Origin of the sequence: Paracoccus sp. 228 (assembly GCF_000967825.1) — a bacterium.
Lineage (GTDB): Bacteria > Pseudomonadota > Alphaproteobacteria > Rhodobacterales > Rhodobacteraceae > Paracoccus > Paracoccus marcusii.
The window spans coordinates 763,063-818,409 of record NZ_JYGY01000002.1; the positions used below are offsets into that span (position 1 = coordinate 763,063).

Sequence of the window (55,347 nt, forward strand, 5' to 3'; positions counted from 1 at the left end):
ATGCAGCCCGATGCGGTCTTTGCCTTCATGCCGGGCGGCATGGGCGTGAACCTGGTGCGCCAGTATCGCCAGGCCGGGCTGGAGGGCATCCCCTTCCTGTCGGCCTTCACCGTGGATGAGGCGACGCTGCCCGCGCAGGCCGAGGCGGCCCTGGGCTTCTTCGCCGGGTCGAACTGGGCGCCCGATCTGGACACGCCGGAAAACGCCGCCTTCGTCGCGGCCTACGAGGCGAAATACGGCCATGTGCCCGGCGTCTATGCCATGCAGGGCTATGACGCGGCCCGCCTGATCGACGGCGCGCTGCGCGAGGCGGGCGGAACCGACCGCGACGCGCTGATCGCGGCGCTGGAGGGGGCGCCCTTCACCTCGGTCCGCGGCGATTTCAGCTTTGGTCCCAACCACTTCCCGATCCAGGACTTCTACCTGACCACGGTCGTGCAGCGCGAGGACGGCAAGTTCGCCACCTCGGTCGTCGAGAAGATCTTCGACGACTATCAGGACAATTACGCCGCCAACTGTCAGATGAACTGAGCCGATGACCAGCCTGTTCCTGCTGCAGCTGCTGAACGGGGTGCAGCTGGGGGTCCTCTTGTTCCTGATCGCCGCGGGGTTGACCCTGGTGTTCGGGATCATGGATTTCGTGAACCTGGCCCATGGCGTGATCTACATGGTCGGCGCCTATCTGGTGGTGATGTTCGCGTCCATGACCGGCAGTTACGGGCTGGGCCTTCTGCTGACCCTTCCCGCGACGCTGGTCATCGGGCTGGTGCTGGAGGCGCTGATCTTTCGCAGGCTCTATGACCGCCCGCATCTGGATCAGGTGCTGGCGACCTTCGGGCTGGTCATGGTGGTGACGGAACTGGTCAAGATCATCTGGGGCCAGTCGCCGCTGTCGATCCTGCCGCCCGATGCGCTGTCGGGGTCGGTTCCGCTGGTGGGTGCCCTGCGCTATCCGGTGTTCCGGCTGGTGGTGATCGCGGCGGGGCTGGCGGTCGCGGTGGGGCTGTGGCTGGTCATCACGCGCACCCGCATCGGCATGCGCCTGCGGGCGGGCGCCACCAACCGCGCGATGGTGGGCGCGCTTGGCGTCGATATCGGGCGGCTGTTCACGGTGATCTTCGCCTTCGGGGCGATGCTGGCGGGGTTCGCGGGGGCGATGGTGGCACCCATCCTGTCGGTCGATCCGGGGATGGGGGAAAGCGTGCTGATCCTGGCCTTCGTGGTGATCGTCATCGGCGGCATCGGCTCGGTCAAGGGGGCGTTCGCGGGGGCGCTGCTGGTGGGGATCGTCGACACGTTGGGCCGCAGCTTCGGCCCGATCATCCTGCGCGCGGTTATGGAGCCATCCGCCGCCGCCCAGACCGGGCGCGTGCTGGCGCCGATGCTGGTCTATGTGCTGATGGCCGCGATCCTGGCCGCCCGGCCGCAGGGCCTGTTTGGAGCGCGCCCATGACCCGCTGGCTGATGCGCCGCCGGGTGGCGGCCTGGGCGATCTTCGGCGGTTTCGCCCTCTTGCCGCTGGTCGCGGCGCTGACGGGGGACCCCTATCTGGTGGTGGTGGCAACGCGCATTCTGGCCTTTGCCATGGCCGCCTTGGCGCTGGACCTGATCCTGGGCTATGGCGGCATGGTCAGCTTTGGCCATGCGGCCTATCTAGGCATCGGCGCCTATGCGGTGGCGATCCTGTCGCGCGCGGGCATCACCGACCTGGGCGCGCATCTGGGCATGGCGGTGGTCGCGGGGGCGGCCTTCGCGCTGGTCACCGGGGCGATCAGCCTGCGCACGCGGGGCATCTATTTCATCATGATCACATTGGCCTTCGCGCAGATGGCCTATTTCTTCTTCGTGTCGCTGTCGGCCTATGGCGGCGATGACGGGGTAACGCTGACCGCGCGGTCGACCGTGCTGGGGCAGGACTGGCTGTCCGATGACCGGGTGCTGTATTACGCGGCGCTGGCGATGCTGCTGAGCCTCTATCTGCTGTCTGTCGCGATCACCGGGTCGCGGTTCGGGCGCGTGCTGACCGGGGCGCGGGAAAACCCGCTGCGGATGCAGGCGGTGGGCTTCACCCCCTTCCGGTTTCAGCTGACGGCCTTCGTCATCTCGGGCGCGATGACTGCCATCGCCGGGGTGATCCTGGCCAATCAGGCCAGCTTCGTCTCGCCCTCCTACATGAACTGGCACCGCTCGGGGGAACTGGTGGTGATGGTCGTGCTGGGCGGCATCGGCAACCTGCTGGGCGCCATCGCCGGGGCCACGCTGGCGCTGCTGCTGGAGGAATGGCTGGCGCTCTTCACCGAACATTGGCGGCTGATCTTCGGTGCGCTGCTGATCCTGGTCGTGCTGTTCTCGCGCGACGGGCTGACGGGGCTGTTCAGGGGGCGCGGGAAATGAGCCTTCTCTCCGTGCGCGGGTTGCGCAAATCCTATGGCGCGCTGAAGGTCACCGACGATCTGGACCTGGAGGTCACCGAAGGCGAGCTTCACGCCATCATCGGCCCGAACGGGGCGGGGAAATCCACGCTGATCGCGCAGCTCTCGGGGCAGGCGGGGTCGGATGCGGGCTCGGTCCGCTTTGCGGGGGCCGAGATGATGGGTCGTCCCATGCCCGCCCGGGTCCGGGCGGGCATGTCGCGCAGCTTCCAGATCACCTCGATCCTGCCGGGCTTCACCGTGCTGGAGAACGTGGCCACCGCCGTGCAGGCCCATGCGGGCAGCAGCTTCCGCTTCTTCGCCCCGGTCGCAAGGGACGCCGACCTGAACGCACAGGCGCGGGACGCGCTGTCCCGCGTGGGCCTGTCCGACCGGGCGGACACCCGCGCCGGCAGCCTGTCGCATGGAGAGAAACGTGCGCTGGAACTGGCCATCGCGCTGGCCACGCGGCCGCGCCTGCTGCTGCTGGACGAGCCCCTGGCCGGGACCAGCGGGGCCGAGGCCGAGCGTCTGGTCCAGGTCATGGCGGGCCTGAAGAGGCAGGTGACGCTGGTGCTGATCGAACATGACATGGATGCGGTCTTTGCGCTGGCCGACCGAGTCAGCGTGCTGGTCTATGGCCGGATCATCGCGACCGGCACGCCCGATCAGGTCCGCGCCGATCCGGCGGTGCGCGCCGCCTATCTGGGGGATGCGTGATGCTGGTCGTCGAGGGGCTGCAGGCCGGTTACGGAGAGGCGCAGGTCCTCCACGACATCCACCTGTCGGTCGGGCAGGGGCAGGTCGTGACCCTGCTGGGCCGCAACGGCATGGGCAAGACCACGACGATCAGCACGATCTTTGGCCTGCTGGCGGCGCGGGGCGGGCGGGTCAGCATCGACGGGCGCGACGTGACCCGCGCCGCGCCGCACCGCATCGCGCGCGCGGGCCTGGGCCTGGTCCCCGAGGGGCGGCAGGTCTTTCCGACGCTGGACGTGCGCGAGAACCTGATCGCCACCGCGCGCCCCGGACACTGGACCCTGTCGCGCGTCCTTGAGCTGTTCCCGCGCCTGTCCGAACGCATGGGCCACAAGGGCAGCGAACTGTCTGGCGGCGAGCAGCAGATGCTGGCCATCGGCCGGGCGCTGATGACCAACCCCCGCCTGATCGTGCTGGACGAGGCGACCGAGGGCCTGGCCCCCCTGATCCGGGACGAGATCTGGTCCTGCCTGACGCGCCTGAAGGACCAGGGCGAGGCGATCCTGATCGTGGACAAGAACCTGTCGGCCCTAACCCGCTTTGCCGACCACCATGTGGTGATCGAGAAGGGCCGCACCGTCTGGTCCGGCGACAATGCGCAGCTTTTGAACGATTCCGCTGTGGCAGAACGGCATCTGGGCGTCTGACGGACGCACATCCCCCTTTACCGGCGCGGCCTGCGCGACATAATAAGATGCATTGGTCTGCGGCGACTGCCGCCCGTTTTTTTCAGGAATTCATCATGCGTCCGTCCGCGCGAATCGTGACCCTCGGTCTTGCTTTCGCGCCGCTGATGCTGGCCGCCTGCCGCGTCGATGCCGGCGGAGGCGGTGAGGCACCGACCGTCCAATGCGCCCCGGCCCAAGGTGTGGACATGGTCCAGGCCGATGCCCTGTGCGACGCGCTGCGCGCCCAGGACCCGAAAGGCGGGATGCGCCTGCGCGTCCTGGCCACGGGGCCCACGGCGTTGTCCGCACAGCTGGACCGCGTGACCGACCAGGGCGACCGGCCCGGCCAGCGGATGGATTTCAGCGTCACGGACCGGGACCTGCAGCCCGACGATTTCACCAGCTTTGCCCGCGACCTGCTGCGATACGGGTTGCCCGATTAGGAAAGAGCCGCACGCATGTGCCAGATCTGCGCCAACCTTCGTCCCTATGACAAATCCTGCGCCGGGTCGGAGTTCGCGGGTTCCACCGTCGATCTGCTCAGCGCGACGCTGCGCGAACAGGGCGACGCGCCGGGGGGGCGGGGAACCCCCTATCGCATGGCGCCGGGGGACGTGTTCAACGGCACGGTCGGATTTTCGGGCGACAATGACTGGGTGGCCGTCCGTCTGGAGGCTGGCACGACCTATCGAATCGCCCTGAACGGCATCAGCCTGTCGGACCCCCTGCTGGAACTGCGCGGCCCCGATGGCCGCGTGGTCGCCGTGAACGACGACGGGGGGCCGGGGCTGGACAGCCTGATCACCATCGCGCCCACGCAGACCGGGACCTATTACGTGAACGCGGGCGCCTATTCCGCGGGCACCGGCAGCTATCAGCTGGTCGTGACCGAGGCGCCCGTGCCCCGGCCCGCCCCGATGGCCGAGCTGGCCACCTATCTGACCGACGGCTTCTGGGCCGATACCGGACAGTCCGCGCGGTCCTTCGACATGTCGCGCGACAACATCATCACCTATGACTTCAGCGGCCTGACGCCGCAGGGCCGGGCGCTGGCGCGCGACGCGATGCAGGCCTGGTCGGCGGTCGCCAACCTGCGCTTCGTTGAACAGCGCGGCGATGCCGACATCACCTTCGATGACAACCAGGACGGGGCCTTTGCCCAGTCGACGATCATGGGCGGGCGCATCCTGCGGTCGTCGATCAACGTCTCCACGGACTGGATCTCGCAGGATGGCGCGCGCATCGGCACCTATTCCTATCAGACCTACGTGCACGAGATCGGTCACGCGCTGGGCCTGGGGCACCAGGGCCCCTATAACGGCAGCGGCAATTTCGCCGATGACGCGTGGTTCGTGAACGACAGCTGGCAGGCCTCTGTGATGTCCTATTTCGGCCAGGACGAGAACCCCAACATCGCCGCCAGCGGCGCCTATCTGGCGTCGTTGATGCCCGCCGATATCATCGCCATCCAGCGCCTGTACGGCGCCGCGGGTGCGGGGTCGCTGACCGCGGGCAACACGGTCTATGGCGTGGGCCATACGCTGGGCAGCAGCTGGCTGGGGCGCGTGTTCTCGGCGCAGGACGGGGGCTCTCACCAGACCGTCCAGAACGCGCGCGGCGTGGCGATGACCATCTATGACGCAGGCGGCCATGACGTTCTGAACTTCTCCAACGACGGTCAAGCGCAGCGGGTCGATCTGCGTCCCGGGGCCATGTCGGACATCTATGGCCTGCGCGGCAATCTGCAGATCGCCCAGAACACCGTGATCGAGGGCTATGTCGCAGGATCGGGCAATGACGCGGTCCATGGCAACGCTGCCGGCAACGTCCTGCGCGGCATGGGCGGCCACGATCGGCTGTCGGGCGGATGGGGCAACGACATCCTGCATGGCGGCGCGGGGAACGACACCCTGCTGGGGGATGTCGGTGCGGACCGGCTGTTCGGCGATGCCGGGAACGACGTGCTGACCGACCTGCAGGGCGACAATGCGATGGCCGGCGGGACAGGGGACGATCGCCTGACCGCGGGGGCCGGACGCGACAGCCTTTATGGCGACGATGGCGCGGACATCATCCTGGCGGGGGCGGGCGATGATCTGATCCGCGGCGGGGCGGGGTTCGACACGATCCGCGCCGGTGCCGGCCATGATCGGGCCGAGGGAGGCCTGGGCAACGACATCGTCGATGGCGGCTGGGGCAACGACCGCCTGTTCGGCCAGCAGGGCAACGACACGATGGTCGGCGGGCTGGGGGCCGATTCGATGGCGGGCGGACTGGGCGCGGACACGTTCCGGTTCTTCTCTGCCGCCGACAGCAGCCTTGCCGCGCCGGACCTGATCGTCGATTTCGACCCCGATCGGGATGTGATCGACCTGCGGGCGCTGGATGTCGACTATGTCGGACGCGGGCCGCTGGCGGGGGATGCCGCAGTGCGGTGGGACCACGCGAACGGGATGACCCGCGTGCTGGTCGACGTGGATGGCGACCGCCTGCCTGACATGCTGATCCGCCTGAGCGGCAGGCTGCAGCTGGACGCCGACAGCTTCCTGCTGTGAGGCGACCCGCGCGGGGCTTGCAAATTCCCCGCGACCGGGTCCATCTGCCTGCCAATACCGATGACAAGGACCGGCCATGGCATACGCACAGACCCTAACCCCCCGCCCCGGATTGGGCCTTCCCGGAACCGGGGCACTGGTTGTCCTGGGGCTTGGCACCATCGCGCTGGCGCTGACCCAGGGGGCGGCGCAGGGCGCGTTGTTCCTGGTGGGCGGCGCCTTGGGCATGTCGCTGTACCATGCGGCGTTCGGGTTCACCTCCGCGTGGCGGGTGTTCATCCTCGACCGCCGGGGCAGGGGCCTTCGGGTGCAGATGCTGCTGCTGGCCATGGCGGTGGTGCTGTTCTTTCCGGCCCTGGCATCGGGAACGCTGTTCGGGAACGAGGTGCGGGGCCTGGTCTCTCCGGCCGGGCTGGGCGTGATCGCGGGGGCGTTCATCTTCGGCATCGGCATGCAGCTGGGCGGCGGCTGCGCCTCCGGCACGCTGTTCACCGCCGGGGGCGGCAATGCGCGGATGCTGATCACGCTGGTCTTCTTCATCGTGGGGTCGGTGCTGGGCACCGTCCATTTCGACTGGTGGGCCAGCCTGCCTGCGTTGGAGCCTGTCGCCCTGTGGCAGCCGCTTGGTCCCTGGGGCGGGATCGCGCTGTCTCTGGCCATCTTCGGGGCGATCGCGCTGATCACGATGAGGGTCGAACGCAACCGCCACGGCACGCTGGAGCAGCCCCCCGAAAGTGAGCGTCACGGCATGGCGCGCTGGCTGCGCGGGCCCTGGCCGCTGGTCGGTGGCGCGGTGGCGCTGGTGGTCCTGAACTTCCTGACGCTGGCGATCTCGGGGCGGCCCTGGGGCATCACCTCGGCCTTTGCGCTGTGGGGGGCCAAGATCGCGCAGGCCATCGGCATCGACCCCACCGCCTGGGGCTACTGGCAGCGCCCCGCCAATGCCGAGGCGCTGCAGTCAAGCGTGTTCTCGGACGTCACCTCGGTCATGGATTTCGGCATCATCGCGGGGGCCATGCTGGCCGCGTCGCTGGCCGGTCGGTTCGCGCCGTCGCTGCGGATCCCGCTGCGGTCGGTGATCGCCGCGGTCGTGGGCGGGCTGATGCTGGGTTACGGCGCGCGCATCGCCTATGGCTGCAACATCGGGGCGTATTTCTCGGGGATCGCGTCGGGCAGCCTGCACGGCTATCTGTGGGCGGTGGCGGCATTCGCGGGCAACATGCTGGGCGTGGCCCTGCGCCCGTGGTTATTCATGGAACGCCGCACCAGCCGCGCCGACGGCTGAGATGGACTGGCTGGCCCCCGTCGACGCCTATTGCGAACGCACGGGGCCGGAATACTGGTCCGAACCCGTCAATGCGCTGACCAACCTGGCCTTTCTGCTGGCGGCTCTGGTCATGGCGCGGCGCCTGCGGGGACCGGGCATGGCGACGGGGCGCGTGCTGGCCGGGGTGTTGTTCGTCATCGGGCTGGGGTCCTGGCTGTTTCACACCCATGCCAACGGACTGACCGGGCTGATGGACGTCCTGCCGATCCTGACGTTCATCCTGATCTACGTGTTTGTCGCCACACGCGACTATCTGGGCGCCCGGCCTTGGGTCGCGGCGCTGGTGGCGGCGGGGTTCGTCCCCTATGCGGCGGTCACGGTGCCGCTGTTCGCGCAGGTGCCGGGGCTGGGATCGTCGGCCAGCTATGCGCCGGTGCCGGTGCTGATCCTGGCCTATGCGGTCCTGCTGCGGAACCGCCTGCCGCGCGTGGCGCGGGGCCTGGCGATCGGGGCGGGGCTGCTGACGCTATCGCTGATCTTTCGCACGCTGGACCAGACCAGCTGCGCCGTGCTGCCCATCGGCACGCATTTCATGTGGCACATCCTGAACGCGACCATGCTGGCATGGATGATCGAGGTCTGGCGGCGGCATCGGATCGGTTAGGGGATCTTGGTGCACCCGAAGGGATTCGAACCCCTGGCCTCTGCCTTCGGAGGGCAGCGCTCTATCCAGCTGAGCTACGGGTGCACGCGCCGCCTGATTACCCGGCGGGGTCAGGCGACGCAATGGTGAAAATCGATCAGGCGGCGTCCAGGGCCGTGATGATCGGGACAAAGTCGGCGGCCTTCAGGCTGGCGCCCCCCACCAGCGCGCCGTTCACATGCGCGATGGCAAAGATCTCGGCCGCATTCGCGGGCTTGACGCTGCCACCGTAGAGCAGCGCCACATCGGCTCCGTCGGACAGGCGCGCGGACAGGTGGTCGCGCATCAGCGCGTGCACCTGGGCGATCTGATCCAGCGTCGGCGTGCGTCCGGTGCCGATCGCCCAGACCGGCTCATAGGCCAGAACGGTGTTGCGGGCATTGGCGCCGTCCGGGACGGACCCGGCCAGTTGCGTGGCGATCACGTCCAGGGTGCGGCCGGCGTCGCGTTCGGCCTCGGTCTCGCCGACGCAGATGATGGCGGTCAGGCCTGCGGCATGGGCGGCCTGCGCCTTGGCGCGCACCATGGCGTCGGTCTCGCCGTGATCGGCGCGGCGTTCGGAATGGCCAAGGATGACGTGCGTCGCGCCCGCGTCGCGCAGCTGCAGGGCGGCGATGTCACCGGTATGGGCGCCCTTGTCGGCATGGTGGCAATCCTGCCCGCCGACCAGCAGGTCGCTGGCGCCGATGCGCGCCATCATCGGGTGGATCAGCAGGGCTGGCGGGCAGATCAGGACGTCGCAGGTTGCGCCTTCGGCGGCGGCGGCCATGTCGTCCAGCTGATCCAGCGCGGCCAGATCGCCGTTCATCTTCCAGTTTCCAGCGGCAAGTTTGCGCGGTGCCATGGGGGTCCTCCGTGGGTTCGGGACAGGCTTAGCCAGCGTCCCGCCCCCGCGCAAGGCTCAGCTCTGCGCGCGGCTGCCCTCGATCGGGGCAAAGTTCACCGACTCTCCGCAGCCGCAGCTGTCGGTGACGTTGGGGTTGCGGAACCGGAAGCCCTGTTCCAGCAGGCCGGTCTCATAGTCGATCTGGGTGCCGAACAGGAACATCTGCGCCATGGGCGCGATGATGACGCGCGCGCCGTCCAGTTCGACCACCTCTTCGTTCGGGGTGGGGGTCTGGGCCAGCTCCATGGTGTATTCCATGCCCGCGCAACCGCCCTTCTTCAGCCCGATGCGCAGACCATAGGCGTTCTTGCCCGCCATCAACCGCGCGATCTGGGCGGCGGCGGCGGGGGTGATGGTCACGGGAGGGGTGCCGGGCATGGCGAACATGGCGATATCCTTTCGGGCTTGGCGTCAAGATAGTCATCCGGGGGGCATCGGTTCAAGACCGCCCCCCGGCCGGCGATCACATGAAGCCCAGTTCCAGGCGCGCCTCGTCGGACATCATGTCCATGCCCCATTGCGGCTGGAAGGTCATCTCGACATCGACCTGCTTGACGCCTGGCACGGCTTCGACCGCGTCGGCGACCCATCCCGGCATCTCTCCGGCGACGGGGCAGCCGGGCGCGGTCAAGGTCATGATCACCCGCACCTCGGAGGCGTCGTTGATGTCGATCGTGTAGATCAGGCCCAGGTCGTGGATGTTGACCGGGATTTCGGGGTCATAGACGGTCTTGCACGCCTCGACGATGGGCTCGTAGAGGGGATGGTCGGTCGAAGACGGCGCGATCAGCGGCGCGCCTTCCATCAGGGGTTCGGTCATCGGAGCATCCTTCAATTCCGACCGATTATATAGGGCAGGCCCGCCCCGCGGTCCAGGGGGCGGCCCGCATTGCGCCGGGCGGGGGGCGGCGCTACAAGCGGCCGGTTCCAAAAGGCTCGGGCTGACCCATGACCACGCGTTTCGACTTCACCCTCCAGGCGACCGACGGCGCCGCGCGCACCGGCATCATCGACACGCCGCGCGGCCAGATCCGCACCCCGGCCTTCATGCCGGTGGGGACGGCTGCGACGGTCAAGGCGATGCTGCCCGACAGCGTGGCGGCCACTGGCGCGGACATCCTGCTGGGCAACACCTATCACCTGATGCTGCGCCCCGGTGCGGAACGCGTGGCGCGCATGGGCGGGCTGCACAGGTTCATGAACTGGCAGAAGCCCATCCTGACCGACAGCGGCGGGTTCCAGGTGATGTCGCTGGCGGGCCTGCGCAAGCTGACCGAGGAGGGGGTGACCTTCTCCAGCCATGTGGACGGGTCCAAGCATTTCCTGTCGCCCGAAACCAGCATGCAGATCCAGAAGCTGCTGGGCAGCGACATCGTGATGTGTTTTGACGAATGCCCCGCGCTGCCTGCGACAGAGGAGGCGGTGGCGGCCTCCATGCGCCTGTCGATGCGGTGGGCACAGCGGTCGCGCGACGCGTTCGGCGACCGTCCGGGGCACGCGCTGTTCGGCATCATGCAGGGCGGCGTCACCCGCGAGCTGCGCGAGGAGAGTGCCGAGGCCCTGCAGGCGATCGGCTTTGACGGCTATGCGGTCGGCGGCCTGGCCGTGGGCGAGGGGCAGGAGGCGATGTTCGGCGTGCTGGACTATGCCCCCGGTTTCCTACCGGTGGACAGACCGCGCTATCTGATGGGCGTGGGCAAGCCGGACGACATCGTGGGCGCGGTGCAGCGCGGCATCGACATGATGGATTGCGTCCTGCCCTCGCGGTCGGGGCGGACGGGTCAGGCCTGGACCCCGCGCGGTCAGGTCAACATCAAGAACGCCCGCCATCAGGACGACCCGCGTCCCTTGGACGAGGATTGCACCTGCCCCTGCTGCCGGGGCTATTCGCGGGCCTATCTGCACCATGTCTTCCGTGCCAAGGAGATGATCAGCGGCATGCTGCTGACCTGGCACAACCTGCATTACTATCAGCAACTGATGGCGGGGCTGCGCGACGCGATCGCGGCGGGGCGGCTGGACGCCTTCGTGGCAGAATTCCACGCGCGCCGCGCGGAAGGCGATATCGAACCCGTGTGACGCCGCGACCTTGGAAGGTTTTTCCCCGTCCGGGCCTTGGCGCGGGCAGGCGGGGGCGTTATCTTGATGGTGTTCTCAGGGCGGGGTGCAATTCCCCACCGGCGGTGACAGCCCGCGAGCGCCCCTTGCCACGGCAGGGGGGTCAGCAGATCCGGTGAAATTCCGGGGCCGACGGTATAGTCCGGATGGAAGAGAACCGCCTCGTGTGCCACCCCGGCGCGCGTGGTGGTATGCCTTGGGGGCCTGACGCAACTTACGTAAGGTTCCTGAAAGATGACCAAATCCCCCCGTATCGCCTTCATCAAGGCGCGCTGGCACGCCGATGTCGTGGACCGCGCGCATGAGGGTTTCCTGACCCAGGCCGCCAGCCTGATCCCCGGCGCGCAGATCGAGGCCTGGGACGTGCCCGGCGCGTTCGAGATGCCGCAGCTGGCCAAGAAGCTGGCTTTGACCGGCAAGTATGACGCCGTGGTGGCCGCGGCCCTGGTGGTCGATGGCGGCATCTATCGCCATGATTTCGTGGCAGGCGCGGTGGTCAGCGGCCTGATGCAGGCGGGCATGGACACGGGCGTGCCGGTGTTCTCGGTCTCGCTGACGCCGCACAATTACCAGGAGACCGAGCTCTTGACCGGTTTCTATCGCGAGCATTTCGTGAAGAAGGGCGCCGAGGCCGCCCATGCGGTCGCGCAGATGCTGGCCGTCGAGGGGCGTCTGGCCCGTCTGGATCAGGCCGACGCGGCCTGATCCATCCGCAGGCGGTGCCGCGTCAGCAGCATCGCCTGTGTCTCCCTGAGTTCGCGGTCGCGCCGCGCGGCGTCCCAGTCCAGCGCCGCCGCGCAGAGATCGGCGATGCGCGCCAGATCGCGGGCCGACAGATGGCCGGTGACGGCCAGCGCAGTGCGGCGCATGACCAGATCCGCCAGGGTGCCGACCTGTTCGTTGCGGATGATCCAGTCCAGCTCCTGTTCGCTGTGATCGCTGTCGGCCAGCATGGTGGGCGCCGCGCCTTCGGCCGCCAGGATCGCCGCCGCCGTCGTGCCGTAGCGCGCCAGAAGATGGCGCGCGCGGGCGGGCGCGGCCAGGGTGCGCCGGGCCGCATCGTCGCTCCACGCGCCCGCATCACCCGGGTAATCGCGGCCACCGCCGATGGGCAGCCTGTCGGTGGCGATGCGGCGGGACGCGTTCAGGCGCGCCAGAAGATCGTCGGCGACCTCCTCGGCGAAGCCGCGGAAGGTGGTCCATTTGCCGCCCACCAGCGCGATGATCGGCCATGGCCGCGTGGCGTCGGGGGCGATCTCCGGCGCGGAATGGTCGCGGCTGATCAGGCCGGGATTGGCCGCGTCCGAGGCGGGCAGGGGGCGGATGCCGGAATAGGCATAGACGATCTGGCTGTCGCCGAAGCTGAGCCCCGGCAGCAGGCCGCGCAACGCGTCGAGGAAATAGGCGATCTCGGCGTCGTCGCAGGCCACGTCGTCGGGATCGTCCGCGCGGATGTCGGTGGAGCCGACCAGCGCGCGGTCCAGATAGGGAAAGACCAGGCAGATGCGCCCGTCATCGGCCTCGAAATAGATCATGCGGCCCTTCAGGGCGGCCAGCAGTTCGGGGTGGTCCAGCAGAATGTGAGAGCCCTTGGTGCCGCCGATCATCCGCGTGGGCGCGCCAAGCGCCGCGTTCACGCGGTCGATCCAGGGACCGGCGGCGTTCACCACGATGCGCGGACGCAGGGACAGCGCGCCCTGCGGGCCGGTCAGGTGGATGACGTCGCCGTCGGTGCCGGTCAGCGCGGTGTGGTTCAGCGCGCGGGCGGCGGGATTGGCGCGCAGCCCGTCCGCGATCAGCTCCCAGACCAGCCGTTCGGGCAGGGTGACGGCGGCGTCGTAATACTGCCCGGCGGCTTTGATGCGCGGGGTCAGGGGCGGGATCTCGCGCATGGCACGCGCGCGCGACCACAGCTGATGGCGCGGCATGACCCGGTGGCGGCGGCCATAGAAGTCGTACATGGCCAGCCCCGCCTTCATCAGCACGGCGCCGCGGCTGCGGGGTGCGGTGGTCGACCCTATCAGCGTGCGTAGCGCCGGCCCGATGCCGCGCAGCCAGGAGAAGATCGGGATGACCGTCGGCAGCGGCTTGACCAGATGCGGCGCGTTTTTCAGCAGCAGGTTCCGCTCCAGCGTGGACTGGGCGACCAGGCGCAGCTCTCCGGTCTCGAGGTACTTGATGCCGCCATGGATCAGGCGCGAGGGCGCGGCCGAGGTGCCGCCGCCGTAATCGGCCTTGTCCACGATCACCGCGTTGACGCCCTGTTCGCACAGGTCGCGGAACAGGCCCGCGCCGTTGATGCCCGCGCCCAGGATCAGCACGTCGATGTCTTGGGTCATGGGATGTCCTGCAGGGCCTCGATCCGCGGCCACAGCGGAGCCATGGCGGCGGCGATGTCGGTGAAGACCGCGTAGCGGCGCGCCATGTCGGCGGCGCGGGCGGGGTCGGGGTGATGGGTGGTGCTGATCGCGCCCATGTCGCGCGGATCATGGCGCGGCGAGGCGAAGATCCCGACCCCCGCGCCCGCGCAGAGCGCCGCGCCCCAGGCTGCGGCCTCCTCGGTCGCGCTGATGGTCACGGGCATGTCCAGCACATCCGCGAAGAGCTGCGCAAAGACCGGCGCGCGGGAGATGCCGCCGGTCAGCCGCGCCGCCCTGGGGGCGAACCCGTCGCGCAGGGCGTCGACATGGTGGCGGTGGTTGAAGGCGATGCCCTCGATCACGGCGCGCAGCATGTCGCCGCGATCCTGCCAGCCGCGCAGGCCGAAGAAGCCCGCGCTGGCCTGCGCCCCATGGGGCGATCCGAACAGGTAGGGGTGGAACAGCGCGCTGGAGGGGCGGGCCAGGGCGGACTCGATTTCCGGGATGACGCGCAGATGGGCGGGCTGGTCGCCCCCCTCGCGGCACAGGCTGTCCAGGAACCAGTCGTAATTCGCGGCGGACGCCGGAGAGATCGACATGGCGTTCCATTCGCCGCGCGCGATGCCGTTGCGGCAGAACCAACGCGGATCGGACAGGGGGCGGTCGGTGACGGTCTCGTTGATGGAATAGGTGCCGGCGACGATGGCCACGCAGCCCTGACCGTAGCCCCCCGACCCCAGGGCCGATGCGGTCACGTCATGTAGCCCCGCCACGACCGGCGTGCCCATGGCCAGCCCGGTCAGGGCGGCCGCATCCGGGGTGACATGGCCCACGACCTGGTCGGGCAGGGCGATGTCAGGCAAGGGCAGGCCCGGCAGGCCGAAGATGCCGGGGATATCGGGGGCGAAGCCTTGGGTCGCCACATCGGTAAAGGCGGTGCTGGCCTCGGTCAGGTCGGTGCCGATGCGGCCGGTCAGCCGATAGGTCAGCCAGTCCTTGCAGGCCAGCACATGGCCGATCGCGGCAAAGCGCGCGGGGTCATGGTCGCGCAGCCACGCGAGGATCGCGGAGGGGGCGGAGGCATGGGGCATCTGCCCCGTCCGCGCCAGCGCGTGCGCGGCGGTGCCGTCGGCGGCCCAGGCATCGGCAATGCCGCCCGCGCGGCTGTCCAGCGACAGGATGCCCGGCCCCAAGGGCGCGCCCGCCCGGTCCAGCAGATAGAGCCCGTCGCCATGCGCGGTCGCGGCGACGGCCACGATGTCGCGGGCCGGGCGGCCGCAGGCGGCGATGGCCTCGGCCACGGCGGCGGCTGTCTGGCGCCACAGGTCCTCCATGTCGCGTTCGACATGGCGGGGCTGGGGCATGACCTGCGCCACGCGGCGGCGCGCGGTGGCCAGAACCCGGCCTGTGGCGTCGAAGATCACCGCCTTGGTGACGGTCAGCCCGTTGTCGATGCCCAGGATCAGCATGGCGTCAGTCCCCCGTCACGGCGATCTGCACCTCGACGCCGCGGCGGCGCAGGGCGGTGATCTGGTCGGGGGGCGTGCGGTCGTCGGTGATGATCAGGTCGAAATCCTCGATGCCGCCCATGGAATGCAGGGCGCGGCGGGTGAACTTGGTGTGATCGGCCAGCAGGATGCGGCGGCTGGCGGCGTCCAGCATGGCGCGCTTCGTCTCGGCCATCTCGGGGGACTGGTGAAAGACCTGGTCGTCGGTGACGGCGGCCATCGACAGGATCGCCACGTCCGCGCGCAGGCGGCGGATCTGGGCGGTGGTCTGCGGTCCCATGAAGGCGTTGCACCAATGGTGGAACTGGCCGCCCAGGCCCAGCAGCGTCATGTCGCCGATCTCCTTGATGGCGCTCATCAGCGTCAGCGAATTGGTGATGACCGTCAGCGGCACCCGTGCGGCCAGATGCGGCACCATGCGCAGCACGGTGGTGCTGTCGTCCAGAAACACCGCCTGGCCCGGTTCGACCTGCTGGGCCGCCAGCTGCGCGATGGCGGATTTCTGCGGACCCTGGCGGGTGTCGCGATACAGGTCGCTGGCCTCGATCAGGCTGGTGGGGGCGGCGGACACGATGCCGCGCGACTTGCGCAGCAGGCCCTTGGCGGCCAGTTCGTCCAGGTCGCGATGCGCGGTCATCAGGCTGATGCCGAAGCGGTCGGTCAGATCCTCGATCCGCAGGCTGCCCTCGGCCATGACGGCCTGCGCGATCAGCTGGCGACGCGCCTGCAGGCGGGCCTGTCGGCTGTCCGAGGGGATCATGTCCATGGGGATGCGGCCCTTGCGTGGGTGGGGCGCGCGCGTGACGGCGCGCGCCCCGGTGGCGTCACTGGTCCAGAACGAAGGCGGCGCTGTAGCTGTCCACGTTCTCCGGCGTGATCAGCAGGCAGTCGAACAGCTGCTTTTCGGTCTCGACGCCGGTCTCTCCGGTCTTGATGAAGGTGTCGGCCTGACGGACGGCCTCCTCGGCGAAGACGGCGACGGGCTGCAGGACGGTATAGGCCATCTCTCCGGCCTTCACCGCCTCGACCGCGTCGGGCGAGCCGTCGAAGCCGCCGACAGTCACGGCCTCCAGCTTGCCCGCCTCCTTCAGCGCGGCGATGGCGCCGAGCGCCATCTCGTCATTGCCCGAGATGACGCCGGTGATGTCGGGGTTCGCCTGCAGCAGCGACTGCATGCGCTGATAGCCCTGGGTGCGGTCCCAGTTGGCGACTTCCTGGCCGACCTTCTCGAACTCGGGATACTGGCTCAGCACGGTTTCGTAGCCGTTCGAGCGGGTCTGGGCGTTGTTGTCCGAGGGGTTGCCGAACAGCTCGACGAACTGGCCGCCTTCCTCGCCCATGGCCTCGACCCAGGCCTGCGCACCCAGGGCCGCGCCCTGCGCATTGTTCGACACCAGCTGCGCCTTGGCCAGGCCCTCCTGGTTGATCTCGGCGTTGACCAGGAAGACCGGGATGCCCGCATCGACGGCCTTCTCGACGGCACCGACCGAACCGTCGGCATTGGCCGGGTCCAGGATGATCGCGACCGACTGGTTGGTGATCGCGGTGTCGATCAGCGTGCTCTCGGTGTTGGTGTCGCCGCGATGGGCGGCCACGTTGGCGGTGTAGCCCAGCTCCTCGGCGGTGGCCTTGGCGACCTCGCCCTCGGTGAACCAGTAGGGGTTGGCCGGATCGTTCACGATCACGGTGATCAGCCCCTCGGCCCAGGCCGATCCGGCCATCAGCGGCACGGTGGCCACGGCGGCCATCAGCATCCGGCGCGTCATCTTCATCATTTGGTCTCTCTCCCTTGGTGTGGTGGTCCTGCCCGGTGCGGGGCAGTCTTTCCGCGCGCCATCCCTGTGGCGCGCGGGGAAGGTCGGGGGCAGGGCCTCACGTCTTGCGCGTGCCGCTGCCGTATTGAAGCGAGTTCATCAGCACGGCCAGCACGATCACCGCGCCCGTGAACACCGTCTGCCAGTAGGAGCTGACCCCGATGATCACCAAGCCCGCCGACAGGAAGCCGATGACGAAGGCGCCCAGCATCGTGCCGCGCACGTTGCCGCGCCCGCCGGTCAGGGCCGCGCCGCCGATCACGACCGCGGCGATGGCGGTCAGTTCATACGCGTTGCCCGCCGTGGGCCCGGCCGAGGTCAGCTGCGACGCCAGGACCAGCCCCGCGGCGGCGGCCAGCGCGCCCGACACCATGTAGACGGTGATCTTGACCCGCTTGACCGGCACGCCGGACAGTTCCGCCGCGCGTTCGTTGCCGCCCGATGCGTAAAGCCAGCGCCCGAAGGCCGACCGGCCCAGCATCAGCCCCGCGGCGATCGCCACGACCGCCAGCACGATCACGCTGATGGGCACGCCGCCGATGCGGTAGAAGCCCAGCCAGTTGAAGCCGGTGTTGCCCAGGGCCTCGGACCCGCGCAGGTTGTTGTAGGTCAGCCCGTTGGTCATCAACAGCGCGATACCGCGCGCCACGTACATGACCCCAAGCGTCGCCACGAAGGGCGGCACCTTGAAGATCGCGACCAGCACGCCGTTGACCGCGCCCACGGCCGCGCCCACGCACAGCGTCAGCACCACGACCGCCCAGACCGGCGGATACAGGATCACGCCAAGCGCATCCAGTTCGACCCCCTGCATCATCGCGCCGGCGACCACGCCCGACAGCGCCAGGATCGAGCCCACCGACAGGTCGATCCCGCCGTTCAGGATGACCAGCAGCATTCCGATGGACAGGATGCCAAAGATCGCCACCTGGCTGGACATGATCAGCAGGTTCGACAGCGTGAAGTAGTTCGGCGACAGAAACGAGAAGACCGCGATGATGGCGATCAGCGCGAAGAAGGCGCGCCCTTCCAGCAGCAGGCGGCCCAGATGGAACTGGCGGCCTTTCGCAGGGGCGGTCGTGGTGGTTGCGGACATGTGTTCCCTCCCTCGGGCGCGTCAGGCGGCCACAGACTCGCCCGAGGCGGCCATGATCCGGTCCTTGGACACGGTGCTGTCGAATTCGGCCGTGATGCGGCCCTTGTGCATGACGATGATCCGGTGGGCGATGGACAGGCATTCGCTGACCTCGGAGGTCGAATAGACCACCGCCAGCCCCGACCGCGCGCCCTCGGCCAGCAGGCGGAACACCTCGGCCTTGGCGCCGATGTCGATGCCGCGCGACGGCTCGTCCAGCAGGATGGCGCGGGGCCGGGTGGCCAGCATCTTGCCGATCACGACCTTCTGCTGGTTGCCGCCCGACAGCGATCCGATGGGGGCGCCGCCGCCCGATGTCTTGACCGTCACGCGGCGGATGCTGTCGTCGACCAGCGCACGTTCGGCGCGCGTGCTGGTGAACAGCCCCCGCGTGAAGCGCGCGATGGAGGCCAGCGACAGGTTCTGGCCCACGCTCATGGTCTGGACCAGGCCGTCGCGCTGGCGGTCCTCGGGGACCAGGGCCAGGCCGCGGGCGATGCGGTCGCCGATGGAGAGCTGGCTGATCTCGTGCCCCTCCAGCACGATCTGGCCGCCGGTGGCGCGCAGCCGCCCCGCGATGGTCTCCAGCAGTTCGGTGCGGCCCGCGCCCATCAGGCCATAGATGCAGACGATCTCTCCGGCGCGCACGTCCAGGTTCAGCCCGTGCACCAGGTCCTGGCCGGTGGCGTCCGGGACCGACAGGTCGCGGATCGACAGGGCGACCTTGCCCATGGTGCTGTCCGGGGGCGATCCCAGGTCGTAATTCTCGCCGACCATGTTGCGCACGATCCATTCCAGGTCGATCTGGGCGCGTGGCGCATAGGCGGTCATCACCCCGTCGCGCAGCACCACCGCATGGTCGGTGATGGTCAGCGCCTCCTCCAGGTGGTGCGAGATATAGACGATGCTGACGCCCCGTGCGGTCAGGTCGCGGATGACCTTGAACAGCACCTCGACCTCGCTGGCGGACAGCGCGCTGGTCGGTTCGTCCATGATCAGGATGCGGCTGTCCACCGACAGGGCGCGGGCGATCTCGACGATCTGCTGCTGGCCCAGGCGCAGGTCCTCGACCAGGGTCGAAGGCTCAATCTGCTCCTCCAGCTCCTCCATCAGGGCGCGGGTCTGGCGGTCCTCCTCGGCGTAATCGACGCCCAGGGTGCCCATGATCTCACGCCCCATGAAGATGTTGTCGCGCACCGACAGGTTGGGGGCCAGCGACAGCTCCTGGTGGATGATGGAAATCCCCCGGTCGCGCGCGTCATTGGCATTGGCGAAGGCCACAGGCCTGCCGTCCAGCACGATCTGGCCCGATGTGGGCTGGATCACGCCCGACAGGATCTTCATCAGCGTGGATTTGCCCGCGCCGTTCTCTCCGAATAGGGTGGTGACCTGGCCGCGATGGATGTCGAAGTTCACGCCCTTCAGCGCGTGGACCTGACCATAGGACTTGGCCACGTTGCGGGCGGCAAGGACGACCTGGGCGCTCATTGGACCTCCAGCGCGACGGGGGTGATCAGCCAGTTCGACGGGTTGATCAGCCGGAACGCCCCGGTCACCGTCACCTGCTTGCCCGCCAGGGCGGTGGTGTCGATGGGGGCCAGCACCTCGGCCGCCATGGCGCGGTTGATGCCCGATCCCGCGTCCTGGTATTCGATCTGGTTCTTGAAGGCGCCGAAGGCGATGTCGCCCGGCGCGTCGCGCAGGTCGGTGCCGTTGATCGCGGGGCCGGTCTGCACGCGGACGCGCAGATCCTCGGGCAGGCCCTCGACGGTCAGCGGGTAGACCCCGGCCCGCGGCTCTCCGGCGGTGCCGGTCACGGTGACCATCATGATGGCGCCGGTCGATGCGGGCGTGCCGTATTGGGCGATGGCCGCGTCCTGATCGGCGGCGATGGCCGCGGCCAGGTCGGTGGCGGGCACGGCGCGTTCGATCACCGCGTCGCGGATGCGCGGGAATTCCTGCGTGCCATAGGTGTCGGGCGAAAACGCCTGCTGGCGGGCATCCGCCTCGGAGCCGACCTGCACCACGGTGGTATCCAGCGCGATGGCGGCCAGGACGGCCAGGCCCAGGGCCACGGACAGGATCAGGCCGCGACGGCTGGCGGCGGGGGCCCGGGGGGCGGTGGTGCTGTCGGTCATCGGTCTGCCTCTGGCTGGAACACGGGGCGGGCGGGCGCACATCTCATGGTTGATGATAACTTCACGTGATCGACCTCGCGGAGAGGATGCGCATCGGGGCCTGCTCTGCGGCGGTCGCCGCACGGGCCGCATCCAGGGCGCGAGGGCATGCGGGGCGCAAGCCTGTGCTGGCGAAAGTCGTCATGCGGTCCGGCCTCCCCTCCGGTCGATTCGCGTGGCGCGGGCCTGTGATTGCGGCGATTCCGCGCATCCTGTCGGACGCGAACAGGACCAGCTTAGATGAAATAAATTGCCGTGTCCGTAAAAAAATACGTTCCCTGTGCGATCATCGTGATATAAACCGGGGCCAAGGGATGGAGGCATCATGACGGACAAGCAGCGCGACGTGCTGATCGGAATCGATGCCGGGACCTCGGTCATCAAGGCCGTGGGGTTCGATCTTTCCGGGCGTCAGCTGGGCGCGGCGGCGGTGCCGAATCGCTATGCGACCGGAGCGCAGGGCGCCGCGACGCAGGACATGGCCCGGACCTGGGATGATTGCGCCGCGGCGCTGCGCGGACTGGCTGATCATATCCCGGGCCTGGCGGGGCGGACCGCGGCGCTGTCCGTGACGGGGCAGGGCGACGGCACCTGGCTGGTCGGAGACGACGGCCCGGTGGGCGATGCCTGGCTGTGGCTGGACGCGCGTGCCGCACCGACCGTCGGCCACCTGGGCCAGGACCGCGCCCGGTTCGAGGCGACGGGCACCGGCCTGAACACCTGCCAGCAGGGCGCGCAGATGGCCCATATGGACGCCCATCACCCGGACCTGCTGGACCGGGCGCGGGTCGCACTGCACTGCAAGGACTGGCTGTATCTGAACCTGACCGGCGTGCGGGCGACAGACCCGTCCGAGGCCAGCTTCACCTTCGGCAACTTCCGCACCCGAGCCTATGATGACACGGTCATCGACGCACTGGGCCTGACGCATCGGCGCGGCCTGCTGCCGCCGATTATCGACGGTACGCAGGTGACCCATCCGCTGACCGCGGATGCCGCTGCGGCGACGGGCCTGCTGGCAGGCACGCCGGTCAGCCTGGGCTATGTCGACATGGTGATGACCGCGCTGGGCGCGGGCGTGCTGGGTGGGGCGGGCGACGTGGCCTGTTCGACGGTCGGCTCGACCGGGGTGCATCTGCGCGCCGTGACCGCCGACCGGGTGCATCTGAACGATCAGGGCACGGGCTATGTCATCTGCCTGCCGGTGCCGGGCGTGGTCACGCAGGTCCAGACCAACATGGCGGCGACGCTGAACCTGGATTGGGTACTGGGCCTGGCGGCGGGCATCCTGTCGGACATGGGCCAGCCAGTGACGCATCGCGACCTTGTCGCGCGGCTGGACGGCTGGCTGGGCCAAGCCGCGCCGGGGCAGATCCTGTACCACCCCTATATCTCGGATGCCGGGGAACGCGGGCCCTTCGTCGATGCGGCGGCGCGGGCCGGGTTCACCGGCCTGTCGGCGGGCCATCGCTATCCCGATCTGGTGCGCGCCGTGGCCGAAGGTCTGGGCCTGGCCATGCGCGACTGTTACGCCGCGATGGGGCCGCTTCCGTCCGAACTGCGCCTGACCGGTGGGGCGGCGCGGTCGCCCGCCCTGCGGCGCATCCTGTCGGCCGCGCTGGACGCGCCCGTCCGCGTGTCCGACCGCGACGAGGCCGGGGCCGCGGGGGCCGCGATGATGGCCGCCGTGGCCATCGGCGCCTATCGCGACATGGACGCCTGCATCGCCGAATGGGTCACGCCCCTGCTGCGCGCCCCCGAGGCCCCCGATCCCCATCTGGCCGCGACCTATGCGCGGCTGTTCCCCGCCTTTGCCGCGACCCGCGCTGCCCTGCCGCCCGTCTGGGCAGCCATGGCGCGGGCCCGCACCACGACAGGAGAGTAGGATGACCCAAGGCCACGAGATGATCGATCTGTTCGTGATCGGCGGCGGCATCAACGGCGCGGGCGTCGCGCGCGATGCCGCGGGGCGGGGCCTGTCGGTCGTGCTGTGCGAAAAGGACGATCTGGCGCAGGGCACCTCGTCGCGGTCGGGCAAGCTGGTCCATGGTGGGCTGCGCTATCTGGAATATTACGAGTTCCGCCTGGTCCGCGAGGCGCTGATCGAACGAGAGGTGCTGCTGGCCGCGGCCCCGCACATCATCTGGCCGATGCGCTTCGTGCTGCCGCACAGCCCCGACGACCGGCCCGCCTGGTTGGTCCGGCTGGGGCTGTTCCTCTATGACAACCTGGGCGGGCGGAAGAAACTGCCGGGCACGCGCACGCTGGACCTGCGCCGCGATCCCGAGGGCGCGCCGCTGCTGGACAAGTATCACAAGGGGTTCGAATACAGCGACTGCTGGGTCGACGACGCGCGGCTGGTGGTGCTGAACGCGGTCGATGCGGCGGAGCGCGGCGCGACCGTCCTGACCCGCACCGCCTGTGTGTCGGCGCGCCGCGAGGGCGACGCCTGGGCCGTGACCACCCGCGACACCGTCACCGGAGAGGAACGGCAGTTCCGCGCCCGCTGCCTGGTCAACTGCGCCGGTCCCTGGGTCAGCGACTTCATCACCCGCGTTGCGGGGTCGAATTCGGCCCGCAACGTGCGCCTGGTCAAGGGCAGCCATATCATCGTGCCGAAATGGTGGGCGGGGACCAACGCCTATCTGGTGCAGAACCACGACAAGCGCGTGATCTTCATCAACCCCTACGAGGGCGACATGGCGCTGATCGGCACGACCGACATCGCCTATGACGGCCAGGCCGAGGACGTCACCGCCGACGAATCCGAGATCGACTATCTGCTGGCCGCCGTGAACCGCTATTTCAAGGAGAAGCTGCGCCGGTCCGACGTGATCCACAGCTTTTCGGGCGTGCGCCCGCTGTTCGACGACGGGCAGGGCAACCCGTCGGCGGTCACGCGGGACTATGTGTTCGACCTGGACCAGACCGGCGGCGCGCCGCTGCTGAACGTCTTCGGCGGCAAGATCACCACCTTCCGCGAACTGGCTGAACGCGGCATGCACCGCCTGACCGAGGTGTTCCCCCAGATGGGCCCCGACTGGACCGAGACCGCGACCCTGCCGGGCGGCGAGATCGCCAATGCCGATTACGAAAGCTTTGCCAACCTGCAGCGCGAACTGCACCCCTGGATGCCGCGCGCGCTGGTCCAGCATTACGGTCGCCTGTACGGCGCGCGGACCAAGGATGTCGTGGCGGGCGCCATGACCCTGTCGGGCCTTGGGCGCCATTTCGGCGGACAGCTTTACGAGGCCGAGGCGCGGTACCTGGTCGCAAAGGAATGGGCGCGCCGCCCCGAGGACATCCTGACCCGGCGCACCAAGCATTATCTGCACCTGACCCGGGACCAGCAGGCGGCCTTTGCCGCGTGGTTCGACGACACCCTGGCGCCGGAGATCGCGTGATGCTGACCCTGTCGCTGAACACCAATCCGCTGGTCAACCGCTTTGCCGATCCGGACGACCTGATCGACACGGTCGCGCGGGATCTGCGCATCCGCGACCTGCAGTTGACGCATGAGTTCATCAATCCCTCCTGGCCCGCGCCGGTGATCCGTCGCCTGACCCGGCAGATGCGCGCGGCGCTGGACCGGACCGGGGTGCGCGTCACCAGCGGCATGACCGGCCCCTATGGTCGGCTGAACCATTTCGGCCATCCCGACGCGGATGTGCGGCGATACTATGTCGACTGGTTCAAGTCCTTCGCGGACATCACCGCCGATCTGGGCGGTCGATCTGTGGGCACGCAGTTCGCGATCTTCACCTATCGCGATTACGACGGTCCGGCCCGGCGCGAGGATCTGGTCCGCATCGCCATCGACTGCTGGGCCGAGGTCGCGGATCACGCGAAGGTCGCCGGGCTGGACTATGTTTTCTGGGAGCCCATGAGCGTGGGCCGCGAATTCGGAGAAACAATCCCGGCCGCCCTGGCGCTGCAGGACCGGCTGAGCGCGGCCGACATGGCGGTGCCGATGTGGATGATGGCCGATATCGACCACGGCGACGTCACCAGCCCCGATCCGGACGATCTGGACCCCTATGCCTGGGCCCGCGCCGTGCCGCGCGTCAGCCCGATCATCCACATCAAGCAGTCGCTGATGGACAAGGGCGGCCACCGCCCCTTCACCGCCGAATTCAACGCCAAGGGCCGCGTCCAGCCGGAACCCCTGCTGGAGGCGCTGGCCCAGGGCGGCGCGGTCGACAACGAGATCTGCCTGGAGCTGTCCTTCAAGGAACGCGACCCGAACGACCGGCAGGTCATCGCCCAGATCGCCGAAAGTGTCGCATTCTGGGCACCGCATATCGACACCGGGGCGGATAAGCTGAATATCTGACCCATCATCGACAGGACGCCCCATGCCCCAGCCCTTTGCCTTTGCCACCGCCACCGAGATCCTGTTCGGCCGGGGGCAGGCGGCGATGGCCGCCGGGCGGGTCGCGGCCCTGGGGCGGCGGGTCCTGTTGGTCCATGGCCGCGATCCGAGCCGCAGCGCCGCCTTGGCGCACGATCTGTCGGCGGCAGGCTGTTCGGTGGCGACTTTCGCGGTGCCGCATGAGCCGGACATGGCGCTGATAGAGGCGGGCGTTGTGGCGGGGGCGGGCATGCAGGCGGTTGTCGCGATGGGCGGCGGTGCGGTGATCGATGCGGGCAAAGCCATCGCGGCGCTGATCCCCGCCACGCGGCCGATGCTGGATCATCTGGAGGTGGTGGGGCAGGGCCTGCCGCTGGACCATCCGCCGCTGCCCTTCGTGGCCATCCCCACCACCGCCGGCACCGGGGCCGAGGTGACGCGCAACGCCGTGATCGGCGTCCCCGAGGCGCGCCGCAAGGTCAGCCTGCGCGATGCGCGGATGCTGCCGGCGCTGGCCATCGTGGACCCGGCCCTGACGGACGGCTGTTCGCGCGGGGTGACGCTGGCCTCGGGGCTGGATGCCGTCACGCAGGTGATCGAGCCCTATGTCTGCACCCGCGCCAATCCGCTGACCGACGCGCTGTGCCGCAATGCGATCCCGCGTGGGCTGGCGGCGCTGATCCGCCTGATGCAGGCCGAAGACCCGCAGGCGCGCGACGAGATGGCCTGGGTCAGCCTGTGCGGCGGCATGGCGCTGGCCAATGCGGGGCTGGGCGCGGTGCATGGGCTGGCCGGCCCCTTGGGCGGGCTGACCGGGGCAGCGCATGGCGCAATCTGCGGCACGCTGCTGCCGCATGTGCTGGTTGCGAACCGCCGGGCGGTCACGGACCGCGCGCTGGCGGCCCGGCTGGACCAGGTGGGCGCCTGGATCGGGGCGGCGTTCGGGCGGCCCGATGCCTCGGTCGCCGAGGCCGCAGCGCTGCTGGCCGACTGGTCCCGTGCGGCGGGCCTGCCGGGGCTGGACGCCCTGGGGATCGACGCGGCGGCATGTCAGGCCGCGGCGCAGGCGGCGGCCGCGTCGTCGTCGATGAGGGCCAACCCGGCGCCCCTGTCGGCCGACAATCTGGACGCGCTGATGCGGGCCGCCGCCTGATGGCCCGGCGAGGACCGGTCGATCCGGAGCAGAGCCTGGCGATCCGGGCGGCCTGGCTGCATTATGCGGGCGGGCTGACGCAGGCCGCCGTCGCCAAGCGGCTGGGCCTGCCCGGCGTCAAGGCGCACCGCCTGATCGCCCGCGCCGTGGCCGAGGGCGTGGTCAAGGTCACCATCGACGGAGAGATCGTCGAATGCGCCATGCTGGAGGATCAGCTGTGCGCGCGCTATGGGCTGGACCAGTGCGAGGTTGCCCCCGACCTGGGCGAGGACGGCATGCCCCTGCGCGCCCTGGGCCTGGCGGGCGCGGGCTTTCTTCGCCGCGAGATCGAGCGGGGCGAACACAGGGTCATCGGGCTGGGCCATGGCCGGACGCTAGCGGCGGCGGTTCGGCAGCTGCCGCGCTTTGACGCACGCGCGGTAAGGTTCGTCGCGGTCCTGGGCGGGCTGACGCGCAATTATGCGGCGAACCCGCATGACGTGATGCATACGCTGGCGGAGAAGACCGGGGCGCAGGCCTTCGTGATGCCGGTGCCGTTCTTTGCCAATTCCGAAGGCGACCGGGCCGTGCTGCTGTCCCAGCCCGGCGTGCGCGACATCTTTGATCTGTCGAACAGCGCCACGCTGACCTTCGTGGGCATGGGCACGGCGGATGCGGGCGCGCAGCTGGTCGCATCCGGCATGATCGAGGCGCGCGAGATCGCCGAGATCAACGCCGCGGGGGGCGTCGGAGAGATGATGGGTTATTTCTTCGATGCCACGGGCCGTGTGCTGGACACGACGCTGAGCGCGCGGACGCTGTCGGTGGACCTGAACCGGGGGCAGGATCAGCGTATCGTGGTCATCGCCGGAGGCGCGGAAAAGGTCGCGGCCATCCGCGCGGTGCTGAACAGCGGGCGCCTGTCCGGGCTGATCACCGACGAGGCGACGGCGCGCGCGCTGATGGCGGGGTGACCCAAACGGGGACGGGTCGGGGAAACCCCGACCCGGTCGCTGCCGCTGGGCCCCGCGCGCGCGCTTTGCGCGCGTGGGGAGCATCGTGGCAAGGCCGCGTGCGGCCTTGGCCTTTGGATTAGTGGCCTGTCACCAGGCGGGCGCGGGCGATGATGGCCTCGGGGGTGATGCCGAACTCCTGGTACAGCCGGTCGATCGGGGCCGATGCGCCGAAGCCGGTCATGCCGATCACGTCGTCCTCGGTCGCGACATAGCGGGTCCAGCCGAACTTGCCTGCGGCCTCGACGGCGATCCGGGGCGCGGTGCCCAAGGTCAGGGCGCGGTAATCCGCGTCCTGCGCCTCGAACAGCTCCCAGCTGGGCATCGACACCACGGCCACGGCCATGCCTTCGGCGGCCAGCGCCTCGGCGGCCTCCACGGCGATGGCGACTTCGGTTCCTGTGGCGATCAGGGTCACGTCGCGGCCCTCGCCGAACTGGCGGATCACATAGGCGCCCTTGGCAGTCAGGTTCTCGGACCCGGCCTCCGTGCGCAGCTGCGGGACGTCCTGGCGGGACAGGGCCAGCAGCGACGGCACGGTCCGGTTGCGGATCGCGATGTCCCAGGCCTCCAGCGTCTCGACCGTGTCGGCAGGGCGCAGGACGGTCAGGCCGGGGATGGCGCGCAGGGATGCCAGATGTTCCACCGGCTGGTGGGTCGGGCCGTCTTCGCCCAGGCCGATGCTGTCATGGGTCATGACATAGATCGTGCCGACCCCCATCAGCGCCGACAGGCGGATCGCGTTGCGGGCATAGTCGGAAAACACCAAAAACGTGCCGCCATAGGCGATCACGCCGCCATGCAGGTTCAGCCCGTTCATCGCGGCGGCCATGCCGAACTCGCGCACGCCATAGCCGATGTAGCGGCCGGGCGTCTCGCGCGTGTACTGCGTGTCGACGGCCTTGACGCGGGTCAGGTTCGATCCGGTCAGGTCGGCCGATCCGCCGATCATCGCGGGCACGGCCGGGGTCAGCGCCTCCAGCGCCATCTGGCTGGCCTTGCGGGTCGCGGCCTTCTTGGGCGCGGCGAACAGGGCGTCGCGGGCGGCGGAGACGGCGGCGTCATAGCCCTCGGGCAGATCGCCCGACAGACGCTGCGTCAGGGCCGCACCCTTGGGGGATGCCGCCAGACGGGCCTCCCAGGCCTCGCGGTCGGCGGCGCCACGCGCGCCGATTTCGCGCCATTCGGCGGCAAGATCGTCGGGGATCACGAAGGCGTCGTGGGTCCAGCCCAGGGCCTCGCGGGTCAGCGCGCCCTCATCCTTGCCCAAAGGCGATCCATGCACGGAATAGCTGCCCGCGCGGTTGGGAGAGCCGAAGCCGATGATTGTCTTCATCGCGATCAGCGAGGGCTTGCCCGTCTCCGCCTTGGCGGTCTCCATCGCGGCGTCCAGCGCGCGGCCGTCATGGCCGTCGCAGCTCTGGACATGCCAGCCGCAGGCCTTGAACCGTGCCGGGATGTCCTCGGAGAAGCTGACCGAGGTCGGGCCGTCGATGGTGATGCTGTTGTCGTCATAGAGAACGATCAGCTTGCCCAGGCCCAGATGGCCCGCCAGGCTGATCGCCTCCTGGCCGATTCCTTCCTGCAGGCAGCCGTCGCCCAGCATGACCCAGGTGCGGTGATCGACCAGGTCATCGCCGAACTCTCCGGCCAGCGCGCGTTCCGCCAGCGCCATGCCGACGGCGGTGGCCAGGCCCTGGCCCAGGGGGCCGGTCGTGGTCTCGACGCCCTTGGCATGGCCGTATTCCGGATGGCCGGCGGTGATCGCGCCCCATTGGCGGAAATTCCGGATCTGATCCAGCGTCATGTCCTGATACCCGGTCAGGTGCAGCAGGCTGTAGAGCAGCATGGACGCATGCCCGTTCGACAGCACGAAGCGGTCGCGGTCGGGCCAGTCGGGGTTCGCCGCGTCGAACTTCAGGTGGTTGCGGAACAGCACGGTGGCGGCATCGGCCATGCCCATCGGCGCGCCGGGATGGCCGCTGTTGGCGGCGTTCACGGCATCGATGGTCAGCGCGCGGATGCAGTTCGCCAGGGCGAAGTTCTGCGGGTCCAGATCGGCCTTGGCGGCGATGGCGGGGTCTTTGGGGGTGTCTAAGGGCATGGCGGTCCTCCTGTCGCGCCCTCCATAACCCGCCGCTGTCATCATCACAACAAAAAATCACAAAGTCACAAAGTCGGTGTTGTTATGTGCGCGGATCATGTTATGAAACTGGCGAACCAGGGGAGGGTTTGGGTGAAACGCGAGGAACGCAGACAGGCGATCATGGATCTGCTGGTCGCGGCACGCGCCGTGGACCTGGACGATCTGGCGGCCCGTTTTGCGGTCAGCAAGATGACCATCCATCGCGACCTGGACGACCTGGAACAGGCGGGCCTGTTGCGCAAGGTCCGCGGCGGCGCCACCATCGAGGCCGGCACCCAGTTCGAGAGCGATTTCCGCATCCGCGCCCTTCAGGACGGAGAGGCCAAGATCCGCATGGCCCATGCCGCCCGCGCCCTGATCGAGCCGGGGATGACCGTGATGGTCAATGACGGCTCGATGGCGGCGCTGCTGGGCGCCAGCCTGACGGAATGTGCGCCCCTGTCGGTCATCACCAACAACGCCGCCGTGATCGAGCGGCTGAAGGATGCGCCGCGCGTCACGCTGATCGCGCTTGGCGGCATCTACAGCGCCAAGTTCAACGGCTTTTTCGGCATGGTCACGGAAAGCGCGCTGGCCGGGCTGCATGCGGACCTGGCCTTCATCTCGACCCCCGCGGTGGCGGGGCTGCGGGCCTTCCACATGGACGACAACGCGGTGCGCGCGAAACGCGCGATGATGCACTCGGCGGAGCGCAGCGTGCTGCTGGTCAACCACGCGCGTTTCGGGCGCAGCGCGCTGCATGCGCTGGCCGACCTGACCGAATTCGACGCCATCATCACCGACGCGCCCCCCGCGCCCGAGGATCGCGCCGCGATCGACCGGGCGGGCATCGCGCTGACCATCGCAAAGGACCCCGCATGACCCCATTCTGGATCGGCACCAGCTGGAAGATGAACAAGACCCTGGCCGAGGCGATGACCTTTGCCCAAGGGTTGCGCCGCACCCCCGCGCCCGCGGGCATCCAGCGTTTCGTCATCCCGCCCTTCACCGCCTGCCGTCAGGTGGCCGAGGCGCTGTCGGAGACCGACGTCAAGGTCGGTGCACAGAACATGCACTGGGACGACGCAGGCGCCTGGACCGGAGAGATCAGCCCCGTGATACTGACCGATTGCGGGCTGGACATCGTGGAGCTGGGCCACAGCGAACGCCGCGAGCATTTCGGAGAGACGGACAGGACCGTGGGCCTGAAGACCGCCGCCGCCGTCCGCCACGGCCTGATCCCGCTGATCTGCATCGGCGAGACCCTGGCCGAGCGCGAGGCTGGCCGCGCGGCCGAGGTGCTGGAGACGCAGGTCCGCGCCGCGCTGGAACCCGTAGCCGGGTCCGACGCCACGATCCTGCTGGCCTATGAGCCGGTCTGGGCGATCGGTGCGAACGGCATCCCCGCGACCTCGGATTACGCCGACGCGCGGCAGGCCGAGATCATCGCGGTCGCGCAGGACGTGCTGGGCCGCCGCGTGCCCTGCCTTTACGGCGGGTCCGTCAATCCGGGCAACTGCGCGGAACTGATCGGCTGCCCGCATATCGACGGGCTGTTCATCGGGCGGTCGGCCTGGGACGTGAACGGCTATCTGGACATCCTGGCGCGCTGCGCCGCAACCATCGGAGATGACGCATGAAACTGGCAATCGCAGGGGACAGCGCGGGCGAAGGTCTGGCCAAGGTTCTGGCCGACCACCTGAAAGACCGCTTTGAGGTGTCGGAAATCAGCCGCACTGACGAAGGCCCCGACGCCTTCTATGCCAACCTGTCGGACCGGGTGGCCAGCCAGGTCATGGACGGCATCTATGACCGCGCCATCCTGGTCTGCGGCACGGGCATCGGCGTCTGCATCGCGGCCAACAAGGTGCCGGGCATCCGCGCCGCCCTGACGCACGACACCTATTCGGCCGAACGCGCCGCCCTGTCGAACGACGCGCAGATCATCACCATGGGCGCCCGCGTCATCGGGGCAGAGGTCGCCAAGACCATCGCCGACGCATGGCTGGCGCAGACCCAGAACTTCGACCGCAACGGCAAGTCTGCGGGCAATGTCGACGCCATCGACGCGGTCGGCGCGAAATACGCGGGCCGGTGATGCTGCGCCTGCCGACGGACGGGCCCGCGACAGGGCCGCTGCTGGACGATGTGCTGGCGCGCGAGGGCGCTGCGGCCATCGTGGCGGCCATCGCGCGCGCGCTTCCGCCCCTGGCCGCGCGGCTGGCGGCGGGGCGCCTGCACGGCGACCCCGAGGCCATCGTCGGCACCAATGACAGCGGCGACCGGCAGAAGGCGCTGGACGTCGCGGCGCACGACCACATGATCGCCGCCCTGCGCGCGGCGGGCGTGCGCCAGGTCCTGTCCGAGGAGGCCCTGGACATCATCGCCCTGAACCCGGAAGGCGCCTTCGACGTGGCCATCGACCCGATCGACGGATCGGGCAGCATCGGCATCGGCGCGCCCCTGGGGATGCTGTTCAGCATCCTGCCCGCCGATCCGCAGGGATTTCAGCGGACGGGCCGGGCGGTGGTGGCGGCAGGCTACGCCTCCTTCGGTCATTCGGTCGATTTCGGCTGGTCCACCGGCGCGGGCGTCAATGTCGCGACCTGGGACGCCGAGGCCCATGCCTTCCGCGTCAGCCGCCAGAACCTGCGGCTGAAGCCCCAGGCCTCGACCATCGCCTATAACGCGTCGAACGAACGCCACTGGGCGCCGGGCCTGCAGGCTTGGGCGCGCGATCTGCGCGCGGGGCGGGACGGGCCGCGCGGGCGCGACTTCAACATGCGCTGGCTGGCCGCTGCCGTGGGCGAATTGCACCGCATCCTGCTGAAGGGCGGCGCATTCCTGTACCCCGCCGATGCCCGGCCCGGATATGCCGACGGCCGGCTGCGGCTGATCTATGAATGCGTGCCCATCGCCTTTCTGATCGAACAGGCCGGGGGCCGCGCGACCGACGGGCATGGCCCGATCCTGGACCGCGTGCCGCGCGGGCCGCATGACTTCACCCCGCTGTTCTTTGGCGCGTCCGAGGAAATCGACGCGCTTCACGCCGCCCTTCAAGGATAACATCCCATGCCGATGATCACCCTGCGCCAGCTTCTGGACCACGCGGCCGAGCATGACTATGCCGTGCCCGCCTTCAACATCAACAACATGGAGCAGGGCCTGTCGGTCATGCAGGCGGCCCAGGCCACCCGCAGCCCGGTGATCCTGCAGGCCAGCCGCGGCGCGCGGGCCTATGCCAATGACGCGGTGCTGGCGGGGCTGATCGCGGGTCTGGCGCGGGCCTATCCCGACATCCCGATCTGCATGCATCTGGACCATGGCAACGGGCTGGAGACCTGCGCCACCGCGATCCAGAACGGCTTCACCTCGGTGATGATGGACGGGTCGCTGAAATCGGACGGCAAGACGCCCGCCGATTACGCATACAACGCCGACATCACCCGCCGCGTGACCGAGATGGCCCATGCCTGCGGCGTGTCGGTCGAGGGAGAGCTGGGCGTTCTGGGCAGCCTTGAGACCGGCATGGGCGACGCCGAGGACGGCCACGGCGCCGAGGGCAAGCTGTCCGAGGAGCAGCTGCTGACCGACCCGGACGAGGCCGTGCGCTTTGTCGAGGAGACAGGCGTGGACGCCCTGGCCATCGCCATGGGCACCAGCCACGGCGCGTATAAATTCACGCGCAAGCCCGATGGCGACATCCTGGCCATGCACGTGATCGAGGAGATCCACCGCCGCCTGCCCAACACCCATCTGGTGATGCACGGGTCCAGTTCGGTCCCCGAGGATCTGCAGGCGATCATCAACGCCTATGGCGGCGACATCCGCCCGACCTGGGGCGTCCCGGTCGAGGAGATCCAGCGTGGCATCCGCCACGGCGTGCGCAAGGTGAACATCGACACCGACAACCGCCTGGCGATGACCGCCGCGATCCGCCGGGTGATGGCGGAAAACCCGGCCGAATTCGACCCGCGCGCCTATCTGAAGCCCGCGATGGCGATGATGGCGCAGGTCTGCCGCGACCGCTTCGAGGCCTTCGGTACCGCGGGCAACGCCGACAAGCTGCGCCCGCTGTCCCTGCCGGAGATGGCCGCGCGCTACTGATCCGCGCGGGCCAGCAGCTCCTCGACCTTGGGGCCGATCGCATCCACGATCTGCTCGACGCCGCGCGCGTTGGGGTGGATGCGGTCGTCCTGCATCAGGTCCGACAGGGACAGGCCCTGCGTGGCCTTTTCCCCGATCGGCCCAAGGAAGTCGGGAACCAGCAGGGCGTCGTACTCGGCGGCCAGATCGGCATACATCGCCTCGAAGTCGCGCTTGAACTCGGGGCCGTAATTGCCCGGCGCGGGCAGGCCCGCCAGCAGCACGGGCACCCCCGCCGCCCGCGTCTTGTCCAGGATCGCCGCCAGGTTCGCGCGGCTGGAGGCCGGGTCGATCCCGCGCAACAGATCGTTGCCGCCAAGCGCCACGATCATCGCATCGGGCCCGTCCGCCAGCGTCCAGTCGATCCGCGCGGCACCCCCCGCGGTGGTGTCCCCCGACACGCCCGCATTGGTCACCGCGACGTCATGGCCGCGGTCGCGCAGCCACGCCTCCAGCACGGGCACGAACCCCTGATCCTGCGGCAGGCCGTATCCCTGCGTCAGACTGTCGCCCATCGCGGTCAGGCGCAGCGTCTCTGCGTCAGCAGGGGCTGCCCATGATGCCGCGATGGTGACCGCCAGCGCCGCGACGGCGGCCGTCAGGCGGTTGCCTTCGCGGGCGGGCCGACCATATCGTGCCCCGATACCCAGACCGCGACGAAGGAGCGACCCGATGGCCGACCCCGTGATCCGCCTGTCCGATGCGCATCTGACGTTGCAGGGCAATGCCGGGCCGGTCCCGATCCTGCGTGGCCTGTCGCTGCAGGTCGAACGCGGAGAGACGGTCGGGCTGGTGGGTCCTTCGGGATCGGGCAAGTCGTCGCTCCTCATGCTGATGGGCGGTCTGGAACGCGCCACGGGCGGCCTGGTCCAAGCGATGGGTCAGGACCTGACCGCGCTGGACGAGGATGCGCTGGCGCGCTTTCGTCTGTCCCATATGGGTGTGGTGTTCCAGTCCTTCCACCTGATCCCCACCATGACGGCGCTTGAAAATGTCGCAACGCCCCTGGAGCTGGCCGGGGCGCCCGACGCCTTCGACCGCGCGGCGGCGGAGCTGGACCGCGTGGGCCTTGGCGCGCGGCGCGACCATTACCCCGCGCAGCTGTCGGGCGGAGAGCAGCAGCGCGTGGCCCTGGCCCGCGCCGCCGCGCCGCGCCCGGCGATCCTGCTGGCGGACGAACCCACCGGCAATCTGGACGGGGCGACGGGGCAGGCGATCATGGACCTGCTGTTCGGGCTGCGCGCCGATCATGGCGCGACACTGGTCCTGGTCACGCATGACCCGGACTTGGCGCGGCGCTGCGACCGGGTGATCCGCCTGGCCGACGGCCGTCTGGCCGCCGAGGCCGCGGCATGAGCCTGTCGCTGGCGGCCCGGCTGGCGCGGCGCGACCTGCGCGGGGGCCTGCGCGGGTTCTGGGTGCTGCTGACCTGCCTGGCGCTCGGCGTGGCCGCCATCGCCGCCGTGGGGTCGGTGCGCGCGGCGATCCAGGCGGGGCTGACCTCGCAGGGCGCGATCCTGCTGGGCGGCGATGCCGAGGTGCAGCTGACCTATCGCTTTGCCACGCCCCAAGAGCGGGACTGGCTGGAGGATCGGGCCGTCACGGTATCCGAAATCGTCGATTTCCGGTCCATGGCGGTGGTCGGGCAGGGGGATGCCTCCGAACGCGCCCTGACTCAGGTCAAGGGCGTCGATGCGGCCTGGCCCCTTCTGGGTCAGGCGGTGCTGGACCCGCCCATGCCGCTGGCGCAGGCCTTGGGGGTGACCCCGCAGGGCTTGCCCGGGGGCGTGATGGCGCCGCTGCTGGCCGACAGGCTGGGGCTGTCGCCGGGCGACATGTTCCGCCTTGGCACGCAGGATTTAGTGCTGACCGCGCGGCTGGTCAGCGAACCCGATGCGGGCGCGGCCAGCTTCGGCTTTGGCCCCCGCACCCTGGTCCTGCGCGAGGCGTTGGCCGACAGCGATCTGCTGGGCGCGGGCACGCTCTACGACAGCAACTACCGACTGGCGCTGCCGCAGGGGACCGATCTGGACGCGCTGCGGGCCGACTGGCGCGCGGCCTTCCCCGACAGCGGCGCACGCTGGCGCGACAGCCGCCGCGGCGCGCCGGGCATCGACAGTTTCGTGGACCGCATCGGCGCGTTCCTGGTGCTGGTCGGGCTGACCGGGCTGGCCGTGGGCGGCGTCGGCGTGTCGGCGGCGGTGCGCGCGCATCTGGCCCGCAAGACCGAGACCATCGCCGTGCTCAAGACCTTCGGCGCGTCGGGGCGGACGATCTTTCAGGTCTACCTGCTGCAGATCGGGGCGGTGACCGCGATCGGCGTGGCGGCGGGGCTGATCCTGGGGGCGCTGGTGCCGCTGGCGCTGGCGCCGCTGCTGACGGCGCGCCTGCCGGTGCCGGCGGTCTTCGGCGTCTATCCGGGCCCCCTGACGCAGGCGGCGGTCTATGGCGTGCTGACCGCCTTCGTCTTTGCGCTGTGGCCCTTGGCGCGAACGCGGCGCATCCGCGCGGCGACCTTGTTCCGCGACGCGGACGCATCCGGGGGCGGCTGGCCCGAACGGCGTTATCTGGTAATGATCGTCGCGGCGCTGATCGCGCTGGTGGGGGCTGCCGCACTGTTTTCGGGGCTGTGGCGGCTGACGCTTGGCATGGCGGGGGGCGTCCTGGCGGCCTTTGTCGTGCTGGCCGGGGCGGCGGCGCTGGTCCGGCGCGCGGCGGGGGCGGGGGCGCGTCTGGCACGGCGCAGACCCGCGCTGCGGCTGGCGCTGGCGGCCATCGGCGGTCCGCGCAGCGAGGCGCTGTCGGTGATACTGTCCCTGGGCCTGGGACTGACGGTGCTGGCGGCGGTGGGGCAGGTGTCGTCGAACCTGCGCCAGGCCATCGCGACCGAACTGCCCGAACGTGCGCCCAGCTATTTCTTCCTGGACATCCAGCCCGATCAACTGGACCCGTTCCTGACCCGGTTGCGGGACGATCCGCTGGTCGGCGACGTGCAGACCGCGCCGATGCTGCGCGGCATCGTCACGCAGCTGAACGGCCGCCCCGCGCGCGAGGTCGCGGGCGATCACTGGGTGCTGCGCGGCGACCGGGGCATCACCTATGCCGCGACCCCGCCGCCGGGCACCCAGATCACCCGCGGCGACTGGTGGCGCCAGGATTACGCCGGCCCCCCGCTGGTCAGCCTGTCCGAGGAGATCGCGACCGAGATCGGCCTGGACCTGGGCGACACCGTCACCGTCAACATCCTGGGCCGCGACATCACCGCGACCATCGCCAACCTGCGGGTGGTGGATTTCAGCGATGCGGGCATCGGCTTTGTCATGGCGCTGAACCCCGGCGCGCTGGCGGGCGCGCCACACACCCACATCGCCACCGTCTATGCCGATCCGGCGGCCGAGGCGCAGATCCTGCGGGATCTGGGCAACCGCTTTCCCAACATCACCGCCGTTCCCGTGGCCGAGGCGATCGACCGTGCCTCGGACGCCCTGGCGGGGATCGCGGCGGCGGTGGCCTGGGCGGCGGGGGCCACGCTGGTCACCGGCTTCGTCGTGCTGATCGGGGCCGCGGCGGCGGGCGAACGCGCCCGCGTCTATGAGGCCGCGATCCTGAAGACGCTTGGCGCGTCGCGCGCGCTGATCCTGGGCAGCTTCGCGCTACGCCAGGCGCTGATGGGGGCGGCGGCGGGGCTGGTCGCGCTGTTGGGCGGGGGCCTTGCGGGATGGGCGGTCAGCCGCTTCGTGATGGACGTGCCCTATCGGTTCGACATGGGCTCGGCGCTGCCCATCGTGGCGGGCGGCATCGCCGCGACCGTCGTGGCGGGGCTGGCCTTTGCGTGGCGCCCGCTGGCCGCGCGGCCCGCACAGGTCCTGCGGGCGCAGGACTAGGGGTCGACGGGACTGGGCAGGGGGGCCGCGGGCTGGGACACGTCGCGCTGCCATTCCCGCCAGATCGACATCAGCAGCGCCATCAGCACCGGCCCCACGAACAGGCCCACCAGGCCCATTGTCTTGATCCCGCCGATCAGGCCGAAGAACGTGGCCAGGAACGGCAGCTTGACCGGGCCGCCGATCAGCACGGGGCGGATGGTCTTGTCCACGATGAACAGCTCGACCGTGCCCCACAGGAACAGCGCGGCGCCCGCGACCGGCGTTCCGCTGAACACCAGATAGGCCGAGATCAGCGTGAAGGACAGCGGCGCGCCGCCCGGGATCAGCGCCATGAACCCGGTCACGACCCCGAAGAACACCGGCGAGGGCACCCCCGCCAGCCAATAGGCCGTTCCCAGGATCACCCCCTCGCCGATGGCGATCAGGGTCATGCCGGTGACGGTCGCGCTGATCGTGGCGGGGACCACGCGCGACATGTGCGACCAGCGGCCGGGCAGGATGCGCGCGCCCACGCGGTCCAGCTGCGCCACGATGCGTTCGCCGTCCCGATAGAACACGAACAGCGCGATCAACGTGAACAGCAGGTTCAACATGAAGTGGAACGCGGTCGATCCCGCGGTCAGGATGCCGCGATAGACGGAATAGATGTTCGACCCGGTGACCGCCTGAACCAGCTGGCTGATCGCGCCGGGCTGACCGATATAGGTGCGCCATTGCTGGTCCAGCCACGGCCCTACGCGGGGGATGTCGGCGATCCAGGGGGGCGTGGCCTCGCCCATGGCGTTCACGTTGCCCGCCCACAGGATCCAGACGCGCAGTTCGGCCGCCGCATAGGTCAGCGCCATCAGCAGCGGCACCACCAGGATGCACAGGATCGCCAGCACCAGCAGCGTCGCGGCCAGCGTCGGCCCGCTGCGCTGCGCCAGGCGCTCGCGGATGCGCCAGCTGGCCACGCAGATGATCGTCGCGGCCAGGACCGGGATCAGGAAGCCGTGGAAGAAATAGATCGACGCCGCAAGGATCCCCAGCAGCAGCCAGCGCGCGGCCGACAGGTCGGTGACCAGCGGGCGCGGCGCCGGACGGGGAACGGCGTTGCGGTCGGCCCTTGGGGTCATTCGCGCGTCTCCGGGTGGTCGTCGCCAGGGGCGGGGGGCAGCGTGCCCTCGGCCCGGTCGCGGTGCAGGGCGGCGCGACCCAGCAGCATCAGCGTGACCGGAACCGTCGTCATGATGCCCAGGCCCACCATCAGCTCATGCAGGATCGGGCGCCCCTGCTGAAAGCTGGCCAGCAGCGCCGACCCCAGGATCACCCCGCCCGTCCCCCAGCTGGAGGCCAGCGTCGGCGCATGCAGCCGGTCATAGAAGCTGTTCATCCGCAAGAACCCCCAGGCCCCGATCAGCGTCAGCGTCGCACCCAGCATCACCAGCCCCGCCACCGGAATGGCCAGCCACAGGGGGATGTCGTCAAGCGGGCTCATTCGATCACCTCTCCGCGGAACAGGAACTTGGCCAGCGCGATGGAGGCCACGAACCCCATCACCGCGATGACCATCGCGGCCTCGAACAGGTACAGTGAGCCAAGGCGCATTCCGGTGACCAGGAACAGCAGCATCACCGCGATATACAGCGTGTCAAGGGCCAGCACCCGGTCCTGGGCGCGGGGACCGCGCAGGATGCGCAGGCCCGCCAGGCAGCCCGCCAGGGCCAGGACCACCTGGGCATAGCCGATGGCAAAGGTCAGGATCGTGCCGCTCATTCGAAGATCTCCTGCAGCATGGGTTCATACACGTCGCGGATGACATGCAGGTAATGGTCGGTCTCGGCCCCGTCGAAGACATGCAGGACAAGCGTCTGCCGGTCGTGGGAATATTCGATCCAGGCGGTGCCGGGCGTGGCGGTCAGGATGATCGACAGCACCGCCAGCCCGGTCGGGCTGCGCAGCTGCAGCGGCACCTCGAGGAAGGCCGAGCGGCGGCCCGACCGCCCCTCGGTCAGGATCAGCCGCGCCACGCGGATGTTCGACCGGACGATGTCGCCGAACAGCGTGGCGATCAGCCGCGGCACCACGCGCCAGTTGCGCGGCGTGGCCCGTTCGGGGTGCAGCGACGACATCGCCCAGCCCGCCAGCAGCGCCAGCGCCCCCCCCAGCAGCAGGTGACCAAGCGAGAACCGCGTCATCACCATCCACAGCAGCGTCAGCAGGCCCGACTGGACAGGATAGGGGACAAGCCGGGTCATCATGGAACGTCCTCTGGGGTGGGCGGCTGCGCGTCGTCGGCACGGGGCGCGGTCAGCACGCCCTGGGCATAGCGCGAGGTCTGGTGCAGCGCCTGCGCGGTGCGGTCGGTATAGCGCAGCACGGCCTCGGATTCGATGCTGATCACGGCCAGGACGGTGATCAGGGCCATGATCGGGGCGATCTCCATCGCCATGACGGGGGAATCGCGGTCGTCATTGGCCCAGAAGGTCTGGATGCCGATCCGCGCCAGCCCGATCAGCGTGGCAAAGCCCGACACCAGCAGCAGCGCGACGAAGGCCCAGCCCAGCCAGGGGCTGGTATCGGCCGTGTCGAAGACGCCCTGGATCATCGTCAGCTTGCCGATGAAGCCGGGCATCGGCGGCAACCCCGCCAGCGCCAGCAGGCACAGCGCAAAGCATGCCGCCAGCAGGGCGGGGCCCGCGGCGATGGCGGGGCCGTCCGGGCCGTCGTCGTCGGACGGCAGGTCGGCCTTGGCGCCATAGATCTCGGCCGTCAGGGCCAGCATGGCGGCAATGCCGCCGTCGTCGCGCGACATCGGCTCGACCATCAGGAACAGGGCGCCCGCGGCCAGGGTCGACGCGACCATGTAATGCAGGGCGCCCGCCAGCATCCATTCCCCGCCCCCCGCCAGCGCCAGCCCGGTCACGGCCAGCATGGTGCCCGACGACAGGATCACCGCATGCGCCGCGATCCGCCCCAGGCTTTGCGACGCCAGCACGCCCAGCATGCCGAAGACGACCGTGGCCATGCCCAGCCCGATCAGCAGCCCCGCGCCCAGCCCTGCAGACGGGCCCGATCCGGCCGCGAACAGCAGCATCGTCAGGCGCAAAATCGCATAGATGCCCACCTTGGTCATGATCGCGAACATCGCACCCACCGGCGCCGCGGCGGCCATGTAGGCGTTGGGCAGCCAGAAGGACAGCGGCCAGATGCCCGCCTTGACCAGGAAGGCCACCCCCATCAGCGCCAGGCCCATCTGCAGCAGGGGCCGGTTGGCGGCATCGATGTCGGGCATCATGCTGGCCAGATGCGCCATGTTCAGCGTGCCCGTCACGCCATAGATCAGGCTGATCCCCAGCAGCAGCAGCAGGGACGCCGCCAGGTTGATCGCGATGTAATGCAGGCCCGCGCGGACCCGCACCTGTCCCGACCCGTGCAGCAGCAGGCCGTAGGACGCGGCCAGCAGCACCTCGAAAAAGACGAACAGGTTGAACAGGTCGCCGGTCAGGAACGCGCCGTTCAGACCGACCAGCAGGAACTGGAACAGCGAAAAGTAATGCTGCCCCTGCCGATGCCAAGACGCCCGCGCATAGACCAGCGACGCCAGCGCCAGCACCGATGTCAGCAGCAGCATCATCGCCGCCAGGTGATCCAGCACCAGGACGATTGCCATCGGCGCGGCCCAGTCCCCCAGCAGATAGAAGCCGATGTTCTCGGCCCCTTCGGACGCGCCCAGCTTGGCGCGCATCAGCAGCGCCACCGCCACCGCGAGGGTCAGCCCGGTCGCGATCAGGCTGAGCCAGAATTTCGCCGCGCGCTGGCGGTCGTCATAAAGCAGCATCAGCGCGCCGGCGACGAAGGGGATCAGGATCGGGGCGATGATCAGGTGCTGGCTCATGGCTGCTCTCTCTCGCGGCCGTCGACATGGTCGGTGCCGGTGAACCCGCGCGAGGCGATCAGCACGACCAGGAACAGCGCCGTGGTGGCAAAGCTGATAACGATGGCGGTCAGGACCAGCGCCTGGGGCAGCGGGTCGGCATAGCGGGTCGGATCGACGAAGCCGCCCTTGGGCATGATCGCGGGCGCCGACAGCGTCAGGCGCCCCATGGAAAAGATGAACAGGTTCACCGCATAGGACAGCAGGCACAGCCCGACGATGACCTGGAAGCTGCGCGGGCGCAGGATCAGCCAGATGCCCGACGCCGACAGAACGCCGATGGCCAGGGACAGCACGATCTCCATCAGCGGATCTCCTTTGTGGCGGGGGTGGCATCGTCCTGTTCGCGCAGGCGCGCGGCGCGCAGGGACTGGTGGGCGATGGCGATCAGCATCAGCACCGTCGCGCCCACGACCAGGGCAAAGACCCCCAGGTCGAACAGCAGCGCGGTCGCGGCGGGCACGTTCCCGATCAGCGGGATCGAGACATAGCGGGCATGGGCCGACAGGAACGGATAGCCGAAGATCCACGACCCCATCCCCGTGCCCACCGCGATCAGCAGGCCGATGCCCATCCAGCGGATCGGCAGGATGGTCAGCCGCGCCTCGACCCAACGCACATTGGTGGCCAGGTATTGCAGCAGGAAGGCGATGGCCATGGTCACGCCCGCGGCGAAGCCGCCGCCCGGCAGGTCATGGCCGCGGAAGAAGAAATAGGCCGCGACCATGATCAGCACCGGGAACATCCACAGCATGATGACCGACGGTACCATCAGGTAGTCGTCCAGCGCCTGCTGGCTGGTGGCCTGCTGCTGGTTGGGCTGGTCCACGCTTTCGGGGGCGGGGCGGAACCGGCGCAGCAGCGAATAGACGGTCAGGCCGACGATCGCCAGCACGGCGATCTCTCCGAACGTGTCGAAGGCGCGGAAATCGACCAGGATGACGTTCACCACATTGGTGCCGCCGCCTTCGTAATAGGCGTTGGCCAGGAACCAGTCGCCCACGTTCGGGACCAGCGGCCGTGTCATCACCGAATGCGCCACCAGGGCGATGCCCGACCCGCCCGCGACGGCCATCACCAGGTCGCGCATCCGCCGCCTGCGCGCGGATGCCAGGTTGTCCTCGGGCAGGCCCGCCCGGCGTTGGGGCAGCCAGCGCAGGCCCAGCAGCAGCAGGACCGTGGTCACCACCTCGACCAGCAGCTGGGTCACGGCAAGGTCTGGGGCCGACAGCCAGGCGAAGGTCAGGCAGGTGACCAGACCCGCGCCGCCCAGCATCGCCAGCGCGGCAAAGCGGTGGTACTTGGCCTGCCACGCCGCACCCACAGCGCAGGCCCCGCCGATCAGCCACATCAGCGCGAATGCCGGGCTGAAATCGGTCACCCGCGCCGGGGGTGCCCAGGGGAACCGCGCGCCGATGGCCGCGACGGCCAGAAACAGCGCGACCGCCACCAGCAGGCGCAGCTGCGGCTGCAGCCGTTCGGTCGCAAGCCGGCCCAGCACGCGGCGGGGCAGGACCCACGCCCCCTTCAGCATCAGCCGGTCGAAGACGCGCTGCCCGCGCAGGCGGTGCAGCAGGGGCGGGCCTTCGGGGCCCAGGGGGATGCGGGTCCGGGTCATCGCATAGATCAGCGTGCCCACGCCCAGGGACACCAGGCTGAGCATCAGCGCCGCATTGACCCCGTGCCAGATCGCGATGTCGTAATAGGGCAGGTCGGGCCCAAGCACGGCGCGCGCGGCGCGGTTGATGACCGGGCCAATCACCGGCGCGGGCAGGATGCCCACCGCCAGGCAGGCCGCGGCCAGCAGGCTGACGGGCAGGCGCAGCAGAACCGGCGCCTCGGACACGCGGCCGCGCAGGGCGTCGGGCAGCGGACCGAAGAACACCGACGCGATGAACCGGATCGCATAGGCGGCGGAAAACGCGCTGGCCACGACCGCCAGATAGGGCAGGCTGTCGTCCAGCCAGCTGCCGTTGTGCCAGGCGACGGCCTCGGCCAGGAACATCTCCTTGGACAGAAAGCCGTTCAGCAGCGGCACGCCCGCCATCGCGGCGGATGCGATGATCGCCAGCGTCGCGGTGAAGGGCATCACGCGCGCGAGTCCGCCCAGCTTGCGCAGGTCGCGCGTGCCGGTCTGGTGGTCGATGATGCCCGCGGTCATGAACAGCGACGCCTTGAAGACCGCGTGATTGCAGATGTGAAAGATCGCGGCCAGGATCGCGCCCTGGCTGCCGATGCCGGCCAGCGCGGTGATCAGGCCCAGATGGCTGATCGTCGAATAGGCCAGCAACCCCTTGAGGTCGTGGCGGAACAGCGCGATCACTCCGCCGGTCAGGAAGGTCGCCATGCCGATGCCGGTCACGGCCAGGAACCACGCCTCGGTCCCGCCCAGGACGGGAGAGAAGTGGATCAGCAGGAACACCCCGGCCTTGACCATCGTGGCGCTGTGCAGGAAGGCCGAGACCGGGGTCGGCGCCGACATCGCGCCGGGCAGCCAGAAGTGGAACGGCACCTGCGCCGACTTGGTGAACGCGCCCAGCAGGAACAGCGCCAGGATCGCGCCGTACATCGGGTGTTCGCGCACCTGCGGTCCTGCGGCCAGCACCACGTCCAGATCGTGGCTGCCCACGACATGGCCCAGCATCAGCATCGCCAGCAGCAGGCAAAGCCCGCCCATCGCGGTGATCAGCAGCGCGGTGCGCGCGCCGTCGCGTGCCGACTGGCCCTGGTGCCAGAACCCGATCAGCAGGAACGACACGACCGATGTCAGCTCCCAGAACACCACCAGCATCAGCAGGTTGCCCGACAGAAGGATGCCCTGCATCGCGCCGGTGAACGCCATCAGAAGAGCGAAGAAGCGTGGCGGGCGTTCCTTGCCCGCCATGTAGACCTGGGCATAGACGACGACCAGCAGGCCGATCGTGCTGACCAGCGTCGCGAACATCCAGGCGAACCCGTCCATCCGCAGCGACAGCGACAGCCCCGCCGACGGCACCCAGTCCAGCGATGCGCGCAGCACCTCGCCCGACATCACGGGTCCCCCCAGCCCCGCCGACAGCGCGATTCCGGCCAGCATAGTGATGCCCGCCAGAATCCCCGCCGCGCGCCCCGAGACGCTGATCAGCAGAAGCGCGGACAGGAAGGGCAGGACCGCCAGCAGCACCAGAAGGTTCTGCTGCGCAAGGGCGGTGGGGGTGATCATCAAGGGCGGTCCTTCGCTGGGGCGGCATGCAGGGCGGGGCAGGATCCCAGGCGGGATCATGCGGGCGTCGGGGGAATGCGGCAAGATGCGGGTGATGACGGGACGGCGCATGCGATGCGGCCGTGCCGCGGCACGATCCGTCCGGGATCACCTCTGTGGGGGCGGCCGCGGAGCCACCGGCCGCGGGTCAGGACAGCAGGCGTCCGCGGGCGCGTGTCAGGCCAGCGGAGGGCCGCGGGCGCGGGCAGGGCGGGCGACGCCCTGCGGCCGGGGAACGTCCGCGTCGGACGCGGCGATGACCGACATGGCCTGCGGCGGGACGGGCCCCGCGGGCGCGCGGTACCAGGGATCGGCGTCCGGCAGAGGTGATGTCGCCTGCGGTCCGGCCGGAGCCTTGGAGGTCAGGACTGCGACCTGCGCTGGACTGTCGGAATACAGCCGCTGCTCCTCGGTCAGGCGCAGGAACTGCGGCCCCAGTTCGACCGAGGCAGGCGCCGTCGCCCCGTACAGCGCAAGCTGCACGATGCTGGCCACCAGGACCAGAACGCGCATGATGCACGCCAAGGGTGTCCGTTGTCCGTCCATGGCGCGGATATTGCAGACGCCGCCGGGGCGATGCAAGGGCGGGTGGGGGGCGCAGACGCGTTTGTCACCCCACCGGCAGGTGCAGTTCGGCCCGCAGGCCGCGCCCCTGCGCCCCCGCGCGCAGCCGCAAGGTCCCGCCGAACAGCTGCGCGATCTCGGTCACGATGGACAGGCCCAGACCGCTGCCGCCGGGCCGCGCCTCGGCCGACGCTCCGCGGGTAAAGCGCGAGGTCAGCTGGTCCATCGCCGGGGCGGCGATGCCGGGGCCGTCATCCTCGACCGAGATCACCGCCGTACCGCCCTGCCGCGCGACGCGGACGGTGACCTCTGCCCCGCGGCCGGCATAGGCCAGCGCGTTGTCGACAAGGTTCTTCAGCGCCTCGGCCAGCAGGACGGGTTCGGCGCGCACGACGACGGGCTGGCCGTCATATCCCAGGTCGATCCCCGCACCGGCGGCGCGCGGGATCATCTCTCCGGTCAGATCGCGCGCCAGGGCGTGGGCATCCAGCGGCGCGACCATCGGATGGCCCGCGGCCGCATCGACCCGCGCCAGCAGCAGCAGCTGTGCCAGGATCCGTTCGGCATCGGCCAGTGCCGCGTCGCCCTTGGCCACCGCCGATCGCGCGGCCTGCGCGTCGCCCGCCCGCTGCGCCAGTGTCAGCTGGGTGCGGATCACCGCCAGCGGCGTGCGCAGCTGATGGCTGGCATTGCCGGTGAAGTTGCGCAGCGCCGACAGTGCCGTGTCCAACCGCACCATGAACGAGTTCATCGCCGCGACCAGGTCCTGGACTTCCTGCGGGACGTCGGTGGGCAGGGGGGACAGGTCGTCCGCGCGCCGCGCGCTGATCGCGTCGCCCAGCCTGTTCAGCGGACGCAGCGCCAGCGGCACCGCGATCCAGATGATCGCCGCCGCCCCGCAGATCATCAGCGCCAACCTGGCCGCCGAGCGCAGCAGGATCGCCTGCGACAGCTGGTTCCGCGCCAGCTTGGATTCCGCGACCGTCACGCGGAACGGGATGGATTCGATGCCCGTCGACACGGTCCGCGCCAGCGTGATGACCCGGATCGGCGCACCCGCGAACACCGCATCCGTATAGCCCGCCCCATCCACGCCCGGTTCGGCCAGCGGCAGGTCGGCATAGCCGGTCATGAACCCGCCCGGCCCGTCCACGCGATAGAACACGCTGTCCTGCGCGGTCGAGGTCAGCATCTCCAGCGCGGAATAGGGGATGTCGGCCTGCAGGGCGGCATCGTCGCCCACCGTCACCCGTTCCGCGATGGCCAGCGCCGATCCGGTCAGCACCCGGTCGGACACGGCGCGCGCGGTGGACACGGCCTCGGACCAGGTGTCGGCCATCGCCAGCGTGCCCAGGGCGGCCGTGGCCGCCAGCAGCCAGGCCAGCAGTCGGCGGCGCAGCGATCCCATCGGCGCTCAAACGCCCTTGTCGATGTAATAGCCGATGCCCCGCGCGGTGCGCAGCTGCACCCCGTGGGGCGCCAGCCTGCGGCGCAGGCGGCTGGCATATTGCTCGATCGCGTTGTCCGACAGGGTATCCTCCAGCGAGGTCATGGATTGCATGATCGTCTCCTTGGGGACGACCTTGCCGGCGCGCATGAACAGCAGTTCCAGCAGCGCATGTTCACGGGCGGGCAGGTCCATCGGCTGCCCCTCGGCCAGGAAACGGCGCGCGGTCAGGTCCAGCATGACGCCGCCGATCGTGACCTCGGCCGCGCGCAGGCCCGCCTGGCGGCGCAGCAGCGACCGGACGCGGGCCTCGAACTCGGTGATCTCAAAGGGTTTGACCATGTAGTCGTCGGCGCCCAGGTCCAGGCCGCGGACGCGTTCCTCGGGCGTGCCGCGGGCTGTCAGGATCATCACCGCGGCCGGGTCGCGGCGGGTGCGCATGCGGCGCAGGACCTCCAGCCCGTCCATCTGCGGCAGGTTCAGGTCCAGGATCACCAGGTCGAACCGTTCCGCCGCGATCAGCGCCTCGGCCGAGGCGCCGTCATCGACGTGATCGACGGCATGCCCCGCACCGGCCAGAAGCTGCACCAGCCCGTCGGCCAGCGCCGCGTTGTCCTCGACCAGCAGAATGCGCATCGACCGTCCCCCCGGCGGCGATCTTAGGGCCGCGCGGGCCGGGCAGGCAAGGGCGCGCGGCCCGCTTGTCCGGCGGGGCGGCGGGTGCCACGATGCGCCATGCTGATGCGCATGATTCCCCGCCTGTCCTGCGTTGCGCTGATCCTGTCCGTCGTCGCCGGGGCGGCGGCGGCCGACACGCTGCGGTTTCCCGCGCCCTCGGGCGCGCAGGACCGGCCGCTGCGCCTTTACATGTCGCTGGACGAGGATCTGGCCCGCCCGCTGATCCAAGGGTTCCAGGCGCTGAACCCCGACATCGCCGTCGAATACCAGGACCTGCTGACCGGCCAGATCTTTGCGCGCATCACCGAAGAGACGGATGCCGGCGGCACCACCGCGGATCTGGCGTTCTCCTCGGCCATGGACCTGCAGATCAAGCTGGCCAATGACGGCTATGCCCAGGCGGTGGCCACGCCGTCCTCGGCCGACTGGCCGCGCTGGGCGAACTGGCGCGACACGGCCTATGCGATCACGTTCGAACCCGCCGTCCTGGTCTATCACAAGCCCAGCTTCCGCGACCGCCGGCCCCCCGCGACCCGGTTTGAGCTGCTGGACTGGCTGGATCATGGCGGGGCGGCGGTGCAGGGGCGCATCGGCACCTATGACATCGCGCTGTCGGGGGTGGGATACCTGTTCCTGGCCCGCGACCAGGAGCATTTCTTCGACATCTGGAACCTGGGCCAGGCGATGGGTCGCGCGGGCGTCCAGCAGTTCGCGACCTCGCGCGAGATCCTGGAACGCGTGGCCGACGGGCGGCTGGCGGTCGGATACAACATCCTGGGGTCCTATGCCGCGGACTGGGCGCGGCAGGAGCCGGATGTGGGCCTGCTGTTGCCGCGCGACTTCACCGTGGTCGTGTCGCGGGTGGCGCTGGTGCCGCGGGCGGCGGCGCGGCCCGACCTGGGCGCGGCCTTTCTGGCCTTCCTGATGTCGCGCGAGGGCCAGACCATCCTGGCCGAGGAGCTGCGCCTGCCCGCCGTCAGCCTGGAGGTGTCGTCGGGCGCGGACGGCATGCCCCCGGCGCTGGGCGCGCAGCTGCGCCCCGTGGCGATCAGCCCCGGCCTGCTGGCCTATCTGGACCAGTCGCGCCGTGCCCGGCTGATCGCGCGATGGCAGCAGGCATTGTCCCCGCCGGAGCCGGAGCCGGGCCTGGAATAATCGCGCCGATGTCAGCTTTGCGTCAGGTTGGCGTGTCAGGATGCCCGTTGCCGGGTGGAGGCCCGGCCAATGGGGAGGACTATCTTGAAACACGCGATTCTTGCGGGCCTGTTCACCGCGGCCCTGGCCGTTCCGGCGCTGGCCACCGACTATACCATCCTGGCGCCTGCCGCACCGGGCGGCGGCTGGGACCAGACCGCCCGCACCATGCAGGAGGTCCTGCAGGCCGAGGGCATCTCTGATTCCGTGCAGGTCCAGAACGTTCCGGGTGCCGGCGGCACCGTGGGTCTGGCGCAGTTCGCGTCCTCGGCCACCGGAAAGGCCGACCAGCTGATCGTGGGCGGCTATGTGATGGTCGGGGCGATCCTGACCAACGCCTCGCCCGTGTCGCTGGCCGACGTGACGCCCATCGCCCGCCTGACCGGCGAGTACGAGGCGATCGTGGTGCCCACCGCATCCGAGATCCAGGACATCAACCAGCTGGTCGAGATGCTGAAGGCCGATCCCGGCTCCGTCAGCTGGGCCGGCGGTTCGGCGGGCGGCGCCGACCACATCGCGGTGGGCCTTCTGGCCAATGCCGCCGATGTCGACCCGACCGCGATTAACTACATCGCCTATTCCGGTGGCGGCGAGGCACTGGCCGCGATCCTGGGCAACCAGGTGACGGCGGGCATCTCCAGCCTTGGCGAGTTCAAGCCGCAGGCCGATGCCGGGACGCTGCGCATCCTGGCCGTCACCTCCGAGGAGCGGATCGAGGGCGTCGACGCCCCCACCCTGACCGAGGTCGGCCTGGACGTCGTGCTGCAGAACTGGCGCATGGTCGCCGCCCCCGCAGGACTGTCCCCCGAGGACGAGGCCGCCATCGCCGCCGACATCGAGACGATGGCCAAATCGACCGCATGGCAGGAGGCGCTGGTGACCAAGGGCTGGGCCGACACCTATCTGGCGGGCGACGCGTTCCGCGCCCAGCTGGAGGAGGAGACCGCCACGACGGCCGCGGTCCTCAAGGACATCGGGCTGGTCGAATGACGACTGCCCCGGACACGAGACGCCGCCCCGACGGGGCGGCGCTGACCGTGGCGGCCGTGCTGGCGCTGATCGCGGTCATCATTTTCCGCGACGTGGCCACGCTGCCGCAGAACCGGGGCTATTCCGGCGTCGGCCCGGCCGACGTCCCGCGCTGGATCGCCTGGGCGCTGCTGGCGCTGTCGGCCTGGACCGTCGTCGCGGCATTCCGCGACGCGCCGGCCGAACGCCCGGCCCAGGATCCCGCGCCCATCGCCTGGATCATCGGCGGCCTGGCCGCGCAGCTGGCGCTGCTGAACACGGCGGGCTTCGTCATTGCGACCGCGCTGCTGTTCGCGGCCACCGCCCGGGCCTTCGGCAAGCGCAACCTGGCACTGACCCTGCCCATCGGGCTGATCTTCACCGGGACGATCTATCTGGTCTTCTCCCAGCTTCTGAACCTCAGCCTTCCGGCGGGTCCGCTGGAACGCCTGATCACGGGGGGCTAGGGGCATGGACACGTTCGGATACCTGTTCCAGGGCCTGATGGTCGCGACCGACCCGATGATCCTGCTCTACGCGCTGATCGGCGTGACCGTGGGCACCGCCGTGGGCGTGCTGCCCGGCATCGGGCCTGCGCTGACCGTGGCGCTGCTTCTGCCGGTGACCTACGGGCTGGACCCGGCCGGGTCGCTGGTCATGTTCGCGGGCATCTATTACGGCGGCATGTATGGCGGATCGACCACGTCGATCCTGCTGAACACGCCGGGCGAAAGCGCATCCATCGTGACCGCGCTGGAGGGCAACAAGATGGCCCGCGCCGGACGGGGCGGACCGGCGCTGGCCACCGCCGCCATCGGGTCCTTCGTCGCGGGGCTGGTCGCGACGCTGCTTCTGGCCTTCGTCGCGCCGACGGTGGTCAAGCTGGCCCTGACCTTCGGCCCGCGCGAGTATTTCGCGCTGATGGTGCTGGCCTTCGTCACCGTGTCGTCTGCCTTTGGCGACAGTGCGCGCAAGGGGCTGATATCGCTGTTCATCGGCCTGGCGCTGGCCCTGGTCGGCATCGACCAGCTGACCGGTCAGGCGCGGCTGGACTTCGGCGTCCCGCAGCTGCTGGACGGGATCGAGGTCACGACCCTGGCCGTGGCGCTGTTCGCCGTGGGCGAGGCGATGATCGTCGCCGCCAACCGTCATGGCGTCGAGGACAAGGTGACGGCGGTCAAGGGATCGGTCTGGATGACGCGCGAGGACTGGAAGCGGTCCTGGAAGCCCTGGCTGCGCGGCACCTTCATCGGTTTTCCCATCGGCGCCATGCCCGCGGGCGGTGCCGACATCGCCACCTTCCTGTCCTATGCCGCCGAGAAACGCGCCGCCAAGCGCCCCGAGGAGTTCGGCCACGGCGCCATCGAGGGCATCGCCGGGCCCGAGGCCGCGAACAATGCCAGCGCCGCGGGCACGCTGGTCCCGCTGCTGACGTTGGGCCTGCCGACCACCGCCACCGCGGCGATCATGCTGGCCGGGTTCCAGCAGTTCGGCCTGCAGCCCGGACCGCTGCTGTTCGCGACCAACCCGGATCTGGTCTGGGGGCTGATCGCGTCGCTGCTGATCGCCAACGTGATGCTGGTGATCCTGAACCTGCCGCTGATCGGGCTGTGGGTGCGCCTGCTGACCATCCCGCGGCCGTGGCTTTACGCGGGCATCCTGTGCTTTGCCACGTTGGGCACGATCGGCGCCAACCCGTCCCCGATCGAGCTGTCGATGCTGCTGATCTTCGGCGTCATGGGGTACCTGATGCGCCTTTACGGCTATCCCATCGCGCCGGTGGTCGTGGGGCTGATCCTGGGACCGATGGCCGAACAGCAGCTGCGCCGCGCGCTGTCGATCAGCCAGGGCGACGTGATGACGCTGGTCTCGACCCCGGTATCCGCGGGGCTGATCGCGGTCGCGGCCTTTGCGCTGATCGTGCCGATGATCATGCGGGCCCGCGGCAAGGGTCAGGTCCTCAGCCAGATGGCATCGGACGAGGATTGACGCGAAACCCCGGCCCGGTGACGGGCCGGGGGTCATGCACCCGACGCAAGGCTGGGTTGACCGGATGCTGCATTGCAGAAACGGGGGTCGGACCCGATATCTCTACTGTCACCTGATGACGGAAAGAGAGACCGAAATGACCACCCTGCGCAATGCCTGGAACCGCCTTCTGTCCGCGATGGACACTCTGGGTGCCAGCCTCGAGGCGGCCCGCGCCGTCCGCGCCCATCGCCGTCCCGCCGATGCCAGCCTGAAGCAGCTGGGCATCCGCCGCGACAGCTTTCCGACCCATATCTGATCGCGGCCCCGGCCCGATCCGCCACCCGGCGCGCCGCCCCCCGCGGCGCGTCTTCGTGTTTCCGGGCAATGGCGGCGGAAAACCGACGATTGCGTGAACGGACGCGGAAAGGTGCTGGTCCGATGGGGGGCCGTCGCCTATCGTGGCGGTCCAGGACGGCCGTGACGCCGCCTTTCATCACCTGACGAAAGTCCCATGCTCCTCGAAATCGCCATTGTCCTGCTGTTGACCCTGTTCAACGGCGTACTTGCCATGTCCGAACTTGCCATCGTGTCTGCCCGGCCCGCCCGGCTCAAGACCATGGCCCAGCAGGGCAGCCGGGGGGCCGCGACCGCGCTGGACCTGGCTGCCGATCCGGGCCGGTTCCTGTCCAGCGTCCAGATCGGCATCACGCTGGTGGGCGTGCTGTCGGGCGCCTTCTCGGGCGCGACACTGGGCACGCGCCTGGCCACCGCCCTGGTCGCGGGGGGCATGCAGCCCGCATTGGCCCATACGCTGGCCGTGGGCGGCGTGGTCGTCGCCATCACCTATCTGTCGCTGATCGTCGGGGAACTGGTCCCCAAGCAGATCGCCCTGCGTGCCCCCGAGGCCGTGGCCGCGCGCATCGCGCCGCTGATCCGGATGATCTCGCGCATCGCGGCGCCGGTGGTCTGGGTGCTGGACCGGTCGGGGCGGGTGCTGCTGGCCCTGCTGGGCCAATCGGGCAAGGCCGAGAGCAGCATGTCCGACGAGGAGATCAAGGTCATGCTGGCCGAGGCGCACAACGCCGGCGTCATCGCCCCTGCCGAGAACGAGATGATCGCCGGCGTCATGCGCATCGCCGACCGCACCGCGCGCGGCCTGATGACCCCACGCCACGAGGTGCTGATCGCCGACGCGAACGCCACCCCCGACGATCTGGCGCAGGTCTTCCGCACCGGCCACCGCTCTCGCATCCTGCTGCGGGACGGGGCCGATGATGACATCGTCGGCGTCATCCATGCCCGCGACCTGATCCGACTGCAGGCCGATCCCGCCGCCGACCCGCGCGCGCTGATCCAGGCGGTGCCCGTCGTGCGCGACGGTCTGCCGGCGCTGAACGTGATCGAGCAGCTGAAATCCTCGCCCGCGCACATGCTGCTGGTCTTTGACGAATACGGGCATTTCGAGGGTGTGATCACCGCGATGGACGTGCTGGAAGCCATCGCCGGCGATTTCCCCGACCCCGGAGAGGACGAGCCCAAGGCCGTCCGGCGCGATGATGGCAGCTGGCTGATCGCGGGCTGGATGCCGGTGGACGAGTTCTCCGACCTGCTGGGCGTCCCGTTGCCCGAGGATCGCGATTACGAATCCGTGGCCGGCCTGGTTCTTGACCTTGCGGGCGTCCTGCCCGAGGTGGGCGCCCACGTGACCCTGTCGCCCTGGCGGATCGAGGTGGTGGACCTGGACGGCCGCCGCATCGACAAGCTGCTGGTCGCCCGCATCGACTGAGGAACGCCAGAACCGATGTCCGCCCCGCCGAACGCCGCATCCCATAACAGCCTCAGGACCGTTGTCCTGAGGCTGTGGGCCGTCTGCGCGGTCCTGCTGCTGGTCGCGGCGGTTGCGGTTTCCCATCCGGCCTGGCAACGGCAGGTGCCGCATCTGTCTGGCGACCGCCTGTCACAGCTCGGCTTGCCCGCGACCGTCGCGCTGGTCGACCGCCAGGGCGTGCCGGTGGTGCCGTCACCCGCCGCGGGGGCCGATCCGGAACCGTTTTCGCCGCCGCCCCCGCGCGCGCCCGTCAGGCTGGTCCTGCCGCAGGCACGCCGCGCCGCACCCTCGCGGCCTGTCAGGCGGACGCGCAGGCCCCGCGCGCCGCCACGCCCCTGAAACAATGACGATCTGAACGGACACCGCCCGGGCGGGCGGTTCGTCGCGACCTCATTCTTTCAGGACATCCAGATGACAGAGATGAACCAAGACCGGGCGGCCACGCCCCCGGCACCGACCGACATGGACGCGCAACCCGGCCCGGTCGAGGACTGGCGCCTGGTGCAACCCCCGACCACGCCGCACAGCGTCCTGCTGCACTGGGCGATCTTCGCGCTGGTGTTCGGCGGGGTGATCGGTGCCCTCGTGCTGATCTATTGACCGGCGCGGCATGGTGCGGCGGGGCCGTGCCATGCCCGTGGCCTGTAGAAAAGGACAACTCTCAATTGGGCAGCGTTTTGGACTAAACCGACATAAGTCAGCGGGTGCGAATCGCCGGGCAGAAGCCCTCAGCGACCCGGGGCATGTGATGTAACCAGCGACATTGTGAGGACTATCCATGGCCGCAGATCTTCCCGGAACCACGGGTGACGACACGATCGTGGGCACCGCCGAGGGCGACACGATCAACGGCGGCCCGGGCAATGACACCATCGACGGCGGTCCCGGAAATGACACCGTCAACGGTGGCGAGGGCGCCGACCATCTGACCTGGAACGGGTCGGCCGAGGGTGGTGAGCACGACACGTATATCGGTGGCGACGGGCATGTGCCGGTCTTCGACGGTTCCTATGTCATCGGCATGATGGGGTCCGAGAATTACACCTTCGATCCCTACAACCACAACGGCGGCGACACGCTGAGCCTGAACCCGGACAGCGACGCCGACATGACGGTCACCTATTCCTCGACCGAGGCGGGGACCGCGACCGATTCCAACGGCAACACCATCGAATTCCAGGGAATCGAGCGGGTGTACCTGGGCGACGGCAACCACAATGTCGACGCCTCGAATGCCGACATCCTGTATGTCGACGGCCCGACGCACACGGTCGGCATGCGCCTTTATTCCGGCGACGGCAATGACACGATCCTCGGCAGCTCGGGCACCGACTACATCCAGAGCGGCGGCGGCAACGACATCGTCCATGGCGGCGACGGCAACGACGTGATCGAGACCGGCGGCGGCGACGACGTCGCCTATGGCGGGGACGGTGACGACGGCTATCGTTGGGGCAACGGCGGCAGCGACGCGCCGATCGGGAACGACCTTTACGACGGCGAAGGGGGGTACAACACCCTGAACGCCTGGCAGTCCGCCCCGTCGGAGCCCACCGAATCCGCGCCTGGCGTGCATGTCGTGCTGGACAGCTCCAGCTCGGGCGACATCGACGCCCTGGGCGGCGTGGACGGGCATCTGCGGTTCCTGAACATGCAGAACCTGCGGACCGGCGGCGGTCATGACGTGATCGACGGATCGGCGGCAGGCGTCGACGGATACCGGGTCTTTGCCGACGCGGGCGACGACATGATCATCGGCAGCGACGGCAACGACGTCCTGGAAGGCGGGTGGGGCGCCGATACCATCATCGGCGGCCTTGGCAACGACGAGATCTCGATGAACGGCGATTTGTTCGCCGCCGTCAGCCGTCCTGATGCCGAGGTCGACACGCTGGTCCTGACCGACGGCTTTGGCCATGACACGATCCGCGGGTTCGGGTTCGGGGACGAGCTGGACAGCGAGGGCAACCCCGCCGCCGCGGACGTGCTGGACCTCAGCGGCCTGCATGATGCCGACGGCAACCCGATCGACCTGTCAGACGTCAAGATCCGCGCCGATGTGGACGAGTGGGACAACAAGTACGCCGTCATCTCCTTCCCGAACGGGGAAGAGCTGTGGATGCGCGACGTCGATCCCGACAGCCTGACGCCGTCGCGCCTGAACGGGATGGGCATTCCCTGCTTCTGCGCGGGCACGATGATCCGCACCCCCGATGGCGACGTCGCGGTTGAGGACCTGCGCGTGGGCGACCTGGTCGAGACCCGCGACAACGGCGCCCGTCCGATCCGCTGGATCGGGGGGCGCGCGCTGGACCGCGTCGATCTGACCATGGTTCCCAAGCTGCGTCCGATCCGCATCCGCGCGGGCGCCCTGGGGCAGGATCTGCCAAGCCGCGACCTGATGGTGTCGCCGCAGCATCGCGTGCTGGTCCGGTCGGCCATCGCGCAGCGCATGTTCGGCACGACCGAGGTTCTGGTCGCCGCA

General features: G+C 69.5%; 54 protein-coding genes, 1 tRNA gene and 1 riboswitch (2 of these 56 cut by a window edge). Of the genes, 32 read left to right on the forward strand and 23 right to left on the reverse strand.

What is annotated here, in order from left to right:
• From SY26_RS09100 to SY26_RS09140, 9 genes are all read left to right on the forward strand, one after another.
• Window positions 1-531, forward strand: partial view of an ABC transporter substrate-binding protein gene (locus SY26_RS09100; RefSeq protein ID WP_046000169.1) — the final stretch only. 633 nt of this gene lie to the left of the window's left edge; only the last 531 of its 1,164 coding nucleotides appear in the window; its start codon lies beyond the left edge, outside the window; its stop codon occupies window positions 529-531.
• Window positions 532-535: 4 nt separating this feature from the next.
• On the forward strand, window positions 536-1,453 hold the full coding sequence (locus tag SY26_RS09105; RefSeq protein ID WP_046000170.1) for a branched-chain amino acid ABC transporter permease: 918 nt from the start codon (window positions 536-538) through the stop codon (window positions 1,451-1,453).
• Window positions 1,450-2,394: a branched-chain amino acid ABC transporter permease gene (locus tag SY26_RS09110; protein ID WP_046000171.1), complete on the forward strand. Its 945-nt coding sequence runs from the start codon at window positions 1,450-1,452 to the stop codon at window positions 2,392-2,394. Before SY26_RS09105 ends, SY26_RS09110 begins: the two co-directional genes overlap by 4 nt.
• Entirely contained in the window at window positions 2,391-3,131 is a 741-nt protein-coding gene (locus SY26_RS09115) for an ABC transporter ATP-binding protein (protein WP_046000172.1), read from the forward strand. Before SY26_RS09110 ends, SY26_RS09115 begins: the two co-directional genes overlap by 4 nt.
• Window positions 3,131-3,817: an ABC transporter ATP-binding protein gene (locus SY26_RS09120; protein ID WP_046000173.1), complete on the forward strand. Its 687-nt coding sequence runs from the start codon at window positions 3,131-3,133 to the stop codon at window positions 3,815-3,817. The genes SY26_RS09115 and SY26_RS09120 overlap by 1 nt, the downstream gene beginning before the upstream one ends.
• 95 nt (window positions 3,818-3,912) lie before the next feature.
• Entirely contained in the window at window positions 3,913-4,281 is a 369-nt protein-coding gene (locus SY26_RS09125; protein WP_157020454.1) for a hypothetical protein, read from the forward strand.
• A gap of 15 nt (window positions 4,282-4,296) precedes the next feature.
• Window positions 4,297-6,393, forward strand: coding sequence for a M10 family metallopeptidase C-terminal domain-containing protein (locus tag SY26_RS09130; protein WP_052715205.1), 2,097 nt, complete (start codon window positions 4,297-4,299; stop codon window positions 6,391-6,393).
• Window positions 6,394-6,469: 76 nt separating this feature from the next.
• Entirely contained in the window at window positions 6,470-7,678 is a 1,209-nt protein-coding gene (locus SY26_RS09135) for a YeeE/YedE family protein (protein WP_046000175.1), read from the forward strand.
• A 1-nt stretch (window position 7,679) separates the two neighbouring features.
• On the forward strand, window positions 7,680-8,324 hold the full coding sequence (locus tag SY26_RS09140; protein WP_046000176.1) for a ceramidase domain-containing protein: 645 nt from the start codon (window positions 7,680-7,682) through the stop codon (window positions 8,322-8,324).
• A gap of 7 nt (window positions 8,325-8,331) precedes the next feature.
• Here the strand turns inward: SY26_RS09140 and SY26_RS09145 are convergent.
• The 4 genes from SY26_RS09145 to SY26_RS09160 all read right to left on the reverse strand — a co-directional run bounded on the left by SY26_RS09145 (window position 8,332) and on the right by SY26_RS09160 (window position 10,069).
• Window positions 8,332-8,408, reverse strand: a tRNA-Arg gene (locus SY26_RS09145).
• Between the two features lie 52 nt (window positions 8,409-8,460).
• Entirely contained in the window at window positions 8,461-9,207 is a 747-nt protein-coding gene (gene tpiA / locus SY26_RS09150; RefSeq protein WP_046000177.1) for a triose-phosphate isomerase, read from the reverse strand.
• 57 nt (window positions 9,208-9,264) lie between these two features.
• Entirely contained in the window at window positions 9,265-9,636 is a 372-nt protein-coding gene (locus SY26_RS09155) for an iron-sulfur cluster assembly accessory protein (RefSeq protein ID WP_046000178.1), read from the reverse strand.
• A gap of 76 nt (window positions 9,637-9,712) precedes the next feature.
• Window positions 9,713-10,069 (reverse strand): SUF system Fe-S cluster assembly protein, encoded by a 357-nt coding sequence (locus SY26_RS09160; protein ID WP_045981535.1) that lies wholly within the window; start codon window positions 10,067-10,069, stop codon window positions 9,713-9,715.
• A gap of 128 nt (window positions 10,070-10,197) precedes the next feature.
• On the opposite strand from SY26_RS09160, the gene tgt reads away from it, so the two are divergent.
• Together tgt and SY26_RS09170 are read left to right on the forward strand one after the other, a co-directional pair.
• Window positions 10,198-11,328 carry a tRNA guanosine(34) transglycosylase Tgt gene (gene tgt, locus SY26_RS09165; RefSeq protein ID WP_046000179.1) on the forward strand — a complete coding sequence of 377 codons (1,131 nt, stop codon included), beginning with the start codon at window positions 10,198-10,200 and terminating at the stop codon, window positions 11,326-11,328.
• Between the two features lie 67 nt (window positions 11,329-11,395).
• Window positions 11,396-11,529: riboswitch (FMN riboswitch) on the forward strand.
• A 72-nt stretch (window positions 11,530-11,601) separates the two neighbouring features.
• Window positions 11,602-12,072, forward strand: a complete 471-nt coding sequence (locus SY26_RS09170; RefSeq protein ID WP_046000180.1) for a 6,7-dimethyl-8-ribityllumazine synthase — start codon at window positions 11,602-11,604, stop codon at window positions 12,070-12,072.
• Here the strand turns inward: SY26_RS09170 and SY26_RS09175 are convergent.
• From SY26_RS09175 to SY26_RS09205, 7 genes are all read right to left on the reverse strand, one after another.
• Window positions 12,054-13,706, reverse strand: coding sequence for a glycerol-3-phosphate dehydrogenase/oxidase (locus SY26_RS09175; RefSeq protein WP_046000181.1), 1,653 nt, complete (start codon window positions 13,704-13,706; stop codon window positions 12,054-12,056). The two genes, SY26_RS09170 and SY26_RS09175, sit on opposite strands and share 19 nt — an antisense overlap.
• The gene (locus tag SY26_RS09180) at window positions 13,703-15,196 is read right to left on the reverse strand and encodes an FGGY-family carbohydrate kinase (protein ID WP_046000182.1); all 1,494 of its coding nucleotides are present in this window, start codon (window positions 15,194-15,196) and stop codon (window positions 13,703-13,705) included. The genes SY26_RS09175 and SY26_RS09180 overlap by 4 nt, the downstream gene beginning before the upstream one ends.
• A 4-nt stretch (window positions 15,197-15,200) precedes the next feature.
• Complete coding sequence (locus SY26_RS09185) at window positions 15,201-16,001, reverse strand: DeoR/GlpR family DNA-binding transcription regulator (RefSeq protein WP_046000183.1); 801 nt, start codon at window positions 15,999-16,001, stop codon at window positions 15,201-15,203.
• Window positions 16,002-16,059: 58 nt separating this feature from the next.
• On the reverse strand, window positions 16,060-17,010 hold the full coding sequence (locus tag SY26_RS09190) for a D-ribose ABC transporter substrate-binding protein (RefSeq protein ID WP_046000184.1): 951 nt from the start codon (window positions 17,008-17,010) through the stop codon (window positions 16,060-16,062).
• Window positions 17,011-17,107: 97 nt separating this feature from the next.
• A complete protein-coding gene (locus SY26_RS09195; RefSeq protein WP_042245462.1) occupies window positions 17,108-18,145 on the reverse strand; it encodes an ABC transporter permease in 1,038 nt (345 codons plus the stop codon).
• Window positions 18,146-18,166: 21 nt separating this feature from the next.
• On the reverse strand, window positions 18,167-19,672 hold the full coding sequence (locus SY26_RS09200; RefSeq protein ID WP_046000185.1) for a sugar ABC transporter ATP-binding protein: 1,506 nt from the start codon (window positions 19,670-19,672) through the stop codon (window positions 18,167-18,169).
• Window positions 19,669-20,322: a DUF2291 family protein gene (locus tag SY26_RS09205; RefSeq protein ID WP_046000186.1), complete on the reverse strand. Its 654-nt coding sequence runs from the start codon at window positions 20,320-20,322 to the stop codon at window positions 19,669-19,671. Before SY26_RS09205 ends, SY26_RS09200 begins: the two co-directional genes overlap by 4 nt.
• Before the next feature lie 364 nt (window positions 20,323-20,686).
• On the opposite strand from SY26_RS09205, the gene SY26_RS09210 reads away from it, so the two are divergent.
• The 5 genes from SY26_RS09210 to SY26_RS09230 are packed head-to-tail and all read left to right on the forward strand — an operon-like array spanning window position 20,687 to window position 26,818.
• Entirely contained in the window at window positions 20,687-22,246 is a 1,560-nt protein-coding gene (locus SY26_RS09210) for an FGGY-family carbohydrate kinase (protein ID WP_046000187.1), read from the forward strand.
• A 1-nt stretch (window position 22,247) separates the two neighbouring features.
• Window positions 22,248-23,765 carry a glycerol-3-phosphate dehydrogenase gene (locus SY26_RS09215; RefSeq protein ID WP_046000188.1) on the forward strand — a complete coding sequence of 506 codons (1,518 nt, stop codon included), beginning with the start codon at window positions 22,248-22,250 and terminating at the stop codon, window positions 23,763-23,765.
• Window positions 23,762-24,694, forward strand: coding sequence for a sugar phosphate isomerase/epimerase (locus SY26_RS09220; RefSeq protein WP_046000189.1), 933 nt, complete (start codon window positions 23,762-23,764; stop codon window positions 24,692-24,694). The genes SY26_RS09215 and SY26_RS09220 overlap by 4 nt, the downstream gene beginning before the upstream one ends.
• Before the next feature lie 22 nt (window positions 24,695-24,716).
• Entirely contained in the window at window positions 24,717-25,865 is a 1,149-nt protein-coding gene (locus SY26_RS09225; protein WP_046000190.1) for an iron-containing alcohol dehydrogenase, read from the forward strand.
• The gene (locus SY26_RS09230; RefSeq protein WP_046000191.1) at window positions 25,865-26,818 is read left to right on the forward strand and encodes a sugar-binding transcriptional regulator; all 954 of its coding nucleotides are present in this window, start codon (window positions 25,865-25,867) and stop codon (window positions 26,816-26,818) included. The genes SY26_RS09225 and SY26_RS09230 overlap by 1 nt, the downstream gene beginning before the upstream one ends.
• A 118-nt stretch (window positions 26,819-26,936) precedes the next feature.
• On the opposite strand, the gene tkt is transcribed toward SY26_RS09230, so the two are convergent.
• Window positions 26,937-28,961, reverse strand: coding sequence for a transketolase (tkt, locus tag SY26_RS09235; protein ID WP_084693771.1), 2,025 nt, complete (start codon window positions 28,959-28,961; stop codon window positions 26,937-26,939).
• 132 nt (window positions 28,962-29,093) lie between these two features.
• Between tkt and SY26_RS09240 the strand changes: the two genes are divergently transcribed.
• Genes SY26_RS09240 through fba form a run of 5 tightly spaced genes read left to right on the forward strand, consistent with a single transcriptional unit; the run spans window position 29,094 to window position 33,089 of the window.
• The gene (locus SY26_RS09240) at window positions 29,094-29,864 is read left to right on the forward strand and encodes a DeoR/GlpR family DNA-binding transcription regulator (protein WP_046000192.1); all 771 of its coding nucleotides are present in this window, start codon (window positions 29,094-29,096) and stop codon (window positions 29,862-29,864) included.
• Window positions 29,861-30,622 (forward strand): triose-phosphate isomerase, encoded by a 762-nt coding sequence (locus SY26_RS09245; RefSeq protein ID WP_046000193.1) that lies wholly within the window; start codon window positions 29,861-29,863, stop codon window positions 30,620-30,622. The genes SY26_RS09240 and SY26_RS09245 overlap by 4 nt, the downstream gene beginning before the upstream one ends.
• Window positions 30,619-31,080 carry an RpiB/LacA/LacB family sugar-phosphate isomerase gene (locus SY26_RS09250; protein ID WP_046000194.1) on the forward strand — a complete coding sequence of 154 codons (462 nt, stop codon included), beginning with the start codon at window positions 30,619-30,621 and terminating at the stop codon, window positions 31,078-31,080. Before SY26_RS09245 ends, SY26_RS09250 begins: the two co-directional genes overlap by 4 nt.
• A complete protein-coding gene (locus SY26_RS09255) occupies window positions 31,080-32,048 on the forward strand; it encodes a class 1 fructose-1,6-bisphosphatase (protein ID WP_046000195.1) in 969 nt (322 codons plus the stop codon). The genes SY26_RS09250 and SY26_RS09255 overlap by 1 nt, the downstream gene beginning before the upstream one ends.
• 6 nt (window positions 32,049-32,054) lie before the next feature.
• Window positions 32,055-33,089 (forward strand): class II fructose-bisphosphate aldolase, encoded by a 1,035-nt coding sequence (gene fba / locus SY26_RS09260; RefSeq protein ID WP_046000196.1) that lies wholly within the window; start codon window positions 32,055-32,057, stop codon window positions 33,087-33,089.
• Here fba and SY26_RS09265 read toward each other — a convergent pair.
• The gene (locus tag SY26_RS09265; RefSeq protein ID WP_369799422.1) at window positions 33,083-33,730 is read right to left on the reverse strand and encodes an arylesterase; all 648 of its coding nucleotides are present in this window, start codon (window positions 33,728-33,730) and stop codon (window positions 33,083-33,085) included. The two genes, fba and SY26_RS09265, sit on opposite strands and share 7 nt — an antisense overlap.
• A gap of 70 nt (window positions 33,731-33,800) precedes the next feature.
• Here SY26_RS09265 and SY26_RS09270 point away from each other — a divergent pair, with 70 nt between their 5' ends.
• Window positions 33,801-34,484, forward strand: a complete 684-nt coding sequence (locus tag SY26_RS09270) for an ABC transporter ATP-binding protein (RefSeq protein ID WP_046000197.1) — start codon at window positions 33,801-33,803, stop codon at window positions 34,482-34,484.
• Window positions 34,481-37,012, forward strand: coding sequence for an ABC transporter permease (locus tag SY26_RS09275; protein WP_046000198.1), 2,532 nt, complete (start codon window positions 34,481-34,483; stop codon window positions 37,010-37,012). The genes SY26_RS09270 and SY26_RS09275 overlap by 4 nt, the downstream gene beginning before the upstream one ends.
• Here the strand turns inward: SY26_RS09275 and SY26_RS09280 are convergent.
• The 10 genes from SY26_RS09280 to SY26_RS09325 all read right to left on the reverse strand — a co-directional run bounded on the left by SY26_RS09280 (window position 37,009) and on the right by SY26_RS09325 (window position 46,819).
• Entirely contained in the window at window positions 37,009-38,130 is a 1,122-nt protein-coding gene (locus SY26_RS09280) for an AI-2E family transporter (RefSeq protein WP_046000199.1), read from the reverse strand. The genes SY26_RS09275 and SY26_RS09280 overlap by 4 nt on opposite strands.
• Window positions 38,127-38,492 (reverse strand): monovalent cation/H(+) antiporter subunit G, encoded by a 366-nt coding sequence (mnhG, locus tag SY26_RS09285; protein ID WP_045983162.1) that lies wholly within the window; start codon window positions 38,490-38,492, stop codon window positions 38,127-38,129. The genes SY26_RS09280 and mnhG overlap by 4 nt, the downstream gene beginning before the upstream one ends.
• Window positions 38,489-38,770, reverse strand: coding sequence for a K+/H+ antiporter subunit F (locus tag SY26_RS09290; RefSeq protein WP_045983163.1), 282 nt, complete (start codon window positions 38,768-38,770; stop codon window positions 38,489-38,491). Before SY26_RS09290 ends, mnhG begins: the two co-directional genes overlap by 4 nt.
• Window positions 38,767-39,255, reverse strand: a complete 489-nt coding sequence (locus SY26_RS09295) for a Na+/H+ antiporter subunit E (protein ID WP_232303301.1) — start codon at window positions 39,253-39,255, stop codon at window positions 38,767-38,769. The genes SY26_RS09290 and SY26_RS09295 overlap by 4 nt, the downstream gene beginning before the upstream one ends.
• Entirely contained in the window at window positions 39,252-40,892 is a 1,641-nt protein-coding gene (locus tag SY26_RS09300) for a monovalent cation/H+ antiporter subunit D (protein WP_046000200.1), read from the reverse strand. Before SY26_RS09300 ends, SY26_RS09295 begins: the two co-directional genes overlap by 4 nt.
• Window positions 40,889-41,236 carry a Na+/H+ antiporter subunit C gene (locus SY26_RS09305; protein ID WP_045983165.1) on the reverse strand — a complete coding sequence of 116 codons (348 nt, stop codon included), beginning with the start codon at window positions 41,234-41,236 and terminating at the stop codon, window positions 40,889-40,891. Before SY26_RS09305 ends, SY26_RS09300 begins: the two co-directional genes overlap by 4 nt.
• Window positions 41,236-44,133 carry a monovalent cation/H+ antiporter subunit A gene (locus SY26_RS09310; protein ID WP_046000367.1) on the reverse strand — a complete coding sequence of 966 codons (2,898 nt, stop codon included), beginning with the start codon at window positions 44,131-44,133 and terminating at the stop codon, window positions 41,236-41,238. Before SY26_RS09310 ends, SY26_RS09305 begins: the two co-directional genes overlap by 1 nt.
• A gap of 216 nt (window positions 44,134-44,349) precedes the next feature.
• Entirely contained in the window at window positions 44,350-44,685 is a 336-nt protein-coding gene (locus SY26_RS09315) for a hypothetical protein (RefSeq protein WP_046000201.1), read from the reverse strand.
• A 97-nt stretch (window positions 44,686-44,782) separates the two neighbouring features.
• Entirely contained in the window at window positions 44,783-46,144 is a 1,362-nt protein-coding gene (locus tag SY26_RS09320) for a sensor histidine kinase (protein ID WP_046000202.1), read from the reverse strand.
• A 6-nt stretch (window positions 46,145-46,150) separates the two neighbouring features.
• On the reverse strand, window positions 46,151-46,819 hold the full coding sequence (locus SY26_RS09325; RefSeq protein WP_046000203.1) for a response regulator transcription factor: 669 nt from the start codon (window positions 46,817-46,819) through the stop codon (window positions 46,151-46,153).
• A gap of 99 nt (window positions 46,820-46,918) precedes the next feature.
• Between SY26_RS09325 and SY26_RS09330 the strand changes: the two genes are divergently transcribed.
• The 9 genes from SY26_RS09330 to SY26_RS09365 form a co-directional block, all read left to right on the forward strand.
• Window positions 46,919-48,016 carry an ABC transporter substrate-binding protein gene (locus SY26_RS09330; protein WP_157020455.1) on the forward strand — a complete coding sequence of 366 codons (1,098 nt, stop codon included), beginning with the start codon at window positions 46,919-46,921 and terminating at the stop codon, window positions 48,014-48,016.
• 84 nt (window positions 48,017-48,100) lie between these two features.
• Window positions 48,101-49,045 (forward strand): tripartite tricarboxylate transporter substrate binding protein, encoded by a 945-nt coding sequence (locus SY26_RS09335; protein ID WP_046000204.1) that lies wholly within the window; start codon window positions 48,101-48,103, stop codon window positions 49,043-49,045.
• The gene (locus tag SY26_RS09340) at window positions 49,042-49,530 is read left to right on the forward strand and encodes a tripartite tricarboxylate transporter TctB family protein (protein ID WP_045982028.1); all 489 of its coding nucleotides are present in this window, start codon (window positions 49,042-49,044) and stop codon (window positions 49,528-49,530) included. Before SY26_RS09335 ends, SY26_RS09340 begins: the two co-directional genes overlap by 4 nt.
• 4 nt (window positions 49,531-49,534) lie before the next feature.
• Window positions 49,535-51,052 carry a tripartite tricarboxylate transporter permease gene (locus SY26_RS09345; RefSeq protein ID WP_046000205.1) on the forward strand — a complete coding sequence of 506 codons (1,518 nt, stop codon included), beginning with the start codon at window positions 49,535-49,537 and terminating at the stop codon, window positions 51,050-51,052.
• Between the two features lie 136 nt (window positions 51,053-51,188).
• Entirely contained in the window at window positions 51,189-51,350 is a 162-nt protein-coding gene (locus tag SY26_RS21085) for a hypothetical protein (protein ID WP_157020456.1), read from the forward strand.
• Between the two features lie 195 nt (window positions 51,351-51,545).
• The gene (locus SY26_RS09350; protein ID WP_046000206.1) at window positions 51,546-52,820 is read left to right on the forward strand and encodes a hemolysin family protein; all 1,275 of its coding nucleotides are present in this window, start codon (window positions 51,546-51,548) and stop codon (window positions 52,818-52,820) included.
• Between the two features lie 15 nt (window positions 52,821-52,835).
• Window positions 52,836-53,201, forward strand: coding sequence for a hypothetical protein (locus SY26_RS09355; protein WP_046000207.1), 366 nt, complete (start codon window positions 52,836-52,838; stop codon window positions 53,199-53,201).
• Between the two features lie 72 nt (window positions 53,202-53,273).
• Window positions 53,274-53,462, forward strand: coding sequence for a hypothetical protein (locus SY26_RS09360; protein WP_046000208.1), 189 nt, complete (start codon window positions 53,274-53,276; stop codon window positions 53,460-53,462).
• 178 nt (window positions 53,463-53,640) lie between these two features.
• Window positions 53,641-55,347 carry the 5' portion of a Hint domain-containing protein gene (locus SY26_RS09365; protein ID WP_046000209.1) on the forward strand. 297 nt of this gene lie beyond the right edge of the window, so only the first 1,707 of its 2,004 coding nucleotides appear in the window; the start codon lies at window positions 53,641-53,643; its stop codon lies beyond the right edge, outside the window.

What these genes read in the sequence shown, in the direction of transcription:
- SY26_RS09105 (WP_046000170.1), top strand. Translation starts at nt 536, where the DNA reads ATGACCAGCCTGTTCCTGCTGCAGCTGCTGAACGGGGTGCAGCTGGGG.
- SY26_RS09110 (WP_046000171.1), top strand. Translation starts at nt 1,450, where the DNA reads ATGACCCGCTGGCTGATGCGCCGCCGGGTGGCGGCCTGGGCGATCTTC.
- SY26_RS09115 (WP_046000172.1), top strand. Translation starts at nt 2,391, where the DNA reads ATGAGCCTTCTCTCCGTGCGCGGGTTGCGCAAATCCTATGGCGCGCTG.
- SY26_RS09120 (WP_046000173.1), top strand. Translation starts at nt 3,131, where the DNA reads ATGCTGGTCGTCGAGGGGCTGCAGGCCGGTTACGGAGAGGCGCAGGTC.
- SY26_RS09125 (WP_157020454.1), top strand. Translation starts at nt 3,913, where the DNA reads ATGCGTCCGTCCGCGCGAATCGTGACCCTCGGTCTTGCTTTCGCGCCG.
- SY26_RS09130 (WP_052715205.1), top strand. Translation starts at nt 4,297, where the DNA reads ATGTGCCAGATCTGCGCCAACCTTCGTCCCTATGACAAATCCTGCGCC.
- SY26_RS09135 (WP_046000175.1), top strand. Translation starts at nt 6,470, where the DNA reads ATGGCATACGCACAGACCCTAACCCCCCGCCCCGGATTGGGCCTTCCC.
- SY26_RS09140 (WP_046000176.1), top strand. Translation starts at nt 7,680, where the DNA reads ATGGACTGGCTGGCCCCCGTCGACGCCTATTGCGAACGCACGGGGCCG.
- tpiA (WP_046000177.1), bottom strand. Translation starts at nt 9,207, where the DNA reads ATGGCACCGCGCAAACTTGCCGCTGGAAACTGGAAGATGAACGGCGAT.
- SY26_RS09155 (WP_046000178.1), bottom strand. Translation starts at nt 9,636, where the DNA reads ATGTTCGCCATGCCCGGCACCCCTCCCGTGACCATCACCCCCGCCGCC.
- SY26_RS09160 (WP_045981535.1), bottom strand. Translation starts at nt 10,069, where the DNA reads ATGACCGAACCCCTGATGGAAGGCGCGCCGCTGATCGCGCCGTCTTCG.
- tgt (WP_046000179.1), top strand. Translation starts at nt 10,198, where the DNA reads ATGACCACGCGTTTCGACTTCACCCTCCAGGCGACCGACGGCGCCGCG.
- SY26_RS09170 (WP_046000180.1), top strand. Translation starts at nt 11,602, where the DNA reads ATGACCAAATCCCCCCGTATCGCCTTCATCAAGGCGCGCTGGCACGCC.
- SY26_RS09175 (WP_046000181.1), bottom strand. Translation starts at nt 13,706, where the DNA reads ATGACCCAAGACATCGACGTGCTGATCCTGGGCGCGGGCATCAACGGC.
- SY26_RS09180 (WP_046000182.1), bottom strand. Translation starts at nt 15,196, where the DNA reads ATGCTGATCCTGGGCATCGACAACGGGCTGACCGTCACCAAGGCGGTG.
- SY26_RS09185 (WP_046000183.1), bottom strand. Translation starts at nt 16,001, where the DNA reads ATGGACATGATCCCCTCGGACAGCCGACAGGCCCGCCTGCAGGCGCGT.
- SY26_RS09190 (WP_046000184.1), bottom strand. Translation starts at nt 17,010, where the DNA reads ATGATGAAGATGACGCGCCGGATGCTGATGGCCGCCGTGGCCACCGTG.
- SY26_RS09195 (WP_042245462.1), bottom strand. Translation starts at nt 18,145, where the DNA reads ATGTCCGCAACCACCACGACCGCCCCTGCGAAAGGCCGCCAGTTCCAT.
- SY26_RS09200 (WP_046000185.1), bottom strand. Translation starts at nt 19,672, where the DNA reads ATGAGCGCCCAGGTCGTCCTTGCCGCCCGCAACGTGGCCAAGTCCTAT.
- SY26_RS09205 (WP_046000186.1), bottom strand. Translation starts at nt 20,322, where the DNA reads ATGACCGACAGCACCACCGCCCCCCGGGCCCCCGCCGCCAGCCGTCGC.
- SY26_RS09210 (WP_046000187.1), top strand. Translation starts at nt 20,687, where the DNA reads ATGACGGACAAGCAGCGCGACGTGCTGATCGGAATCGATGCCGGGACC.
- SY26_RS09215 (WP_046000188.1), top strand. Translation starts at nt 22,248, where the DNA reads ATGACCCAAGGCCACGAGATGATCGATCTGTTCGTGATCGGCGGCGGC.
- SY26_RS09225 (WP_046000190.1), top strand. Translation starts at nt 24,717, where the DNA reads ATGCCCCAGCCCTTTGCCTTTGCCACCGCCACCGAGATCCTGTTCGGC.
- SY26_RS09230 (WP_046000191.1), top strand. Translation starts at nt 25,865, where the DNA reads ATGGCCCGGCGAGGACCGGTCGATCCGGAGCAGAGCCTGGCGATCCGG.
- tkt (WP_084693771.1), bottom strand. Translation starts at nt 28,961, where the DNA reads ATGCCCTTAGACACCCCCAAAGACCCCGCCATCGCCGCCAAGGCCGAT.
- SY26_RS09245 (WP_046000193.1), top strand. Translation starts at nt 29,861, where the DNA reads ATGACCCCATTCTGGATCGGCACCAGCTGGAAGATGAACAAGACCCTG.
- SY26_RS09250 (WP_046000194.1), top strand. Translation starts at nt 30,619, where the DNA reads ATGAAACTGGCAATCGCAGGGGACAGCGCGGGCGAAGGTCTGGCCAAG.
- SY26_RS09255 (WP_046000195.1), top strand. Translation starts at nt 31,080, where the DNA reads ATGCTGCGCCTGCCGACGGACGGGCCCGCGACAGGGCCGCTGCTGGAC.
- fba (WP_046000196.1), top strand. Translation starts at nt 32,055, where the DNA reads ATGCCGATGATCACCCTGCGCCAGCTTCTGGACCACGCGGCCGAGCAT.
- SY26_RS09270 (WP_046000197.1), top strand. Translation starts at nt 33,801, where the DNA reads ATGGCCGACCCCGTGATCCGCCTGTCCGATGCGCATCTGACGTTGCAG.
- SY26_RS09275 (WP_046000198.1), top strand. Translation starts at nt 34,481, where the DNA reads ATGAGCCTGTCGCTGGCGGCCCGGCTGGCGCGGCGCGACCTGCGCGGG.
- SY26_RS09280 (WP_046000199.1), bottom strand. Translation starts at nt 38,130, where the DNA reads ATGACCCCAAGGGCCGACCGCAACGCCGTTCCCCGTCCGGCGCCGCGC.
- mnhG (WP_045983162.1), bottom strand. Translation starts at nt 38,492, where the DNA reads ATGAGCCCGCTTGACGACATCCCCCTGTGGCTGGCCATTCCGGTGGCG.
- SY26_RS09290 (WP_045983163.1), bottom strand. Translation starts at nt 38,770, where the DNA reads ATGAGCGGCACGATCCTGACCTTTGCCATCGGCTATGCCCAGGTGGTC.
- SY26_RS09295 (WP_232303301.1), bottom strand. Translation starts at nt 39,255, where the DNA reads ATGATGACCCGGCTTGTCCCCTATCCTGTCCAGTCGGGCCTGCTGACG.
- SY26_RS09300 (WP_046000200.1), bottom strand. Translation starts at nt 40,892, where the DNA reads ATGAGCCAGCACCTGATCATCGCCCCGATCCTGATCCCCTTCGTCGCC.
- SY26_RS09305 (WP_045983165.1), bottom strand. Translation starts at nt 41,236, where the DNA reads ATGGAGATCGTGCTGTCCCTGGCCATCGGCGTTCTGTCGGCGTCGGGC.
- SY26_RS09310 (WP_046000367.1), bottom strand. Translation starts at nt 44,133, where the DNA reads ATGATCACCCCCACCGCCCTTGCGCAGCAGAACCTTCTGGTGCTGCTG.
- SY26_RS09315 (WP_046000201.1), bottom strand. Translation starts at nt 44,685, where the DNA reads ATGCGCGTTCTGGTCCTGGTGGCCAGCATCGTGCAGCTTGCGCTGTAC.
- SY26_RS09320 (WP_046000202.1), bottom strand. Translation starts at nt 46,144, where the DNA reads ATGGGATCGCTGCGCCGCCGACTGCTGGCCTGGCTGCTGGCGGCCACG.
- SY26_RS09325 (WP_046000203.1), bottom strand. Translation starts at nt 46,819, where the DNA reads ATGCGCATTCTGCTGGTCGAGGACAACGCGGCGCTGGCCGACGGGCTG.
- SY26_RS09330 (WP_157020455.1), top strand. Translation starts at nt 46,919, where the DNA reads ATGCTGATGCGCATGATTCCCCGCCTGTCCTGCGTTGCGCTGATCCTG.
- SY26_RS09340 (WP_045982028.1), top strand. Translation starts at nt 49,042, where the DNA reads ATGACGACTGCCCCGGACACGAGACGCCGCCCCGACGGGGCGGCGCTG.
- SY26_RS09345 (WP_046000205.1), top strand. Translation starts at nt 49,535, where the DNA reads ATGGACACGTTCGGATACCTGTTCCAGGGCCTGATGGTCGCGACCGAC.
- SY26_RS21085 (WP_157020456.1), top strand. Translation starts at nt 51,189, where the DNA reads ATGACCACCCTGCGCAATGCCTGGAACCGCCTTCTGTCCGCGATGGAC.
- SY26_RS09350 (WP_046000206.1), top strand. Translation starts at nt 51,546, where the DNA reads ATGCTCCTCGAAATCGCCATTGTCCTGCTGTTGACCCTGTTCAACGGC.
- SY26_RS09355 (WP_046000207.1), top strand. Translation starts at nt 52,836, where the DNA reads ATGTCCGCCCCGCCGAACGCCGCATCCCATAACAGCCTCAGGACCGTT.
- SY26_RS09360 (WP_046000208.1), top strand. Translation starts at nt 53,274, where the DNA reads ATGACAGAGATGAACCAAGACCGGGCGGCCACGCCCCCGGCACCGACC.